General features: G+C 69.8%; 57 protein-coding genes and 1 tRNA gene (2 of these 58 cut by a window edge). 41 read left to right on the top strand and 17 right to left on the bottom strand.

The window, feature by feature from the left end; genetic code table 11:
• Window positions 1–1676, top strand: partial view of an AAA family ATPase gene (locus tag KF837_25585; protein ID MBX3230716.1) — the 3' portion only. 1477 nt of this gene lie to the left of the window's left edge; 1676 of the gene's 3153 nt are visible here — the last part of the coding sequence; its start codon lies beyond the left edge, outside the window; its stop codon occupies window positions 1674–1676.
• 64 nt (window positions 1677–1740) lie between these two features.
• Here the strand turns inward: KF837_25585 and KF837_25580 are convergent, their stop codons facing one another.
• A complete protein-coding gene (locus KF837_25580) occupies window positions 1741–1989 on the bottom strand; it encodes a hypothetical protein (protein ID MBX3230715.1) in 249 nt (82 codons plus the stop codon).
• 132 nt (window positions 1990–2121) lie between these two features.
• Here KF837_25580 and KF837_25575 point away from each other — a divergent pair, with 132 nt between their 5' ends.
• Window positions 2122–2607, top strand: a complete 486-nt coding sequence (locus KF837_25575; GenBank protein ID MBX3230714.1) for a Spy/CpxP family protein refolding chaperone — start codon at window positions 2122–2124, stop codon at window positions 2605–2607.
• A 224-nt stretch (window positions 2608–2831) separates the two neighbouring features.
• On the opposite strand, the gene KF837_25570 is transcribed toward KF837_25575, so the two are convergent.
• A complete protein-coding gene (locus tag KF837_25570) occupies window positions 2832–3410 on the bottom strand; it encodes a hypothetical protein (protein ID MBX3230713.1) in 579 nt (192 codons plus the stop codon).
• Between the two features lie 1415 nt (window positions 3411–4825).
• On the opposite strand from KF837_25570, the gene KF837_25565 reads away from it, so the two are divergent.
• From KF837_25565 to KF837_25545, 5 genes are all read left to right on the top strand, one after another.
• Window positions 4826–5368, top strand: coding sequence for a thioredoxin domain-containing protein (locus tag KF837_25565; GenBank protein ID MBX3230712.1), 543 nt, complete (start codon window positions 4826–4828; stop codon window positions 5366–5368).
• Window positions 5369–5434: 66 nt separating this feature from the next.
• Window positions 5435–6139 carry a hypothetical protein gene (locus tag KF837_25560; GenBank protein MBX3230711.1) on the top strand — a complete coding sequence of 235 codons (705 nt, stop codon included), beginning with the start codon at window positions 5435–5437 and terminating at the stop codon, window positions 6137–6139.
• A gap of 29 nt (window positions 6140–6168) precedes the next feature.
• Window positions 6169–7506, top strand: coding sequence for a thioredoxin family protein (locus tag KF837_25555; GenBank protein MBX3230710.1), 1338 nt, complete (start codon window positions 6169–6171; stop codon window positions 7504–7506).
• Between the two features lie 725 nt (window positions 7507–8231).
• On the top strand, window positions 8232–8543 hold the full coding sequence (locus tag KF837_25550) for a hypothetical protein (protein ID MBX3230709.1): 312 nt from the start codon (window positions 8232–8234) through the stop codon (window positions 8541–8543).
• A gap of 59 nt (window positions 8544–8602) precedes the next feature.
• Window positions 8603–9553, top strand: a complete 951-nt coding sequence (locus KF837_25545) for a hypothetical protein (protein MBX3230708.1) — start codon at window positions 8603–8605, stop codon at window positions 9551–9553.
• Here KF837_25545 and KF837_25540 read toward each other — a convergent pair whose 3' ends face one another.
• The gene (locus tag KF837_25540; protein ID MBX3230707.1) at window positions 9554–10372 is read right to left on the bottom strand and encodes a helix-turn-helix domain-containing protein; all 819 of its coding nucleotides are present in this window, start codon (window positions 10370–10372) and stop codon (window positions 9554–9556) included. It abuts the gene before it with no gap.
• Between the two features lie 87 nt (window positions 10373–10459).
• Between KF837_25540 and KF837_25535 the strand changes: the two genes are divergently transcribed.
• On the top strand, window positions 10460–10927 hold the full coding sequence (locus KF837_25535; protein MBX3230706.1) for a hemerythrin domain-containing protein: 468 nt from the start codon (window positions 10460–10462) through the stop codon (window positions 10925–10927).
• Window positions 10928–10929: 2 nt separating this feature from the next.
• On the opposite strand, the gene KF837_25530 is transcribed toward KF837_25535, so the two are convergent.
• A complete protein-coding gene (locus tag KF837_25530; GenBank protein MBX3230705.1) occupies window positions 10930–13359 on the bottom strand; it encodes a hypothetical protein in 2430 nt (809 codons plus the stop codon).
• Between the two features lie 155 nt (window positions 13360–13514).
• Here KF837_25530 and KF837_25525 point away from each other — a divergent pair, with 155 nt between their 5' ends.
• Genes KF837_25525 through KF837_25510 form a run of 4 tightly spaced genes read left to right on the top strand, consistent with a single transcriptional unit; the run spans window position 13515 to window position 21571 of the window.
• Window positions 13515–16106: a HEAT repeat domain-containing protein gene (locus KF837_25525; protein MBX3230704.1), complete on the top strand. Its 2592-nt coding sequence runs from the start codon at window positions 13515–13517 to the stop codon at window positions 16104–16106.
• The gene (locus KF837_25520; GenBank protein MBX3230703.1) at window positions 16106–16699 is read left to right on the top strand and encodes a hypothetical protein; all 594 of its coding nucleotides are present in this window, start codon (window positions 16106–16108) and stop codon (window positions 16697–16699) included. Before KF837_25525 ends, KF837_25520 begins: the two co-directional genes overlap by 1 nt.
• Window positions 16630–17394, top strand: coding sequence for a hypothetical protein (locus KF837_25515; protein MBX3230702.1), 765 nt, complete (start codon window positions 16630–16632; stop codon window positions 17392–17394). The genes KF837_25520 and KF837_25515 overlap by 70 nt, the downstream gene beginning before the upstream one ends.
• A 4-nt stretch (window positions 17395–17398) precedes the next feature.
• A complete protein-coding gene (locus KF837_25510) occupies window positions 17399–21571 on the top strand; it encodes an AAA family ATPase (GenBank protein ID MBX3230701.1) in 4173 nt (1390 codons plus the stop codon).
• Between the two features lies 1 nt (window position 21572).
• Here the strand turns inward: KF837_25510 and KF837_25505 are convergent, their stop codons facing one another.
• Window positions 21573–22190 carry a hypothetical protein gene (locus KF837_25505; GenBank protein ID MBX3230700.1) on the bottom strand — a complete coding sequence of 206 codons (618 nt, stop codon included), beginning with the start codon at window positions 22188–22190 and terminating at the stop codon, window positions 21573–21575.
• Between the two features lie 172 nt (window positions 22191–22362).
• Between KF837_25505 and KF837_25500 the strand changes: the two genes are divergently transcribed.
• Complete coding sequence (locus KF837_25500) at window positions 22363–24651, top strand: (Fe-S)-binding protein (GenBank protein MBX3230699.1); 2289 nt, start codon at window positions 22363–22365, stop codon at window positions 24649–24651.
• Window positions 24652–24656: 5 nt separating this feature from the next.
• Here KF837_25500 and KF837_25495 read toward each other — a convergent pair whose 3' ends face one another.
• Window positions 24657–25163, bottom strand: a complete 507-nt coding sequence (locus KF837_25495) for a hypothetical protein (protein MBX3230698.1) — start codon at window positions 25161–25163, stop codon at window positions 24657–24659.
• A gap of 18 nt (window positions 25164–25181) precedes the next feature.
• On the bottom strand, window positions 25182–26087 hold the full coding sequence (locus KF837_25490; GenBank protein ID MBX3230697.1) for a serine hydrolase: 906 nt from the start codon (window positions 26085–26087) through the stop codon (window positions 25182–25184).
• A 63-nt stretch (window positions 26088–26150) separates the two neighbouring features.
• Between KF837_25490 and yacG the strand changes: the two genes are divergently transcribed.
• The 9 genes from yacG (at window position 26151) to KF837_25445 (ending at window position 34015) form a co-directional block, all read left to right on the top strand.
• Window positions 26151–26336 (top strand): DNA gyrase inhibitor YacG, encoded by a 186-nt coding sequence (gene yacG / locus KF837_25485; GenBank protein MBX3230696.1) that lies wholly within the window; start codon window positions 26151–26153, stop codon window positions 26334–26336.
• Window positions 26337–26341: 5 nt separating this feature from the next.
• A complete protein-coding gene (locus KF837_25480) occupies window positions 26342–27142 on the top strand; it encodes a hypothetical protein (GenBank protein ID MBX3230695.1) in 801 nt (266 codons plus the stop codon).
• Window positions 27139–28170 (top strand): non-homologous end-joining DNA ligase, encoded by a 1032-nt coding sequence (ligD, locus tag KF837_25475; GenBank protein MBX3230694.1) that lies wholly within the window; start codon window positions 27139–27141, stop codon window positions 28168–28170. The genes KF837_25480 and ligD overlap by 4 nt, the downstream gene beginning before the upstream one ends.
• A gap of 82 nt (window positions 28171–28252) precedes the next feature.
• The gene (locus KF837_25470) at window positions 28253–29428 is read left to right on the top strand and encodes a PrsW family intramembrane metalloprotease (protein MBX3230693.1); all 1176 of its coding nucleotides are present in this window, start codon (window positions 28253–28255) and stop codon (window positions 29426–29428) included.
• A gap of 36 nt (window positions 29429–29464) precedes the next feature.
• The gene (gene rpsT, locus KF837_25465; protein MBX3230692.1) at window positions 29465–29728 is read left to right on the top strand and encodes a 30S ribosomal protein S20; all 264 of its coding nucleotides are present in this window, start codon (window positions 29465–29467) and stop codon (window positions 29726–29728) included.
• A 52-nt stretch (window positions 29729–29780) separates the two neighbouring features.
• Window positions 29781–31634 carry a serine/threonine protein kinase gene (locus KF837_25460; GenBank protein ID MBX3230691.1) on the top strand — a complete coding sequence of 618 codons (1854 nt, stop codon included), beginning with the start codon at window positions 29781–29783 and terminating at the stop codon, window positions 31632–31634.
• 19 nt (window positions 31635–31653) lie between these two features.
• Complete coding sequence (locus KF837_25455; GenBank protein MBX3230690.1) at window positions 31654–33072, top strand: PEGA domain-containing protein; 1419 nt, start codon at window positions 31654–31656, stop codon at window positions 33070–33072.
• Between the two features lie 12 nt (window positions 33073–33084).
• Window positions 33085–33888 carry an SDR family oxidoreductase gene (locus tag KF837_25450; protein ID MBX3230689.1) on the top strand — a complete coding sequence of 268 codons (804 nt, stop codon included), beginning with the start codon at window positions 33085–33087 and terminating at the stop codon, window positions 33886–33888.
• 51 nt (window positions 33889–33939) lie between these two features.
• A tRNA-Glu gene (locus KF837_25445) sits at window positions 33940–34015 on the top strand.
• Here the strand turns inward: KF837_25445 and KF837_25440 are convergent.
• From KF837_25440 to KF837_25425, 4 genes are read right to left on the bottom strand one after another with little or no spacing between them, the layout of a single operon-like run.
• Window positions 33983–35674, bottom strand: coding sequence for a recombinase family protein (locus tag KF837_25440; GenBank protein ID MBX3230688.1), 1692 nt, complete (start codon window positions 35672–35674; stop codon window positions 33983–33985). The genes KF837_25445 and KF837_25440 overlap by 33 nt on opposite strands.
• 9 nt (window positions 35675–35683) lie before the next feature.
• Window positions 35684–35968: a hypothetical protein gene (locus tag KF837_25435; protein ID MBX3230687.1), complete on the bottom strand. Its 285-nt coding sequence runs from the start codon at window positions 35966–35968 to the stop codon at window positions 35684–35686.
• A gap of 28 nt (window positions 35969–35996) precedes the next feature.
• Complete coding sequence (locus tag KF837_25430) at window positions 35997–36947, bottom strand: hypothetical protein (protein ID MBX3230686.1); 951 nt, start codon at window positions 36945–36947, stop codon at window positions 35997–35999.
• The gene (locus KF837_25425) at window positions 36944–38110 is read right to left on the bottom strand and encodes a hypothetical protein (protein ID MBX3230685.1); all 1167 of its coding nucleotides are present in this window, start codon (window positions 38108–38110) and stop codon (window positions 36944–36946) included. Before KF837_25425 ends, KF837_25430 begins: the two co-directional genes overlap by 4 nt.
• A 571-nt stretch (window positions 38111–38681) precedes the next feature.
• Here KF837_25425 and KF837_25420 point away from each other — a divergent pair.
• Genes KF837_25420 through KF837_25405 form a run of 4 tightly spaced genes read left to right on the top strand, consistent with a single transcriptional unit; the run spans window position 38682 to window position 40538 of the window.
• Window positions 38682–39152, top strand: coding sequence for a hypothetical protein (locus KF837_25420; GenBank protein MBX3230684.1), 471 nt, complete (start codon window positions 38682–38684; stop codon window positions 39150–39152).
• Window positions 39149–39667: a hypothetical protein gene (locus KF837_25415; protein MBX3230683.1), complete on the top strand. Its 519-nt coding sequence runs from the start codon at window positions 39149–39151 to the stop codon at window positions 39665–39667. The genes KF837_25420 and KF837_25415 overlap by 4 nt, the downstream gene beginning before the upstream one ends.
• The gene (locus KF837_25410; GenBank protein MBX3230682.1) at window positions 39664–40095 is read left to right on the top strand and encodes a hypothetical protein; all 432 of its coding nucleotides are present in this window, start codon (window positions 39664–39666) and stop codon (window positions 40093–40095) included. Before KF837_25415 ends, KF837_25410 begins: the two co-directional genes overlap by 4 nt.
• Window positions 40092–40538, top strand: coding sequence for a hypothetical protein (locus tag KF837_25405; GenBank protein MBX3230681.1), 447 nt, complete (start codon window positions 40092–40094; stop codon window positions 40536–40538). The genes KF837_25410 and KF837_25405 overlap by 4 nt, the downstream gene beginning before the upstream one ends.
• A gap of 53 nt (window positions 40539–40591) precedes the next feature.
• Here KF837_25405 and KF837_25400 read toward each other — a convergent pair whose 3' ends face one another.
• Entirely contained in the window at window positions 40592–40864 is a 273-nt protein-coding gene (locus KF837_25400) for a hypothetical protein (GenBank protein MBX3230680.1), read from the bottom strand.
• A 293-nt stretch (window positions 40865–41157) separates the two neighbouring features.
• Window positions 41158–41574 (bottom strand): hypothetical protein, encoded by a 417-nt coding sequence (locus KF837_25395; protein MBX3230679.1) that lies wholly within the window; start codon window positions 41572–41574, stop codon window positions 41158–41160.
• A 355-nt stretch (window positions 41575–41929) separates the two neighbouring features.
• Here KF837_25395 and KF837_25390 point away from each other — a divergent pair, with 355 nt between their 5' ends.
• The 9 genes from KF837_25390 to KF837_25350 all read left to right on the top strand — a co-directional run bounded on the left by KF837_25390 (window position 41930) and on the right by KF837_25350 (window position 46909).
• The gene (locus KF837_25390) at window positions 41930–42100 is read left to right on the top strand and encodes a hypothetical protein (GenBank protein ID MBX3230678.1); all 171 of its coding nucleotides are present in this window, start codon (window positions 41930–41932) and stop codon (window positions 42098–42100) included.
• On the top strand, window positions 42097–42411 hold the full coding sequence (locus tag KF837_25385) for a hypothetical protein (protein ID MBX3230677.1): 315 nt from the start codon (window positions 42097–42099) through the stop codon (window positions 42409–42411). The genes KF837_25390 and KF837_25385 overlap by 4 nt, the downstream gene beginning before the upstream one ends.
• Before the next feature lie 79 nt (window positions 42412–42490).
• The gene (locus KF837_25380) at window positions 42491–42760 is read left to right on the top strand and encodes a hypothetical protein (protein ID MBX3230676.1); all 270 of its coding nucleotides are present in this window, start codon (window positions 42491–42493) and stop codon (window positions 42758–42760) included.
• Window positions 42761–42782: 22 nt separating this feature from the next.
• Window positions 42783–43373 (top strand): hypothetical protein, encoded by a 591-nt coding sequence (locus KF837_25375; protein ID MBX3230675.1) that lies wholly within the window; start codon window positions 42783–42785, stop codon window positions 43371–43373.
• Between the two features lie 94 nt (window positions 43374–43467).
• Window positions 43468–44559 (top strand): hypothetical protein, encoded by a 1092-nt coding sequence (locus KF837_25370; GenBank protein MBX3230674.1) that lies wholly within the window; start codon window positions 43468–43470, stop codon window positions 44557–44559.
• Window positions 44559–45161, top strand: coding sequence for a hypothetical protein (locus tag KF837_25365; protein MBX3230673.1), 603 nt, complete (start codon window positions 44559–44561; stop codon window positions 45159–45161). Before KF837_25370 ends, KF837_25365 begins: the two co-directional genes overlap by 1 nt.
• A 10-nt stretch (window positions 45162–45171) precedes the next feature.
• Window positions 45172–45768, top strand: a complete 597-nt coding sequence (locus tag KF837_25360) for a macro domain-containing protein (GenBank protein ID MBX3230672.1) — start codon at window positions 45172–45174, stop codon at window positions 45766–45768.
• 83 nt (window positions 45769–45851) lie between these two features.
• The gene (locus tag KF837_25355; protein ID MBX3230671.1) at window positions 45852–46643 is read left to right on the top strand and encodes a PD-(D/E)XK nuclease family protein; all 792 of its coding nucleotides are present in this window, start codon (window positions 45852–45854) and stop codon (window positions 46641–46643) included.
• 29 nt (window positions 46644–46672) lie between these two features.
• Window positions 46673–46909, top strand: coding sequence for a hypothetical protein (locus KF837_25350; GenBank protein ID MBX3230670.1), 237 nt, complete (start codon window positions 46673–46675; stop codon window positions 46907–46909).
• 28 nt (window positions 46910–46937) lie between these two features.
• Here KF837_25350 and KF837_25345 read toward each other — a convergent pair whose 3' ends face one another.
• Window positions 46938–47204, bottom strand: a complete 267-nt coding sequence (locus KF837_25345; GenBank protein MBX3230669.1) for a helix-turn-helix transcriptional regulator — start codon at window positions 47202–47204, stop codon at window positions 46938–46940.
• Between the two features lie 127 nt (window positions 47205–47331).
• On the opposite strand from KF837_25345, the gene KF837_25340 reads away from it, so the two are divergent.
• From KF837_25340 to KF837_25330, 3 genes are all read left to right on the top strand, one after another.
• Entirely contained in the window at window positions 47332–47793 is a 462-nt protein-coding gene (locus KF837_25340) for a hypothetical protein (GenBank protein ID MBX3230668.1), read from the top strand.
• A gap of 67 nt (window positions 47794–47860) precedes the next feature.
• Entirely contained in the window at window positions 47861–49036 is a 1176-nt protein-coding gene (locus KF837_25335; GenBank protein ID MBX3230667.1) for a hypothetical protein, read from the top strand.
• Window positions 49037–49210: 174 nt separating this feature from the next.
• Window positions 49211–49702 (top strand): collagen-like protein, encoded by a 492-nt coding sequence (locus KF837_25330; GenBank protein MBX3230666.1) that lies wholly within the window; start codon window positions 49211–49213, stop codon window positions 49700–49702.
• 147 nt (window positions 49703–49849) lie between these two features.
• Here the strand turns inward: KF837_25330 and KF837_25325 are convergent, their stop codons facing one another.
• From KF837_25325 to KF837_25315, 3 genes are read right to left on the bottom strand one after another with little or no spacing between them, the layout of a single operon-like run.
• A complete protein-coding gene (locus KF837_25325) occupies window positions 49850–50539 on the bottom strand; it encodes a hypothetical protein (protein ID MBX3230665.1) in 690 nt (229 codons plus the stop codon).
• Window positions 50515–50847, bottom strand: coding sequence for a hypothetical protein (locus tag KF837_25320; GenBank protein ID MBX3230664.1), 333 nt, complete (start codon window positions 50845–50847; stop codon window positions 50515–50517). The genes KF837_25325 and KF837_25320 overlap by 25 nt, the downstream gene beginning before the upstream one ends.
• A 32-nt stretch (window positions 50848–50879) precedes the next feature.
• Window positions 50880–51578 (bottom strand): hypothetical protein, encoded by a 699-nt coding sequence (locus KF837_25315; protein MBX3230663.1) that lies wholly within the window; start codon window positions 51576–51578, stop codon window positions 50880–50882.
• Between the two features lie 331 nt (window positions 51579–51909).
• Between KF837_25315 and KF837_25310 the strand changes: the two genes are divergently transcribed.
• The 3 genes from KF837_25310 to KF837_25300 all read left to right on the top strand — a co-directional run.
• Window positions 51910–52833, top strand: coding sequence for a hypothetical protein (locus tag KF837_25310; GenBank protein ID MBX3230662.1), 924 nt, complete (start codon window positions 51910–51912; stop codon window positions 52831–52833).
• 133 nt (window positions 52834–52966) lie between these two features.
• On the top strand, window positions 52967–54178 hold the full coding sequence (locus KF837_25305) for a DUF4236 domain-containing protein (protein MBX3230661.1): 1212 nt from the start codon (window positions 52967–52969) through the stop codon (window positions 54176–54178).
• A gap of 213 nt (window positions 54179–54391) precedes the next feature.
• On the top strand, window positions 54392–56276 hold the 5' portion of the coding sequence (locus KF837_25300) for a DUF3883 domain-containing protein (GenBank protein ID MBX3230660.1). Its footprint extends 1607 nt past the window's final position; 1885 of the gene's 3492 nt are visible here — the first part of the coding sequence; the start codon lies at window positions 54392–54394; the stop codon falls past the right edge of the window.

Here is a 56276-nt window from a genome sequence, read left to right as displayed (position 1 = left end):
TCCGGGCGGCGAGCGCGCGCGCCGACGCGGAGCTCGCGCTGGAGCGGGCGATCCGCGACGCGGACGTCGTCGCGGACCAGATGATCGCGCACGCCGATCGCGTCACCGCGCTCGCGCGACTCCGCTCCGAGCTCCAGCGCGCCGCGGCCCAGCGCGAGAAGCTCGCGGCGGATCGCGCCGCGCTCCTCGCCGATCGCGCGCGCGTCGACGACGAGGCGCGCCGGCTCTTCGCGCGCCCCGGCCTCCATCCGTGCGACCTCGCCGCGATGCCGGCGTGGCTCGCGGCGCACGCGCAGCTCGTGGAGGAGCACGCGCGCATCGCGGAGGAGGCGGCGAAGCTCGACCTCGAGCGGGAGCGGCGCGATCGCGTCGTCCGCGAGCTCCGCGCCGCGCTCGAACGCGCCGGCGTCGCGTCGGTGACGGAGCGCCTCGACGACCTCTTGCTCGAGGCGGCGGGGAGGCTCGAGGCGATCGACGCCGCGCGGCGCGCGCGCGACGAGGCGGCGAAGGCGATCGCCGATCATCGGCGCGATCTCGCCGATCGTGAGAGCGCTCGCGCGAAGGACGGCGCCGCGCTCGCCGAGCTCCGCGCGAAGATCGCGGTCCTCGTCGAGCCGCTCGGCCTCGGCGCCGACGCGAGCGACGACGAGATCAACCGCGCGATCCACGAGCTGCGCGAGGTGTTCGCGCTCCGCGACAAACGCGACGACGCGGCGGCGCGCCTCGCGGTCGCGGACGCGAGCGCCGCGGACTTCGAGGCCGATCTCGCGCGCGCGGTGGAGGAGCTCGCGCCGGACCTCACCGGCGAGCCGCGCACGGTCGCGCGGGAGCTCTTCGATCGCGCGCGCCGCGCCCGCGAGCAGGCGGACAAGCTCGCGCGCGTCGAGGCGCTGCTCGCGGAGGAGGGGGACCCGGGCCCGCTCGACGACGAGGAGCGCGCGATCGTCTCCGATCCCGATCGCGCGGAGGCGGTGCAGCAGGAGCTCACCGAGCGGATCGACGAGCTCGATCGCGAGGCGCACCGCGCGGTGGAGCAGATCGGCGGCCTTCGTCTCGGCCTCGAGAACATGCGGAAGGAGTCGAACGCGGCGGAGGCGGCGGCCGCGGCGCAGCATCACCTCGCGCGCGTGCGCGACGGCGCGGAGCGCTGGGCGCGCGTGAAGCTCGCGGCGGTGCTCCTGCAGCGCGAGATCGAGCGGTACCGCGAGGAGAACCAGGGCCCGCTCCTCGCCGCGTCGTCGAAGCTCTTCGCGCGTCTCACCCTCGACGCGTTCACCGGCATCAAGGCGGGCTTCGACGACAAGGACCGGCCGTGCCTCCGCTGCGTGCGCGCCGACGGCAAGGCGACGGAGGTGGACGTCGCGGGCCTCAGCGACGGCACGCGCGATCAGCTCTATTTGAGCCTCCGCCTCGCGAGCCTCCTCCGTCGCGCGGCGAGCGCGGAGCCGATGCCGCTCGTCCTCGACGACGTCCTCATCCAGCTCGACGACCACCGCGCGGCCGCGGCGCTCACGGTGCTCGCCGAGGTCGCGCGCACGATGCAGGTCCTCTTCTTCACGCACCACGCGCGCCTGGTGGAGCTCGCGAAGGGCGCGATCGACGCATCGGAGCTCGTCGTCCACACGCTCGCTTCAACGCATGGGGCTTCGCCCCCTGCACCCCGCTTGCAGCCGTAGGACGCGCGCATCCTCCGCTGCTCGCCGAAGGGGTTCGCGAGCTTGGAGGCAGGATGAGCAGGGCTCAGCGGCAGTGGATGTGCGCGGTCTCGCAGCTCTCTTGGGTCGCGTAGAGTCGCTGGCAGTCGCGGCCGGTGCAGTTGCAGAGGGAGGTGTAGATGCAGCTGATGCCGGTCCAGATGTAGCCGCGCGCGCCGCCGTTGCAGGTCGTCTGGAGCCCTTGCGCCTCCATCGCCTTGCACGAGGCGTTGCATCCCGGCAGGAGGACGACGGCCCCGAGGAGCGACACGACGACGGCGAGCACGAACCGCACGCACGGATTGTCTCACCGATCGGGCCCTTGCATCCTCTCGAATGGGCGCTAGGTTCATGAAACGCGTGAGGCGAGGTGCCCACGCGGTAACCCCGTCGGGAGCGAGATAGCCCCGGCGAGTTGGAGACAGAAATGCATCCTGCATTCTTTTCGTGGTGGAAGCACGCCCGTCGTTCGGAGCGTGAAGGTTGTGGTCCGCACGCGCATCCGGGCGAGGCGTTCTTTGGTGGCTTCGGTCATCACGGCGGTCCGCCGCACGGTGGTGGTGGACCGGAGGGGCAGTTCGGGGTTCGTCGTCCGCTCCGTTTCCTGGCGCACAAGCTGGACCTGTCGGAGGAGCAGACGGCCAACCTCGCGCGCATCCTCGACGAGCTGAAGACGGAGCGCGCGCAGGCGGAGGTCGATCAACGCCGCACCATCGCGGCGTTCGCGGACGCGATCGAGGCCGCCACCTTCGGCGAAGCCCGCGCGACCGAGGGCGGCGACCAACGCGTCGAGACCGCAAAGCGCCTCCGCGACGCCGTCGTAAAGGCACTCGCGCAAATCCACGCTCTCCTGGACGACGACCAGCGCAAGCGCTTCGCCTACCTGGTCCGCACGGGCGTCCTCGCGCTGTAGGGGCCGCACGCCAGGGCGCTTCCGCGCGCGGCGTTCTGCTCGGCCTTCCGCGCGGCGGCGTGGCGCTCGCGTCGATGCCGCCGCGCGTCGGGTCGTAGGTGGGCAGGTCTCGCGACGCTTCGTGTTGATGCGGCCGCGGCAGTCGATGCTGCGACGAGGGCGTTGTTTCTCGAGGCAAAGGCGCCCGCCTTTTCCGCCGTAGCGTCCACCGATCCAGAACGGGTTTAGCGGTGGAGGAAGCGTGGGATGGCGGGGCACTCGTGGAATGCGATCGGTCCACCAGCGCGGAGCCAGCCCTCGGATGCCATCCAGGTGCGGGGTGTTGCGGTTGGAGGAGAAGCTCTCGGAGCGCGAGCGCGAGCAAAAGCTTCTGGTGGCGGTCGTGCGACGGGGTGCCAGGCGTCGAACCAAGGTGCCGAGGTCATCGGGTCGAGCTCGAAGGAGGCGTTGGTGGCGCGGCCGTGCTGGATGTCGTGCTTGCGCGCGTTGAAGAACAGGTAGACGAGGACGTTGCGCGTCTCGCTGGGTGAGGAGAGCGCGCGGCGATGGTGGCGGTCGCGAAAGAGCGAGCCGTGGCGGTGGGAGACGCGGTTCACGGCGAAGGCGATGCGGGAGAAGAGGAGCTGGAGACGCCGCGCGGCCTCTTTCTTGTCGTCGGCTTCGACGAGGAGATGGAGGTGGTCATGCTGCACGGAGTAGTGCACGACGCGCACCCCGCGCGCGACACACGCGGCGATCTGCCCGACGATGGCGGCGTGCACACGCTGGGCGCGGAAGCTCGGGCCCACGGGGACACGCTTCATCGAGACGTGGAGCGGATGGTCCCGATAGTGCGGCTTCCGCGTGACGTGCTTCACGAAGCCGCGCCGCTCGGCTCGCGCTCGCCGCCCACCTCTCCCGGCACGCGACGCCTTCGCGTTCCCAGCACGTGACACCTTCGCGACCCCGACACGCGACGCCTTCGCGACGAAGAGAGGAAGCTGACTGCCAGGTCCCGACTTCAAGAGATGAGCATAGCATTATTTACGGCAGTTCCAAGAAGGAACGCTGCTCGAACGTTTCGGTGTGCGTGGGACAACCTGTGGACAAGCTGGGGCCGAGGACCCGCGCCCGGGAGTGCCGACGCCGCGCGCGCGGCCATCGCGCCCGCGCACCATCGCCCGTTCGGGGGACGCCGCGCACCCGAGCCGACCCCGCGCACCATCGCCCGTCCGACGCCGCGCACCATCCGGCGCCGCGTGCGTGGGCAGCTCGCCGACGTCTCCGCGAGGCATCGGGTCAGTACATGAACAGGGCACGTCCGCGGCATCCGGCTTCTCTGCACGGCACTGCGTGCGTGGACGGGCGGCAGCTCGCCGATGTCTTCGAGAGGCATCGGGTCGGTACATGAGCAGGGCATGTCCGCGGCATCCGGCTTCTCTGCACGGCACCGCGTGCGTGGACGGGCGGCGGCTCGCCGACGTCTCCGCGAGGCATCGGGTCGGTACATGAGCAGGGCATGTCCGCGGCATCCGGCTTCTCTGCACGGCACTGCGTGCGTGGACGGGCGGCGGCAGCTCGTCGACGTCTTCGCGAGGCATCGGGTCGGTACATGAGCAGGGCATGTCCGCGGCGTCCGGCTTCTCTGCACGGCACCGCGTGCGTGGATGGGCGGCGGCTCGCCGACGTCTTCGCGAGGCATCGGGTCGGTACATGAGCAGGGCATGTCCGCGGCGTCCGGCTTCTCTGCACGGCACCGCGTGCGTGGACGGGCGGCGGCAGCTCGTCGACGTCTTCGCGAGGCATCATGAGCAGGGCATGTCCGCGGCATCCGGCTTCTCCGCACGGCACCGCGTGCGTGGACGGGCGGCAGCTCGCCGACCTCTCCGCGAGGCATCGGGTCAGTACATGAGCAGGGTATGTCCGCGGCGTCCGGCTTCTTCGCATCCCCGCCACTCGTTGGCGCTCGTCGCTGGAGCGTGCGATGGTGCGGTTCCCCGCCACTTGTCGGCACTCGTCGCTGGAGCGGATGGTGCGCGGCGCTGGAGCGTCGGCTCGGGCGATGTGCGCGGGCGCGCGGCGCGCGGGGTTGGCTCGGGCGATGGTGTGCGGCGTCGGTTCGGCGATGGGGCGGAGTGCATTAGGCTGCCGTGTGATGTGGCTTGTTCGTGGTGCTCTGATTGTTTTCGGGCTTGCTCTTGCTCTCGGGGGGGTTGGGGCGTGCGCGGGCTCGGTGCCGGTGGGGATTCGCGAGGAGATGGCGGCGACGGCGCGGGTGCAGCCGGGGGCGGTGACGGTCGTGTTCTTTACGGACTTTCAGTGTCCGTTCTGCCGGCGCACCCACGCCGCGCTCGCGCCGCTGCTCGCGCAGAGGCGGGGGAAGGTGCGGCTCGTCCTCCGCCACGTGCCGCTCCGGCAGCATCCCGATGCGCGTACTGCGGCCCGCGCGGTGGTGTGCTTCGAATCGATCGTCGCCGCGCGGACCGCGCCCCGACCGCCCGGCGTCGAGGTCGAAGAGCTCGCCCTCGCGCTCATGAGCGCCAGCGACCTCTCCGAGGCCGCGTGTGAAGCGCTCGCCGAGGAGCATGGGGTCGCGCGAGACGCGCTCCGTCGCTGCCTCGCCGAGCCGGCGACCGATGCCAGAATCGAGCGCGATCTCGAGCTCTTCGACGCCGTTCAGGGGGACGGGGTGCCCCTCCTCTTCATCGGGAGGAGCCGGCTCGAGGGTGCACAATCGAGCAGTAGTCTCGAGGCCGCTCTCGACAACGCCGCTTTACGTTGAGCGCCGCCCTCCACTTCCTTCAAATAGTGCTGGCACGGCGAAAATTCGCGACTACGGTGCGCCGCGATGAAGCCGTGGGGTTACGTCTTGCTTGTCGTTCCAGTCGGTCTTGCAGCCTTCGTCGGCTGCGCAGAGGCGCCGGAGGACGAGCCGCTCTACGGCATCCTCGGCACCGATCCGGAGGACGCGGGGGACAAGGGCATCAGCGTCAAGATCCCCGAGCCGGAGGAAGAAGAAGAGGAGGAGCCGTCGCTGCCCATCCTCCCCACGCCGGCCGACGCCGGGCCGCCGAAGGACGCGGGGCCGTCGACCCCGCCCGGCTCCAATCCGTGCGCGACGAACACCTGCGCCAGCCCGAAGAACCTCACCGCGATCGGCGGCGATGACGGGTCCGAGTCGAGGACCGAGACCGGCGCCGACTCGAAGTGGTTCACCATCCGCGTCGAAGAGCGGATCACCGGCCTCGGCGGCTTCCTCCTCGGCGGCATAGAGATGAAGCTGAAGGCGACGCTCACCTCGCCGCCCGGGAAGAACTTCGACCTCTTCGTCTACCGGCCCGACAACGACGTGAAGGAGTGCTCCAACGTCCGGAAGTCGTCGGAGTCGGCGACCGATCCCGACGTCGTCCAGATCCGGTGGGGCGAGACCAACGGCGCCGATCCGAACGGCGTTCGCGACGACCGCACCGTCACGATCGAGGTGCGCGAGGTCGGCGGCACCGTGTGCGACCCCAACGCAAAGTGGACGCTCAAGATCGAAGGCAACAAGTAGCGCGCGCCGTCGCCGCGCTCTTTGCGGCGATGACGGCGACCGCGACGACGGCAACGGCGACGGTCGGCTGCAGCGCGCGCACGCGTGAGCCGGCGACGACCAGCCACGCGACGACGAGCACGAGCACGGCGGCGAGCTCGACGACGAGCTCGCGTGAGGTGCTGCCGTTCATCCATGACGACTATCCCCGCGCGCTCGCGCAGTCGAAGAAGGAGCAGAAGCCGCTCTTCGTCGACGCGTGGGCGCCGTGGTGTCACTCGTGTCAGAGCCTCCGCACGTACGTCCTCACCGATCCGTCGCTCGCGCCGCTCGCGTCCGAGTTCGTGTGGCTCTCCGTCGATACCGAGAAAGACGTGAACGCGCGGTGGGTGGAGCAGCACCCGCACGACGCGCTGCCCACGCTCTGGGTCGTCGATCCCGCGACCGATCGGCCCCTCCTCAAATGGGCCGGCACCGCGACCGCGGCGGAGCTGCGTGCGTTGCTCGGCAACGTCCTCGCGAACCGCACGGACGGCTTCGCGCGCGGCAACCAGGCCCTCGCCGCCGGCGACTCGAAGACCGCGATCGCCGAGCATCGCGCCGCGCTCACGACGGCGTCGAAGGAGCAGCGGCCGCGCATCGTCGAGGCGCTCGTGACGGAGCTGTCGCTCGCGAAGGAGCACGCCGCGTGCGCCGACCTCGCGGCGGAGGAGGCGGCGGCGCTTCCGCCCGGCACGTCGCGCGCGACCGTGCTCGTCGGCGGCCTCGACTGCGCTCGCACCGCCAAGAAAGACGAAGCTCGCGATCGCCTCCTCGCCCTCGCCGTGCGCGACGCGTCCGCGCGCGACGACGCGCTCCTCCCGGACGATCGATCCGCGATCTACCAGGAGGTCGTCACGACGAAGAAGGAGAGCGGCGACGCGGCGGGCGCGAAGGCGGCCGCGACCGAGTGGGCGGCGTACCTGGAGGACGCGGTGAAGCGCGCGGCGTCGAAGGACGCGCGGGCCGCGCTCGATCCCTGGCTCGTCGCGGTCTACCTCGCCCTCGGCGAGCCGGCGCGCGCGCTCCCGCACCTCGAAGCGAGCGCGCGCGACTTCCCGCAGGACTACAACCCGCCCGCCCGTCTCGGACGTGTGTATCTTGCATTGAATCGCCTCGCCGAGGCGGAGCAGGCGACGGACCGCGCGATCGCGCTCGTGTACGGCCCGCGCGCCATGCGCGTCTACGAGCTCCGCGCCGACATCGCGAAGGCACGCGGCGATCGCGCCGCCGAGACCCGCGCCCTCGAGGAAGCGCTCGCGAAGAGCGAAAAAGCCGTCCTCACCGCGGGCCAAAAGAAGGTCCGCGACACCCTCGAAAAACGCCTCAACGCCACGCGCACACCATAACGCTCCGCCCTGCGCCGCGGGCCGCGCCGCCCCCCCCGTTGCCGCGCGCCGCGCCGCGCAGGCCCGCCCCGTCCCGGCGCGGGCTGCGACGCACTCCGCCCTGCGCCGCGGGCCGCGCCACCGCGCAGGTCCGCCCTGGCGTTGCGCCTGGCAACGTGCTGCTTCGCGCGCACTGCAACGCGCCCGCTGCAGCGTCCCGCGCCAACGCAGCTCCGCCCCGTCTCTCGCAACGCGCCTCGCCCCGCCGTCGCTCCCCGCCTCCCGCCACGTCGCCGCGGTTCGCGAAGCGCACCGCCTCCCCACCGCGCTTCGCCCCGCCGTCGCGCTCCGTCCCGGCGCTCCCGCAATGCGCTCCGCCGCGTTGTCGCGGGTCGCGCCATCGCGCCCCGCTCCGCCACCGCGCTTCGCCCTGCCGCCGCACACCGCCACCGCGCCGCGCGCGCTGCAAGGCGCTCCGCCGCGTTGTCGCGGGTCGCGCCATCGCGCCCCGCTCCTCCATCGCGCTTCGCCCGCCGCCGAGCACCGCCTCGGCGCCGCGCCTCCCACAACGCGCTCCGCCTCGTCGCCGCGGTCGCGCCACCGCGCCCCGCTCCTCCATCGCGCTTCGCCCGTCGCCGCGCACCGCCTCGGCGCCGCGCCTCCCGCAACGCGCTCCGCCCCGTCGCCGCGGGACGCGCCACCGCGCGCCCGATGCGCGCTCCGTCTGGGTCGCGTACTCTCGCTCGATGTTCTCGCGCGTCCTCCTCTCTTCTCTGCTGCTCCTCCTTGCTGCGTGTGCGAGTCAGGCGCCGCCGCGGGTCGTGAAGATGGCGACGACGATGTCGACGAGTGGGCAGGTCGCGACGTGCCCGAGCGATGCGTCCGTGGTCGGTGGCGGCTTCGAGGTCCCCGCCGCCGCCCGCACCGCAGGTAAGGTGCCGACCGTGGTGGTCAGCCGGCCGAGCGAGAATGGGTGGATGGTGCAGTGCATCGACGCCGCGGGACAGCCGTCGAGTGAGTGCCACGCCTACGTGCTCTGCGCGATCATCATCCCGTAAGGTCGAGCTCGAGCTCTAGCTCCGCGTGCATGATCGCGATCGCGCGCTAGAATTTGATTGTGCCTTCCTTCCTGGCCGCACTGATCCCGCTCGCGCTGGTCGCCGCGACGGCGCTGTTCGTTTGGATCCGTGCGCGGCGCAAGAAGAAGAAGCCGCGGCCCGCGCGTGAGGCGAGCGGGTTCGTCGTCCTCGAAGGGAACGCGTGGGACGCGTGCGCCGTCGATGACCTCCGCGAGCCGTGGGCGCGGTATACGACCGAGCCGATCCGCGGGTTCTGCGGCGTGCCGGTGGGACGGCATCGCATCCGCACCACCACCGCCAACGGCGAGGCGACGCTCGACTTCGTCGTCTACCCCGGCGAGGTGCTGGCCTGGCGCCTCGACGCCGAGCGCGCCCGCTGGGAGCCGCATGACCTCGACGCCGACACGCGCGGCCTCCTCGAAGGCGCGCCCGTCAGCACGACCGACGTCGGCGCGGCGACGCGGCAGAAGCTCCCCGGCTGGCTCGTGCACCTCCGCACGACGATGGGCATCGGCAGCTCCCGCGCCGCGGCGGCGCTCAACCCCCGCGGCGACGACGGCATCGATCGCCTCCGCAAGCGCCTCGCGAAGCTCGTCGCGCTCGCGGAGGGCGGCGGCGAGACCGACGTCGACCTCGTCGCCGAGGCGCGCGCGATCGGCGAGGCGATCGTCGGCCGTCCGCTCGCGCGCCGCGACATGCGCGCGCTCGTGACGTCGGCGCGCGAAGCGGCGACGAAGCTCGCCGGCAACGGCCACACCGATCGCGCGATGCGCGTGCTCGGCCTCGGGCTCGCGGTGCTGCCTGGCGATCCGGAGCTGATGGTCACCGCCGGCTGCGCGCTCGCGACGCGCGGCGAGGCCGACGAGGCGCTCCGCGCGTTGAACGCCGCGCTCGAGCGCGATCGCTGCCTCGAAGCCGAGGACGTCGCGCGGGCGATGCGCGCGCGAATGGAGCTCCGCTCGCGCCTCGGTCGCAGCGTCCGCGTCTAACTAGCCACCCCTCCGCCAGCGCCGCGGCGGGCAGCCGAAGCGGCGCGTGAACGCGCGGGCGAAGCGGCTCGGATCGCCGAACCCGCAGTCCAGCGCGACGTCGAGGACCGAACGATCGGTCGAGCGGAGGAGGAGCGCCGCGCGATCGAGCCGCGTGTTCGTGAGGTGGCGATACGGAGCGACGCCGACCTGCGCGCTGAACTTCCGGAGGAACACGAAGCGCGAGAGGCCCGCCGTGCGCGCGAGGTCGTCGACCGTGAGCGGACGAGCGAGCTCGGCGTCGATCCGCTCGAGCGCGCGCGCGATCGCGGGCTCGAGGCGCGCCTCCCGCCTCGCCCCGCGCCGGCCTCGCTCACAGCCTCGGCCTCGCTCGCGGACGAGCGCGAGCGCGAGCGACGACACGAGCGACTCGATGCCCGCGTCCGCCGCCGGTCGCGCCACGACGGGCGCGGCGAGCGCGCCGTGCTCGAGGGCCAGCGCGCGCGCGATCGCCGCGACCGTCGTGTCGGCCGGGAGCACGCCCATCTCGGGCATGCCGCTCGCGCCGAGCGCGCCGCTCGCGCCGAGCGCGTCCGCGGCCTCCTCCAGCATCGGCGCGGCGATCAGGATCTGCTCCACCGACGCGGCGCGGCTGCGAGGTGTATTGAGGACGCCGGGAGGAAGCAGGATGCAGGCGCCGGCGGAGCCGCGCAGCGTCGCGCCGCCGACCTCGAACTCGAGCGTGCCCGACTCGATCCACGAGAGCTCGTAGCCCGGGTTCTCGTGCGTGGGCCCCACGCCCGTGCCGCCGCCGCGACGTCGATGGAGGGAGAACCACATCCCGATCTCGTAGCACGAGGCACGAATCGCCTGGACGCGCGCACGAAACGCCGAGAAGCGGCGCGGGCGCGGCGCGATGCTCGGAGCATGTCCGATCCGTTCGTCGCCTACCACGAGGGCCTCGTCGCCGTGCATCGCGCGCTCGCGGAGGAGCTGCGGCGCCTCGCCGACGTCGACACCGCCGACGTCGCGCGCGCGCACGGCGTGGGCGGCTTCCTCCTCGGCCACCACCACGTCGAGAGCGCGATCGTCTTCCCGGGGCTCCGGCGTCACGGTCGACTGCGGTCGACGGACGTTGCCTTCCTCGACGCGCGCGACGCCGAGCACGTCGCGGTCGAGGCGGCGTGCAGGCAGCTCGCCGCGATGTCCGCGAGCGCGAGCGCGAGCGCGGCGGACATCGCGAGGCTCGGCGCGGAGCTGCTCGCGATGTTCGAGCCCCACGTCGCCGCCGAAGAGGACGGCCTACGACCGGCCGTCCTCCGGACGATGATCTCGCGCGAAGGCCTGGACGCGATCGGGCGCGAGGTCCAGGCGCACCACGCTCGGCGCGCGTGAGATCAGGGCGCCGGGATCGTCGGCGCTTCGCCCTTGAGCGCGGTCGCGAGAAAGTCGTCGACGTCCTTCATAGCGTCGTTATCACGAAAAGCGACGAAATGGCCATCGCTGTTCGCCGGCTTGCCGTACTGGCGCGTCACGACCGTCTTGCCGTTCTTGTTGTTCGTGACCGGCCCCTGCGACGGGTCCCGGTACAGCTTGTCCGGCGTCGCCGCGGAGGGCGCGTTCGGCGCGACCTCGAGGCCCGCCGCCGCGATGTACGTGTGCTGCGTGATCGGCGTCGAGTACGTGTCGAGCTGGCCGTACGGCACGAAGAGGTGCTTCGGGAAGATGTTCGCCGCCGACGCCGCGGTCGCGTTCGCGGCGTGATCGAGCGGATCGGCCGGGTCGATCGCGTTCTGGAACATCGTGAGGACCGGGTGGTTCGCGTTCACGTTCTGCGGCAGCTCCGAGAGGAGCGCCGGCGCGAGCGCCGCGAAGTTGACCGGGCTCGTCTTCGTGAGGAGCGAGTCGATGAGGCTCCCGCCTTCGCCGCTGAACACCGCGCCCGCGACGCCGCTGACGTACGGCATCGCGATCGCGCCCGCGGTCGCGCCCTGCGAGTGACCCCAGTACCCGATCTGCGTGCTCGAGAGCGTGATCGACGTGCCGGTGACGGTGACATTGCTCTTCAAGAGCTGGACGAGGGCGACCTGATCCGCCGCGCCCTGGAGCACGTTGCCCTGCGCGGCGGGCGGGTTCGAGAAGTTGAAGAAGACGACGGACGGGTCCGCGGTCGAGGCGCCGCGGCGCGTGCCGTGCCCGACCTGATCGATGCCGAGGACGGCGAAGCCCTTCTTGGCGAGGCGCGGCCCGACGTTGCCCTCCGCCGCGTGGCTGCGGAACGTGCCGCCGGTGCCGTGCGCGTAGATGACGGTCGGGAGGGGACCCACCGCCGCCGAGCCGGCCGGCACCGTGAGCGCCGCGCAGACGTCGACCGTCTTCGTCGCCGGAGCGTTCACGAACGCGCCGTCGTCGGCGGGCTCGATGAACGGCTCGTTGCCGCGCTGGAAGAGCGGGATGCTGATGAGCGCGTGGTACTCGTCGATGCCCGCGGCCGGCGTGGCCGGACACGCGCGCTCGCCGTCACGCTGCGCGCAGGGCGAGACCGCGCCGCCGCCGCACTTCACCCACTGCTTCGCCGCCGGAGCGGGCGACGAGCTCACGAGCTGCGGCAGCGCCTTGCCCACCGCGTCGTGGTCGCCGACCGTGAAGATGGCGGCGTTGAGGATGCTCGCGAGCGGCACGCTGTTCGCGGGCGCCCAGGTCCGGAGCTTCTCGTACTGCCGCCACCCCGCGCCGAGCTCGCCGCCCGGATCGGTCGCGCCGAGGAGCGCGTTCAGGTCGGCGGAGCGGACGATGTCCTTGCCGTCCTTCGCCTTCACCGCCGTCGTGAAGAACACGGCGTAGGTGTGGCCCGAGACGAGCGGGCCGCCGAGCGGCGGGCGGAAGCTGATCGAGTTCTCGCAGACGTACGCGCTGCGCCCCGTCGTGTAGCCCCAGTTGTGCGCCAGCTTCTGGCCGGTCGTGAGGTCGACGTAGACGGTGGTGTCCTTCGGATCGAGCGAGGCGAAGTCGATCTCGCCGCTGAAGCGGAAGATCGTCGTCGGATACGCGCTGAAGCCGGTGACGAGCGGCGAGGCCTCGATGAAGCTCGCCCACCGCGCGACGAGGTCGTAGCCGAGGATGTCCGCGCCCGGGGTCGGGAAGTCCTTCATGACCGGCTTTCCGGTCGCCGACGTGCGCACGTCGTTCGGGTACGGGAGCCGGAAGTAGTCCTTGAGCGCGGCGCCGCCGCGCGGCACCTCGAAGAACGCGGTGACGTTCTCGGTCTCCGGCGGATCGCACGGCACGCCGGTGAACTTCGGGATCGCGATCGGGCCGCCGGGGAACGGCGCGCACTTGCCGTCCGGGGCGCAGACGAGGCCGCCGAAGCACTCGCCCGCGGTCTGGCACGCGCCGCCGACGTCCTTGTTGCCTTCGGGCTGGCACTGCGTCGCGAGGCCGACGATGTTGCAGCGGAGCCCGGCCTTGCAGTCGCCGTCCGACTGGCAGGCCGCGCCGTCGTCGCCGCTGCCGGCGGGGGCGCACTTGGCCTCGGGCCCGCAGTAGTGGTCCGCGACGCACTCCGCGCTGATGATGCAGTCGCCGCCCGCCGGCGTGGAGCGGCCCGGCTGGCACGTCTTGTCCTTGCAGGCGAGGCCGGGGCGGCAGTCGGGATCGGTCTCGCACGGCTCGCCGACGCCCTTGGGGAGGCTCAGGTTCGGGCCGTCGGGGAGGCTGCCGTCCGGGAGGTTCACGTCCACGTTCAGGTCGGGGACGCAGCCGGGCGTCGACCAAAAGAGGGCGCCGGCCGATACGGCGGCGGCGGAGACGAAGAAAAAGCGCTTCATGACGGATCCTCCCTGCCGCGCTCAATACACGTTTCTCGCGCTGCGATCCAACGGTGGCGCCCGGGCACGTGTGATAAGGTCGCGACGCCGCCATGGGTCTCCACCACGCCCCTACGCCGTCGCCCAACAATGCTCCCGGGCCTCACCCCCCGTCGGTGATCCACGCGGCGAAGTGGCCGCCGGACGACGACGACGCGGTCCCGCCCGGGCTCCCCGGCGCGCCGGGCGGCTTCGCGCCGGGCGGATACGGCGACGACGGGAACTTCAAGCGCGGTCGCTTCGCGCCGATCGCGATCATCGTCGGCATCCTCGCGGTGGGAGGCATCGCCGGCGCGCTCATCTTCGGGTCGCTCAAGGACTCGGAGAAGATGGACCCGAAGAAGGTCGCGGCGATGAAGAAGGAGACGGCGCTCCTCCCCATCGCCGAGGCGATCCCCACGTACCGAAAGTGGGCGGAGCAGGACAACGAGAAGAAGCTCCAGGAGGAGGGCTTCACCCAGCTCGCGTGGGCGAAGGACCCGCAGGGGCTCCAGCTCATCATCAAGGGCCTCTCCTCGATCGATCACAACATCCGCGGCACCGCCGCGCAGGCGCTCCTCGAGTACGGCTCGCCCGCGGCCGACGCCGCGAAGCCGGCGCTCCTCAAGGCGTTCAAGGAGTCGACGGAGGCGGACCGCCCGCAGATCGCGTGGGCTCTCGCCGCGCTCCACGAGCCCTCTGCCTGGGACGACGTGATGAAGGAGTACCGCGCCGGCAAGCTCTCGAGCGTGCAGCGGCTCGACAAGAGCCCGGCGTTCGATCCCGAGCTCATGGCGTCGATGGTCTCCACCGACAAGCTCGCCACCCTCGCCGGCGACGAGAGCGAGAGCGTCCGCCAGCTCGTCGCGACGGTGCTCTCGCGCACCGCGGATCCGAAGTACACGTCGACGCTCATCAAGCTCGTGAAGGACAAGAGCATCGACGTCGCGCGCGAAGCGGCGGTCGGCCTCGGTCGCATCGCGAACGAGGAGGCGATGAACCCGCTCCTCGAGGCGCTGACGAAGTCCGACAAGGAGTCGCGTCCCAAGTTCCTCGAGGCGATGCGCGACGGCGTCGGCGGCAAGGGCCTCGTCCTCGCGCTCCAGAGCGTCGACAAGTCGAACCCCAACACGCAGAAGCACCAGACGAAGCAGCTCTTCGACATGCTGCGCGAGCTCGAGGATCCGCGCGCGGGCGACGCGCTCGCGCAGTACCTCGAGACGAACCCGCATCCGCACTGGAAGACCGAGGCGGCGCTGCGGCTCGCCGAGATCGGCGACCTCCGCGCGGTGCCGGTCCTCGGCTGGCGGATGGAGCAGGACCCGCTGAAGCTCTACAGCCCGGAGGAGGAGGAGCTCCGCCGCGACGACAACGAGCGCGTCGTCTCCGCGCGCATGCTCGCCGACCTCGCGCTGCTCTACCCCGACAAGCGGCCGGACATCCGCGCGCAGTCCTACAAGGGCGTGTGGCGCTGGCTCACCGACAAGCCGCAGCCGCACGCGAACGGCCTCCGCTACGTCGCCGCGGTCGACGCGAAGGAGGCGCTCCCGCAGATGCGGAAATGGGCGAATCCGGCCAAACCGCTCCCGAAGGAGGGCGAGCAGCGCTTCCCCGACGAGTGGGGCACCGCCCAGAGCGCGCTCCGCTACCTCGGGTGGATGCAGGATGCATCGAGCTGGGGAGTGCTCGAGTCGCAGCTGCGGCGCCGGCCGGAGAAGGTCGACGCGACGATGGACTCGCTCCTCCAGGGCGGGCAGGGCGTGCTCGGGATGACGCTGCGCGCGATCGGCGTCGGCGCCTCGCACGGCTTCGCGCAGTGGGGCGACCCGAAGGCGTACCCCGTCCTCGTGAAGTACATCGAAGACAAGATGAACAACGAGCAGTCGCGCGTCGACGCGTGCTTCTCGCTCGCGTGGGTCGCGACCGACGAGAACATGGTGGAGGTCGCCAAGAAGGTGAAGGAGCTCACCGCCGGCGATCCGAAGACTCAGTTCATCCGCACCTGCTACCTCGAGACGCTCGTGCACCGCCCGGTGCCGAGCGCGAACGCCACCCTCGCCGAGCTGATCAACGGGACCTCCGACCTCAACGTGCAGCACCAGGCCGCGCGCGCGATCGGCTTCGGCGGCATGTCGCCGGAGACGACGGCGAACATGTTCGAGAAGCTCTCGAACCCGGCGACGCGCAACGACGCGATGCTGGCGATCCTCATCGGCGGCGATCCCGACATGGCGCGCCGCGCGCTCGCCTCGTACGAGGACATCGACCGCACCGCGCTCGAGGAGCTCAAGGTCGTCTACAACGCGACGTTCGGGTACTGGAGCGATAAGAACTACGAGAGCGGCGACGTCGCGCGCTGGATCGCGAACGCGCAGTCCGCCTCGCGCGTGAAGCTCGGCGACGCGATCCAGGACTGGCCGCGGCTCGTCCTCTCGCGCGCGGTGCAGGGCATCGACTACGACAACGGCCCGCACTCGACCACGCGCGTGCAGATGCGCATCAAGCTGCTCCGCGACGCGAAGGGCAGCGACGCGGTGAAGCGCTCGCAGGCGATCCAGATCCTCAAGTTCATGAACGAGAAGGGCTGCCTGATGGCGCTGAAGAGCGAGAGCGGGCCCGGGCAGGAGGACGCGCGCCGTGCGTTCTTCGAGCTCATGAACCCGAAGATGACGACCGACGCGCTCCCGCCCGAGGCGAAGGCGAGCGGCACGGACCCGCTGAAGAAATAATGCGCGCCGCGCTGGCCACCGCCGCGGCCTTCACGTTCGTCGCCGCCGCGTGCGGCCCCTCCTCGCCGGCGTCGGCGCCGGGCGCGAACCTCACCGCGAAGAACCTCTCCGCGAGCGAGGGCGTCGTCGTCACCGCCGGCTGCACGCCGACCGGCCCCGAGCTCTGCTTCAACGCGAACGACGACAACTGCAACGGCGTCATCGACGAGGGCTGCGGCGTCGGCACCGGCGTCCTCCAGTTCATGATCGCGTGGGGCGACTCGCCCGCCGACGTCGACATCTCGGTCCTCGATCCGAACGCCGCGCGCGTGAGCCGCGAAGGCACGCGCACGACCCCGTCGGGCCTCACCCTCGAGAAGAACTGCCCCGACGACGGCTGCCATCAGCAAAACGCGGAAAACGTCTATTTCGATGGAACCGAACCGCTCCGCGGACGCTACATCGTCGAGGTGAAGCTCGTCGATCCGCGCGGCGCGGAGCTCCCGGTGAAGGTGCACCTCTCCGCCCGCGTCGGCGCGCGCACGTGGGCGATGGACCTCGCGCTCGCGCCGGGCCAGGGCCAGGATCGGCAGGGGTTCTCATTCGACCTCTGATCCTCCTCTTCGGCCTCGCCCTCGGTTGCGGCGGCGGCGCGCCGTCCGCGAGCGCGCCCGCGCGCGCCTGCAGCGGCGGCGACGCGCCGAGCCTGTCCACCTCCGATCGCCTGACGCGGGAGCTCGCCGGCGGCGCGAACGCGTGGCTCGAGGTGAAGGTGACGCGCGCGGAGCCGGAGGTCGGAAACAACCACCTCTTCCTCGACGGCCGCGAGGTCCCGGTCGTACACGTGTCCGGACCGGGCGACACCGCGCTCGACGCGAGCGGCGGCCGCCTGACCGCGCGCGACGGCGCGAAGCGTGCAGACGCCACGCATCCGTACGTCGTCGGCTTCCGCGTCCCGGCCGGCGTCGCGCCCGGGCCGCACGAGCTCTCCTTCAAGGCGTGCGACGTCGCGGCCGCGGAGACGCTCCCGCTCACGGTCCTCCCCAATCCGGCGCCGACGATCAGCGCGCTCCGCTTCGAGCGCGGCGAGTGGCCGGTCCTCTTCATCAAGGGCACGAGCTTCGAAGACCTCGAGGAGGTGCTCGTCGTCGCGAGCGACGGGAGCATCTCGCGGATCGAGAACGCGAAGATGGTCGGCGACGGCGAGCTCCGCGCTCCGCTCGATCACGGCGGCACCTACGAGGTCTTCGTCCGCACGAAGCACGGCCTCGGCGGCGGCCCCCCGACCGGCACGATCACGCTGCGGTGATCGCATGAGCGACGAGACCCTCGAGAGCCGCCGGCGCCGCCTCGCGCAGCTCCGGCAGCGCCTCATCGCGGTCTCGCTGCGGAGCCGCTCGCTGCGCCTGACGCGCGCGACGAAGAGCGGCGCGCTCGATCTCGAGCGCCTGTCGCACGCGGATCCGGCCGCGTTCGAGCGCCTCCTCCACATGCTCGGTCGCGAAGGCTCCGCGCCGGTCGCGCTCTGCGACGTCGAGGGCGCCGGCGACGCGCGCGCCTTCCGCGACGACGTCGCCGGCCTCGCCCACGCCGCCGAGGCCGCGTGGTCCGAGACCGGCGCGCGCGATCTCGCGGTGGGGTTCCCCTTCCTCGAGGGACGCACGAAGGACGGCACGTGGATCCGCGCGCCGCTCCTCCTCTATCCGGTGAAGCTGTCGATGACGACCTCCGGGCGCCTCTCCTGGGTGCTCGGAGCGGAGGGGCCGCCGGAGCTGAACGAGTCGCTCACGCAGGCGCTCGTCCGCCTCGCCAGCGTCCGCCTCACGATCGAGGGCATGCTCGCGCACGACGACGACGGGCACTTTCGCTTCGACCTCCCGACGTGGAGCGGCTTCGTGCGCTACCTCTCGTCGGTAGGCTTCACCCTCGACGAGCCACCGGCGGCGATGCCGGCGCTCGAGCCGCTCCCTCCACGCGCGCGCGAAGACCGCGACCGCGCGCCGATCGGATCGTTCGCGCTCCGCCCCCACCTCGTGCTCGGCCGCTTCCCGCGCTCCGACAGCACGATCGTCGGCGACTACGAGGAGCTCCTCGCGGGCCCGCTCGACGACGCCCGGCTCGGGATCGCCTCCCGCCTCCTCGGCGCGGACGAGACCAGCCCGTCCGCGGCGGGTCCGCCGCTCCCCGCGGCGCGGTCCGCGATCGACCGCGCGTGGCAGGTGTTCTCGTCGGACGACAGCCAGGACGAGGCGCTCCACGCGGCGGCGGACGGCGCGATCGTGGTGCAGGGGCCGCCGGGGACGGGCAAGTCGCAGATGATCGCCAACGTCGTCGCGACGGCGATCGCGGAGGGCCGGCGCGTGCTCGTCGTGTGCCAGAAGCGCGCGGCCCTCGACGTCGTCGCCGATCGGCTCGCGTCGGTCGGTCTTCGCGAGCCGGTCGCGGTGGTCCACGACGTCGAGCGCGATCGCGGCGAGGTCTGCGAGGGGATCGCGCGGACGCTCGCGGAGCTGGGGGGACACGAGACGGCGGCGAGCGTCGACACGGAGCACGTGCGCGCGCGCGGGAGGCTCGCGACGCGGCTCGCGGCGGCGCAGGCGGCCTTCGATACGCTCGCGGGAGACGGGAGCCGGCCGGGGCTCGCCGAGCTGATCGAGCGCTCCTTCGACGACGACGGACGCCCGCTCCCGGCGCTCGGAACGCTCGCCGACGCGGCGACCGAAGACGAGGCCCACGCGGCGCTGCCGGCGCTCGAGCTCGTCGCGCGCGAGTCCGCTCCGCTCGCGGCGCCGCACCCGCTCGCGGGCCGCGGCGACTGGAAGGACCTCGGCGCGGACGATCTGGCCAAGGTCTTCGCCGCCGTTCGAGCGCTGCGCGACCTCGTGCAGCGGCTCGACGCCGTGCCCGCCGGAGGCCTCACGCCCGAGGACGCGCTCGCCCACGCGCCCTTGTGGGAGAGGACGCGCGTGCTCCTCGATCCGATCGAGGCGGGCGACGACGAGGCGCTCCGGGCGTTCTTGCTCGGCTGGGTCTGGACGGGCGGCCACGTGCAGCACGGCGAATGGCAGCGGGTGATGGGGCTTCTTCGAAAGGCGAAGAAGGAGCTGGTCGCCGCGCCGCAGGAGCTGGTCATGGCCCAGCACGCGGTCCTACAAGGATGGATCGCGGAGCTCACGCGGCTGCAAGCGCTCGAGCCGCTCTGGTATCGCGTCTTCCTGCCGTCGTGGTGGTCGCTCCGAAAGCGGCCGGCGGAGGTCCCCGGCGCTCCTCTTCCGCAGTCGGCGGCGGCGGTAAAGGCATTATGTGAAAATGCCATCGTGTGGCAAGACCTCATCGCCGAACTGCCGATCGACAATCCGCTCTTCGATTTCGGATTACGGGGAGATCCTTCGGAGATCGACGACGCGATCGCGCTCCTCGAGACGCAACACGCGCGCACGCGGGCGGTCCACGATCTCGCCGAGACGCTCGCCGGCGCCGGTTATGCCAAATTGCCGGAGCTGGAATTGCACTCTGCGGAGACGCTCGCGAGCGAGCCTCTCCTCGCGGCCGCGGTTCACGACCGGACGCGCGCGCGGCTCTTCGAGGAGGTCCGCCGCGCCGCCGCCGCGCTCGACGGCGCCTTCGTCGACGAGGCGCTCGCGCTCGCCGCGCGAGGCGAGACGAGCCGGGCGCTCGCGATCGTCTCCGCGTTCGCGGACGCCGAGGGCGAGGCGGCGGCGGCGGCGCGGCTCGACGCGCGGACGCGCGATCTTCCGGCGTGGGCGAGGGCGCTGCTCCGGCAGTGGCGGCCGACCGCCGGCGCGAGCATCGGCGACGACGCGCTCCGCGCGCTCGAGCGCGCGTGGCTGGAGAAGGCGCGCGCGGGGAGGACGACGGCGGAGATCGAGGCGGGGCTCGTCGATCGCGAGCTCCTCGCGAAGGTCTCCGCCGAGCTCGACGCGTGTCTCGAGGCGGCCGGCCGCGGCGTGCTCGGGCGCTATCGTCGGCGCGTCGCCGCCGATCTCGCGGACCGCTCCCGCGGCGTCGCGCTCCGCAAGCTGGGGATGGAGGTCGCGAAGAAGCGGAACCGCGCGACGATGCGGCAGCTCGTCGAGCGCTACTGGGACCAGGGGCTCGCGAGCGCGCGGCCGATCTGGTTCTGCTCGCCGGAGTCGGTGGCGTCGCTCTTTCCGCTCCGTCCGGACCTCTTCGATCTGGTCGTCCTCGACGAGGCGAGCCAGTGCCCGGTCGAAGCCGCGCTGCCGACCCTCACGCGCTCCCCCCGCGCGCTCGTCGCGGGCGACGATCAGCAGATGCCGCCGACGCACTTCTTCCGCGCGAACGCCGACGAGCCGGAGGAGGAGGGCGAAGACGGGGAGGAGCTCGCGATCCTCGCGACGGCGTCGGTGCTCGGCCTCGCCCGCGTCGCGTTCCCGGGGACGGTCCTGCGCTGGCACTACCGCTCTCGGCACGAGGAGCTCGTGGCGTTCTCGAACGCCGCTTTCTACGGCCGCCGCCTCATCACGGCGCCCCGCGCGGACGCGCGATCGCCCATCGACGGACTCCGCTGGATCGCCGTGCCGGGCGCCTGGCGAAACCAGACGAACGAGGTCGAGGCGGCGCGCGTCGTCGACCTCGTCGCCGAGCTCTTGACCGCCGACCCCCCGCCGAGCGTCGGCGTGATCGCGTTCAACCGGAAGCAAGCGGAGCTCGTCGTACAGCTCCTCGATCGCCGCGTCGCGACCGACGAGACGTTCCGCCGCGTCTGGGAGCGCGACCGAGCGCGGAGCGTGGTCGAGCAGCTCTTCGTCCGGAACCTCGAGAACGTGCAGGGCGACGAGCGCGACGTGATCCTCCTCTCGCTCGGCTACGGCCCGGCCGAGCGCGGCGGCCGCGTGTTCGCGCGCTTCGGCCCGCTCGGGCAAGAGGGCGGCGAGAAGCGCCTCAACGTCGCGATCACACGCGCGCGCGTCGGCCTCGCGGTCGTCGCGTCGATCGAGCCGGAGGACCTCGACACGACCACCTCGAAGCACGTCGGCCCGAAGCTGCTCAAGGCGTACCTGGCCTTCGTCCGCGCGCAGGCGAGGGGCGATCGCGCGGAGGCCGCGCGCCTCCTCGACGTCGCCGCCGACCTCGGCGGCGGCCGCGGCGTGACGGGCGGCCTCGTCGCGCACGCCGGCGCGCGTCGTCGTCGTGTCGGCGCCCGCGTCGCCGAGGAGCTCGCGACCGCGCTCGAACGAGCGGGCCTCCGCACGCAGCGCGCCTTCGGCCTCGGCCACCGCCGCCTCGACCTCGCCGTCGGCCGCCCCGACGAAACGACCTGGCGCATCGGCATCGACTGCTCCGAGTTCCTCCGCACCCCCGACCCCCTGAGCCGCGACGTCTACACCCCTCGCTTCTGGGAACGCATGGGCTGGACCGTCCTCCGCGTAACCCCAGGCACGTGGAAGGACGACCGCGCGAGCGTCGTCGAGCGCGTACGCGATCTCGTGCTCGCGAGGTGAGCTAGCGCGGCGGCGGGGTCGGCTGCAGTGGCGCGACGCGGCTCTCGGGGGGTGTGTTCGGGGACGTCGGGTCGGCCGAGAACGAGCCCGCGCCGCCGTTGGGGCTGTTGGGGTTGAGGATGCCGGGGCCGCCTTGGGCGGGGTAGAGGTTGCTCTGGCCGACGTTCGGGAAGGGGTTCGTTACGGGAGGGACGTCGCCGGCCGAGGGGGTCACCGTGCCTTGCGGCGGCGCGATGGGGACGGGGATCACGACCGGCGGCGGAGGGACGCGGTTCGCCGGGTTCTGCGTCTCCGGCGGCGTCGCGGTCGTCGGCGGGGCGGGCTCCGGCTCTTCCGCCGGGAGCTGCGCGGGCGGGGGCGTCGCCGCCGGCGCGGGCGAGGGCGTGTTCGTGATGATCGTCGTGTGCGCGGGCGGGGGCTCCGTCGTCGCCTCGTTCGCCGGCTGGGCCGGTGGCGGCGGGTGCACGATGATCGTCGTCGACGTGATGTTGGTCGAGCTCGCGGGCTCCGCGTTCGGGACGCCGCCGGCCGAGGACTGCGCGCTCCGGTCCGTGGTCGAGCTCGCGCTCGGGTCGCGGAGAACGCCGCTACGGCCGAGGCAAGTCGTCCCAATCACCATGGCGCCCAGCGTCCCACCGACCACGGCGATCGTGACGTTTCGCAGCAGCACCCGGTCTTTTCGGAGCATTCGCAGCATGGCACCCGAGAGAGGTGCATCGGCCGTGCCCCGATGTTGACGCGCCGGGCCATGCCCCTATAAGTCTCGGGCCCAAACCATGAATCCGACGGCCATGCTCGTGCTGATCGTCGCCGCGCACGCGGTGTTCTTCTGGTCGGCGATCAAGCGCTGGCAGCTCCTCCGCGTCGGCAAGTTCGTCGACCGCTTCGATCGCATCCCGGAGCGCCTCGCGGCCGTGTTCCGGTACGCGTTCGCGCAGGAGAAGATGAACTACTACCAGCCCGCGGGGCTGGCCCATAAGCTCATCTTCGTCGGCTTCATCGTCCTCCTCCTCAACACGATCATCCTGTGGGGACGCGGCTTCGATCCGAAGTTCAACCTCTTCGTCCTCGGGCCCACCGAGGTCCTCGGCAAGGTCGGCAAGGTCTACGAGTTCGCGAAGGACCTCGTCGCCGTCCTCGTCACCCTCGGCGCGCTGACCTTCGTCTACTACCGCGCCATCCGCCCCCAGAAGCGCATGACGCTGCACTGGGAGGGCCTCCTCATCCTCGGGATCATCACGACGATGATGCTCGCCGACATCCTCTACAACGGCGCCGCGTTCGTCCTCGTGAACCGCGTCGCCGAGCTGTGCGTCCCCGGCACCGGCGCGGCCAAGCTCACCGGCTACCAGCTCTGCGCCGACATGAAAGAGGTCGCGGCGCCGTTCGGCTCGACGCAGGACGTGCACGTCGGCCTCTCCGCGTTCCCGGCGCCGGCCGCCTCCTTGACCGCGCTCGCGCTGGCGAAGGCGAAGCTCGGACCGCAGGCGCTCGTCATCCTCGCGAAGATCGGCTTCTGGACGCACTCCACCCTCGTCCTCGTCTTCCTCAACATCCTCCCGCACTCGAAGCACTTCCACATCATCACCGCGATCCCGAACGTCTTCTTCAAGGACCTCGCGCCGCGCGGTCGCCTCGAGCCGATGGCGAGCACCGCCGAGGGCGTGATGGCGAAGATGGAGCCGGCGATGGAGATGGAGGACCCGCGCATGGCCGAGATCGGCATCGCGAAGGTCAAGCACCTCTCCTGGAAGGCGGTCCTCGACTTCTACACCTGCACCGAGTGCGGCCGCTGCTCGGACAACTGCCCCGCCCACAAGACGGGCAAGGTCCTCTCGCCGAAGCACCTCACCCTCGCCCTCCGCGATCACATGTACGAGCACCAGAAGGAGCTCACCGACGAGGAGATGAGGTGGGGTCCGACCGGCGCGGAGGACCCGGTCGAGATCGCGGGGAACGAGGCCGAGAAGGCGATCCGGCCCGCGAAATACGAGCCGATCAACCTCACGCCCGACATCATCCACCCCGACGTGCTGTGGGCGTGCACCACCTGCCGCGCGTGCGAGGAGCAGTGCCCGGTCCTCATCTCGTACGTCGACAAGATCGTCGACATGCGGCGCAACCTCGTCATGATCGCGAACGAGTTCCCGCACGAGCTCCAGAAGCCGTTCCAGGGCATGGAGACGAACGGCAACCCGTGGAACCTCTCGCGCATGGACCGCTCCGCGTGGTCGGACGGCCTCGACCTCAAGACGTTCGCGGACAAACCCGACGCAGAGGTCCTCTTCTGGGTCGGCTGCGCCGCGTCGTACGACGACCGCGCGAAGAAGATCGCACGCGCAACCGCGCGGTTGCTCACGCTCGCGGGCGTCGACTTCGCGATCCTCGGCCAAGAGGAGTCGTGCACCGGCGACCCCGCGCGCCGCGCCGGCCACGAGGTCATCTTCGCGATGCTCGCGGAGTCGAACGCCGCCGTGCTCAACACGTACAAGGAGCAGGGGGGGATGAAGACGGTCGTGACCGCCTGCCCGCACTGCTTCAACACGCTGAAGAACGAGTACCCCGACTTCGGCGTGAGCCTCGAGGTCGTGCACCACTCGGACTACCTCGCGGCGCTGCTCGCGGAGCGGCGCCTCGTCCCGAAGAAGCCGGTCGTCGGCCGCGTCACGTACCACGACAGCTGCTACCTCGGTCGCTACAACGACGTGTACGAGTCGCCGCGCGACATCCTCCGTCAGATCCCGGGCGTCGAGCTGGTGGAGCCCGACTACTGGACGAAGACGCGCGGCCTCTGCTGCGGCGCCGGCGGCGCGCAGATGTGGATGGAGGAGCAGAACCAGAACCGCGTGAACGTGAAGCGCACGCTGCAGCTCATCGACACCGGCGCGAAGACGATCGCGAGCGGCTGCCCGTTCTGCATGACGATGCTCACCGACGGCATCAAGAGCCAGAGCCTCGAGGACAAGATCAAGAACCTCGACGTCGCCGAGCTCCTCGAGCAGAGCTGCATCGTCGAGCCCGCCGTCTCCGCGACCGTCCCGACGACGGCCGAGGTCGCGGAGGCCGTTCCCGCCGAGTAGCTCCGTCAGCGCTTGCCCGGCTCGATCCAGTCCCGCACGAGATCGACGAACTGCTCGCCCACGGTCCGCGCGCGCTCGGGCGTCGTCGCGAGGTTCACCGGCATCGACGGCCGGTCGCCGGTGAGCACGATGCCCTTCCTCCGTGCGCGATCGAGCGCGCGCATGACGTCGACCATCTCGTTCGTGTCGAACCAGGTGCCGTGCGCGGGGCACGCGTCGACGACGCAGCTCGCGCCGTCGATGCGGTTCTTCACCATCTGGAGCTGGCACTCGGGACAGGTGATCGCGTGGCCGTCGTCGCGCGGCTTCTCCTTGCCCTGCGCCGCGTCGAAGCCGATCGCGAGGAGCTGCCGATCGAGCGAGTCGAAGATGCGCTTCGACGTCGGGACGTCGGCGAAGACCCCGCCGCAGCGCTCGCAGAATCGAACCCCCGCCACGCCCGCGGCGCCGAGCGGATCCATGCACCGCGGACACGCGTTGGCCGACGTGCGAGCTTGCCGGTAGACGGACATGCTCCGAGCATAGCCGCTCTATTCGCCGCGCATGGCGCGGTACACGACGCGCGACGCCTCGGCGAGGGCGATGCGGCCGACGTTGTCTTGCGTGGGCCGGAGGTCCTTCGAGCCCTTCGAGAGGAGCGCCACCGCGTAGGCGCCGCGATCCGTCGCGACGATGCCGGCGTCGTTGACGACGCCGCGGATCGAGCCGGTCTTGTTGCAGAGGCGGGCGGGGGTGCGATCGCGGAAGCGCGCCTCGGGCAGGCCGCGCCGGATCGCGCTCGCGGTCTGCGTCTTCTGCAAGACGTCGAGGAGCGCCTCGCACGCCGCGGGCGGGAGGTCCTCGCGTTTGTGGATCGCGGTGAAGAGGCGCACGAGCTCGCGCGCGGTGGTGGGGGAGCGCTCGCCGCGGCCGTCGTCGCGATCGTCCTTCGGCGTCGAGGGCGCGGCGCCGTAGTCCTCGGCCTCCGGCGACGGCGCGCCGTGTTTCGTCTCGTGGGTGAGGATCTTCCCCGAGAGCCGCGTCTTCTCGAGGCCCAGCTTCGCGAGGCGGCGGTTCACCGAGAAGACGCCGACGCGCTCGATGAGCACGTTCGCGGCGGTGTTGTCGCTGATCGCGAGCGCGAGGTAGACGAGATCGCCGAGGGTGGGGGTGAGCCCGTCGGCGAGCTCGGTGAGGACGCCGGAGCCGATCACCTTGTCGTCGCCCTTCAAGGCGACGCGCTCGGCCCGCGCGAGGAAGCCCTCCTCGATCTGGCAGAAGACCTCGAGCGCGACCGCGACCTTGATGAGGCTCGCGGCGGGGAAGACCTCGTCGGCCGCGACCTCGACGACGGAGGCGGGCTCGTCCAGGCGCGAGGCGCAGATCGCGAGCGCGCCCTCGAACCGGCGGGCGATCGCCTCGAGCTCGAGTCTCTCGGCTGCATGAAGCTCGGGCATCGCCTCTATCGTTGCGAACGTCGACGCGCGTGGGCAACATCGCGGTGCTATTTGGGGAGGACGATGGCGATTTGCCCGATCTGCGGCTCGGAGGCCAAGCCCCGCGCCGAAAATCCGAGCTTCCCGTTCTGCGCGCCGCGCTGCAAGACGATCGACCTCGGCAAGTGGATGGACGAGGAGTACCGCATCCCGGCCGACGATTCGCCGGACGAGGACGACCACCCGGACGACGAGATCGTGCGACACTGAACGGGATGCGCCGGATCTTCGGTCTCCTTACGTCTCTTGCCCTTCTCGCGTCGGCCGGGGTCGCCGGCGCGCAGGATCTCCAGCAACCCGGCATCGCGCCGCCGCCGCCGATGGCGCCCAACACGGGGCCGGGGCAGACGACGCAGGAGCAGTACCAGCAGGCGGAGACGCACAAGAAGCTCGATGAGGCCGAGACGAAGGACACCGGCCGCAACTTCGAGCTGTTCTGGGTCGACGGCTCGATCGGCGGCGCGTACATCAACATGTCGCAGTTCTCCGCCGAGCAGCTCGCGGTGAAGCAGACGAGCGCGGGCGGCCCCGCGTTCTCGATCGGCGCGGGGCTCCGCCTCGTCGTCTTCGTCGCCGGCGCGCGCCTTCGTTACAACGCGCTCTCGAGCTTCAACCTGCTCCAGATCAACGGCGAGGCCGGCCTCAAGCTGCCGATCAGCGATTTCGACATCCTCATCGCCGCCCACGGCGGCTACTCGTGGGTCGGCCGCCTCGGCGACGCGAACGAGGCGACGAGCTCGAGCGCGCCGACGTCGAACGACGCGGTGTCGATCCGCGGCTTCAACGCGGGGCTCGAGTTCGCGTTCGACTACTACGTCTCGCCGATGTTCTCGGTCGGCGTCGGCCTCCTCGGCGACTTCCTCCTCCTCAATCGCCCGCCGGTGCCGCTCCCCTCCGGCCTCACCCCGGAGCAGCAGGCGGCGGCGGAGAGCGATCCGCTCTACCAGAAGTCCGGCACGAGCGCGGGCCTCGCCCTCGGCGGCGGACTGCGGCTCGGGCTCCATTTCGGGTTGTGAGCGCGGAGACCTCGGCGGAGGCGCTCGCGCGGGAGCTCGGCGCCCCGACCGGCGACGTGCGCGGCGCGCGGATCGTGCCGATGATGTGCGAGCGCCACGAGTCCCGCGCGCTGCTCGATCGCGCGGGCTGGCTCTTCGAGCTGAAGCTCGACGGCGTCCGCATCGTCGCGGACAAACGCGGCGCGAGCGTCAGCCTCTCGTACCGCAAGCAGCGCGACGCGACCGACAGCTACGCCGAGATCGTCGACGCGCTCGCGAAGCTCCCCGAGGATCGCGTCGTGCTCGACGGCGAGATCGTCGCGTTCGACGCGAACGGACGCCCCGACTTCCAGCTCCTCGCGCAGCGCTTCCAGTCCGATCCGAAGCGCGCGCGGAGGATGGCGGCGGGTCAGGTCCCGGTCGTCTACATCGTCTTCGACTGCCTCGCGATCGGCGGCTACGACCTCCGCGGCTTCCCGCTCGAGGCGCGGAAGGAGATCCTGAACCGCGTCGTCCCCCCCGAGGCAGGCGGCCTCGTGCGCCAGCACCCGACGTTCGATCGCGGCGGCGATCTGTTCCGCTTCTGCGAGGAGCACTCGCTCGAGGGCGTCGTCGCGAAGAAGCTCGGCTCGCCGTACCGCCCCGGCGAGCGCACGTCGGAGTGGCTCAAGATCAAGCGAGAGCACGACTGCGAGCTCGTGGTGGTGGGCTGGACGGAGGGCGAGAGCGCGCGGTCGACGCTCGGCGCGCTCGACGTCGCGTCGTGGGAAGGGGACGAGCTCGTCTATCGCGGCAAGGTCGGGAGCGGCCTCAGCGCCGCGACGATCCTGACGCTCCTCCCGCGGCTCGAGGCGCTCCAGGTCGACGAGCCGGTGACGACGCGCGGCGTGTATTCGGCGGCGAAGCAGCGGTTTTATTGCAAGCCGGAGCTCGTCGTGTCGGTCCGCTACGGGATGATGCAGCGCGACGGTCTCCTCCGCTTCCCGACGTTCCGCGGGCTCCGGCCCGACGTCGATCCGAAGGACTGCACGCTCAACAGCCCGGCTTGACCTTCCGCGTGTGCGTGACCGGATCGAATTGCGGCTGGCGAAGAGGAGGGCGGTCGCTTACCTCACTTGCTAACGTAGGGCCGTGGTCTCGTCGCTCCGCTGGATCGGGCCGTCGCTCGTCCCCGCGCTGCTGCTCCTCGCCGTCATCTATTTTTCGGATCGCCGTCGCGAGCCGCTGTGGCTCGTGCTCCTCACGTTCACGCTCGGCGTCGCGGGGAAGGTCGGCACGGTGTGGCTCGAGCAGCGCGCCGCGGCGTGGACGGGCCTCGACATGAACGCGCGCGTCGCCGGCGCGGCGGGGAGCATGCTCTTCCTCTTCGGCTTCGCGGCGCCGATCCGCGAGGCGGTGAAGGTCTGCGCGATGTGGCCCGCGTTCCGATCGAAGTACTTCGACGAGCCGATCGACGGCCTCGTCTACTCCGCGTCGGCCGCGCTCGGCTTCGCGCTCGTGGAGAGCGCGCACATGCTCCGCGTCCACCCGTCCGGCGGCATCTGGATCGTGCGCGCGCTCCTCGCGCTGCCGGCGCACGTGTTCTTCGCCTGCGCGTGGGGCTACGCGCTCGGCCGCGCGAAGCGAGACAAGACGCCGGGTCCGATCTTCCCGCTCGCGTGGCTCGTCGCCACCGCGGTGCATGGACTCTACATTCATCTCTGCTACGGGCGCGGCGCGGGCGCGCTCGTCGGCACCGTGCCGCTCCTCCTCGCGATGGGCATCCCCGTCATCTTCGCGCTCCGCGACCTTCGCGCGCGCGAGGACCGCTCGTCGCGCACGTCGATGCTGCTCGAGCGTGTCTCGCACCTGCACATCGTGTCGGCGCCGCCGAGCCTCCGCACCGTGCGCGAGGCGATGCACCGCGAGGGCCAGCCGATCACGCTCCGCTGGATCTTCGTCGGTGTGTTCGTGACGGTGGGCGCGATGACGCTCGGCCTCGCCGGCTCGATCGCGTTCGGCCACTGGGCGCACGTCGACTTCTCGGTCGTCGACGAGCACGAGATCTCGACGACGGCGCCGGTCGCGCTCCTCGGCTCGGGGGTCCTCCTCGCGTTCCCGATCAGCGGCTACCTCGTCGCGCGCGCCTCGAACCTCCCCACCATGCTCGAGCCCGCCGTCGCGGCCGCCCTCGCGATCGTGCTCGCGCTCGCGCTCCTGGGTCTCGCCGCCCCGGTCGCCCTCGTGTTCGCCCTCGCGTTTTCGCCGATCGCGTGGGGTCTGGCGTGCGCCGGCGCCTGGATCGGCCGCCCGGCGCGGGACGCTTGACACGGACGGGTGCGCAACTAAAGTGCGCCGTCCGTCATGGCCAATCATCCGTCCGCAGAGAAGCGCAACCGCCAGCGTCTCGTCAAAACCGCTCGCAACCGCGCGATCAACAGCGCTGTCCGCACGCTCGTGAAGCGTGTCCGCACGGCCCTCCATGCGAAGGACAAGGCCGCGGCCGGGGCCGCGCTCAAGGCCGCGACCGTCGCGCTCGACAAGGCGTCGGCGAAGGGCGCGATCCACACGAAGGCCGCTTCCCGTACGATCTCGCGTCTCTCGGCGCAGGTCCACGCGCTCGCGTAGTGGCGGGCATCCGGCGCTGATAAGCTCGAGTCGCGCGCCCGACGCGTGACCGATGAGCGAGCTCGAATCCGCCCAGCCACCTCCGACGTCGGTCCCGGTGCCGTCGTCGCAGGAGCGCGCGCGCATCGCGCGAGAGGCGCTGATCGGCAAGTCGATCGCCGGTCGCTACGTGCTCCGCGCCCTCCTCGGGCACGGCGGCATGGGCGCGGTGTACGAGGCGGAGCACCTCGGCATCGGCAAGAAGGTCGCGATCAAGTTCGTCGACCCTGAGTTCGTGACCGACGAGCAGGTCGTCACCCGCTTCGCGCGCGAGGCGCGGGCGATGAGCGCGATCGAGAGCGCGCACATCGTCTCGATCTTCGACGCGGGCACGGAGGAGGGGCGCCCCTACCTCGTGATGGAGCTGCTCCGCGGTGAGGACCTCGGCCAGCGTCTCCGTCGCACGACGCGCGTCCCGCTCGCCGAGGCGCTCCACATCATCGCGATGGTGTTGAAGGGCCTCGGCAAGGCGCACGCCGCGGGCATCGTCCACCGCGACCTCAAGCCCGACAACGTCTTCCTCGTGAAGAACGACGACGGCGGTATACACGCGAAAATCGTGGACTTCGGCGTATCCAAGATCGAGCGCCCGCGCAGCAAGACCTCACCTCTCGCGCTCACGGGCCGCGGCACGGTCCTCGGCACGCCGTTCTACATGAGCCCGGAGCAGGCGCAGGCGATGCCCGACCTCGACGGCCGCGCCGACCTCTACAGCGCGGGCACGATCCTCTTCGAGTGCCTCACCGGCCGCCCGCCGTTCACGGGCGAGACGTACGAGCAGATCATCCTCGCGATCTGCATGCGCGACGCGCCCGACGTCCGCACGATCGACCCGGAGATCCCGCCCCCGGTCGCGGCCCTCGTCGCGAAGGCACTCGCGCGCGATCGCACGCAGCGCTTCTCCTCCGCCGACGAGATGCTAGCCGCGCTCCATGAGCTCTCACCGGAAGAGAAGAAGCTCGTCCCACGCGAGCACCTCCCGAACAAGACACTCGCCGTCGGCAGCGCCGCGGCCGCGCCCGCGTCGGCCTCCCAACCGGCGTCGACGCCGTTCCAAGGCAACGCCACTCAGATCGCAGGCTCGGGCGCCGCGGGCGCGGGGACGGCGGGTGCGGGCGCGTCGGGCTCGGGCGTGGGGACGGCGGGTGCGGGCGCGTCGGGCTCGGGCGTGGGGACGGCGGGCACGGTGGGCTTGGGCGCGTCGGGCTCGGGCGTGGGGACGGCGGGCACGGTGGGCTTGGGCGCGTCGGGCGCGAGCGCGTTGGGCGTGGGCGTGTCGGGCGCGGGTGCGTTGGGGGCGGGCGTGTCGGGCGCGGGTGCGTCGGGTGCGGGCGCGGCGCCGTCTGCGATTGCGCGTTCGGGCACGAGCCCGCTCGCGGTCTCCACCTCCGATCGCGCGCCGGCGGGGATGTCGCGGCGTCGCTCGACGAGCGCGGTCATCGCGACGGCGGTGGTCGCGACGCTGCTCGGCATCGGCGCGACGCTCCTCCTCGTCTCCGCGATCGGCAAGAAAGATCCGCCGGCCTCCGCGACGGCGCCGGCGAGCATCACGTCGGGCGTCGCATCGTCGGCGCTCGCTCCTTCGCCGTCGCCGATCCCATCACCGCCCGAGCCCGCATCGACCGCGGCGTCGGCGTCGCCGTCGGCTTCGTCTTCGGCCGCGCCGTCGGCGCCGTCGCCGTCGGCACTGTCGCCGTCGCCGTCGCCGCTGGCGGCACCGCTGAAGCCGGCGGTACCGCCGAAGCCGGTCGTCGCGCCTGCTCTTGCGCCCGCCCCCGCGGTCAGGCCGTCGCCGGGCCCCGCCGCGCCCGCGCCCGTGTCTGCGCCGGCGCCGGGCAAGCTGGATATCGCGCGCGATCTGCCCTGATCGGGCTACCTTTCAGGTCGTGCGTCGCTTCTCTTATGCGCTCTTCGCGCTCCTCGTGCTGGCGTCGCCGCGCGCGGCGTGGGCGGACGAAGCGGCGGCGCGCGCGCATTTCAAGAAGGGCATCGAGCTCTACGACAAGAAGCTGTTCGTCGAGGCGCTCTCCGAGTTCCAGGACGCGTATCGCGAGAAGCCGTCGGCGGGCATCAAGCAGAACATCGCGCTCTGTCTCAAGGGCCTGAATCGTCCCGCCGACGCGGCGTCCGCGTTCGACGAAGCGCTCGACGAAGGCAAGGACACGCTCAAGCCGGAGACGAAGGCCGCGATCGAGCGTGAGCTCACCGAGCTCTCCCGCTCTGTCGCGACGGTGAAGATCACGATCGTCGGCGCCGACGAGAAGAAGGCCGCGGCGACGGTCATCTCGATCACGCCCGCGGGCCAGCCCACGCACTCGCTCGCGCCGGGCGCGCAGCGTCGTCCGATCCGCTTGATGCCTGGAATCTACACGTTCAGCGCGAAGATCCCGGGCCAGGCAGATCCCGAGCCGAAGAAGTTCGCCCTCGTCACCGGCGCGCCCGTCGACGCCTCGTTCGGCAGCGTGTCCGCGGTCGTGACGGGCACGCTCACGATCCGCGCGAACGTGCCCGACGCATCCATCCGCGTCGACGGCGCGGAGCTCGGGCAGGGCACGTGGACGGGCCCGGTCCCCGCGGGGAAGCACAAGGCCGAGGTCTCGGCGCCGGGCTGGAAGACGGTGCAGTTCGACGTGAGCGTCCCCGCGAACGCGACGGTGGAGAGCCCGGTCACGCTCCAGCCCGCCTCCGCCGCGCCGGGCGAATACGTCGCGCCCGTCACGCCTCCACCCGAGAAGCCGAAGCGCATCTACCTCGTCATCACGGGCGCGCTCGAGGGCGCGAGCTATCGCTTCTCCGACGATCTCGGCGAGACACCTCCGAGCGGCGAGCGTCGCGGCGTCGCCGGCCTCGCGGTCGGCGGTCGTTTCGGCTTCCTCCTCAACAAGGTCATCGCGCTCGAGGCCTTCGTCGCGGTCGGGCAGGACGCGACGACGTACAAGCTGCCGAGCGCGAACGAAGAGCGGACGACGCAGCTCACGCACTGGCAGCTCACGCCGTCGATCCGCTTCCAGACGCCAGGCAAGTCGCGCTTCACCGCCGCGACGGGCTTCGGCGTCCACGGCCTCACGGTGGAGTCCACCGCGCCCAACGGCGTGACGCGAAAGGGCAGCGGCGTCGCGGCGTCGTGGCTCATCGACGCCGGCGGGCAGTTCGATCTCGGCCCGCTGTTCCTCGAGGCGTGTCTCTTCTTCGACGTCCACGGCGTCGGGAGCGTCGCCGACGACGCTGCGCCCGACAGCCGCTTCCTCCTCGCGTCCCCGGCGGTGCGCGGGGGTCTGCGGGTGGGCCTCGGCATCCCGTTCTGATATGCCCGCCGCATGGCGGACAACGGCGAGAAGCGCACGGCGCTCATCACGGGCGCGTCGGCGGGGTTGGGCAAGGAGATGGCGGCGCTCTTCGCCGCCGACAAGCACGACGTGGTGCTGGTCGCGCGGAGCAAGTCGAAGCTCGAAGAGCTGGCGCACGAGCTCGAGGAGGCGCACGGCATCACCGCGGGCGTCATCGCCGCGGACCTCGGCGAGCACACGGCCCCCGCGACCATCTTCGACGTCGCGAAGAAGCGCGGCCTCGCGATCGACTTCCTCGTGAACAACGCAGGCTTCGGCACGACGGGCGAGTTCCTGAAGCTCGACCTCGCGCGTGAGCTCCAGATGATCGACGTGAACATCCGCGCCCTCGTGGAGCTGACGCACCGCTTCGCGCCCGCGATGGTGGAGCGCAAGTTCGGCCGCATCCTGAACGTCGCCTCCACCGCCGCGTTCCAGGCGGGCCCGTACATGTCGAACTACTACGCGACGAAGGCGTTCGTCGTGAGCTTCAGCGAGGGTCTGGCCTACGAGCTCGCCGGCACGGGCGTGACGGTCACCTGCCACTGCCCGGGCGCGACCGCGACCGACTTCTCCGCGACGGCCGGCAACGACAAGTCGAAGCTGTTCAAGAACAACAGCAACGTGGCGGACGCCAAGAGCGTCGCGACCCACGCCTACCGCGCGATGCACGCCGGCGACGTGCTCGCGATCCACGGCGCCATGAACTGGCTGATGGCGCAGATGGTCCCGCTCTCCCCGCGCTCTTTGATCCGCAGCATCACCGCCGGCCTGAACAAGCCAGACCCTTCCTGAGGTCGCGACCCACTTTACACGCGCGCAGGACGGCGGTAGTTAGCCCCCACCGTCCCCATCGTCTAGAGGCCCAGGACCGCGGCTTTTCACGCCGCTAACACGGGTTCGAATCCCGTTGGGGACGCCACTTTGTCTGGGGGGTTTGGATCACAAGCCCCTCCGCCTCGAGGGCGAGCATCCGGCCAACGGAAGCTCGCCCTTCGACTTGCAGCCGCGGCCCGTCGGGCATCTTCACCGGCGTCGCCGTGAGCTTGCCGTCGAAGATCGTGGAGAGGAGTGTGCGCGCTTCCCTCGGGTTCCGCTCGAGCATCTCCCGAAGGCCGGCGAGCCGGGCCTTGGCCTCGGCCTCCATCCGCCGCACCTCGAGGCTCATCGCCTCCGGGGCCGCCTTGGTCGCCCGGATGCGGGCGTCGAGCTCGTTCACCCGCTCCTGGCGCTCGTTGAGCCCGGCGATGAGGGGTTCGCTGACGGCCTTCGGGCTGGAGGCGATCTGGTCGACGAGGTTCGCGATCTCCGCACGAAGCTTGTGGGCCTCGGCCTCGAGCTTCGGAAGCTCGGCGTTCTGTTGCTTCGCGCGCGCGGCGATGCGCCGGCTCACTTCCTTGAGGGCATCCACCACGAGCTCCTCGGAGAGGATGTTCGTCTGGATCCAGTCGACGACGCCCTGGTTCACGCGGTCGACCGGGCGCCTCAGGGCGTTCTTGCAGACGGTCTCGCCGCGATCGCGGCGGTACGAGCAGATGTACGCCTTGACCATGTGCTGGCCGAAGCGGGTGTCCAGGACGGTCAGCGCGCCGCCGCAGCATCCACACTTCGTGATGCCGCTGAGCAAGTACGTGGCCGGACGGCCGCCCTTCTTCTTCGGAGGAGACTTCTCCCCGCGCCGCAGCTTCTTCCCCTTCAACTGGGCATGCGTCGCAGCCCAGAGCTCGTCGCTGATGATCCGGAGGTGGGGTGCGTCGACGACGAGCCACTCGTGCTCCGGTCGCTCGACGCGCACCTTCGTCCCCTTGCGGTACATCTTCTCGAACTTGTTCCAGACGATGCGCCCGAGGTACCGCTCCCGGTGGATGATCTCGAAGACGGCCGAAGGCGACCACGAGCCCGTACCGCGCTTGCCGGCCGAGGGTGACGGGAGACCTCGCGCGTTGAGCTCCTTCGCGATCGTGCGGTAGCCCTCCCCCCTGGCGAAGCGGGTGAAGATCTCGAGGACGACGGCCGCCTGTTCGGCGTTCACCCTGTACTCGACGTGCTTCCTCCGCTCGCCGTCCATCACCTCGACGTTGTCGTAGCCGTAGACCCGGCCACCCACGTTGAGGCCCTTGCGCGCCTTCACGAGGAGATGCTCGTGGGTGCGCTGCGAGATCTTCTCCCGCTCGAGCTCGGCGGCGAAGTTCCGCGCGGTGATCAAGAAGCGGGCGGTGGCGTCGTCGAGCCGGACTTCTTCGCCGGAGTAGTAGTAGTAGACGCGCACGCCGGCATCGAGGATGTCCTGAAGAAGGAGGGACACGCGGATCATGTCCCCGCCGAGGCGGGTCTCGTCCCGCGTGACGAGGACGTCGACCTCCTTCTTCTCGATCGCGGAGAGGAGGGCGATGAGCCCGGGCCGCTTCGCGAACTCGGCGCGGCTCACGCCGCTGTCGACGAAGACGTGCTCGGGCGAGACGACGTAGGTCCCGAACTTCTTCTGGAGGAAGCGACGCGCTTCTTCTTCCTGCACCTCGAGGCTCGCCTCCTGATGCTCCTCGGTCGAACGTCGTAGGTAGAGCGCGACTCGGATCGGCATGGCGTTCCTCTACTCCTGGGGAGGGTGGGCGGCGAGGTCGGCGAGGAGGAGATCGGCGAGGGCAGCGGCGAGGCGGAGGTGTTCGTCGCGCCAGGTCTTGTACTTCTTCTTCAGGGCGGTCCACGCGTCGCGGGTGATCGCCCTCGGCCTGTCTGGCGAGAAGTAGAGCAGCACGCGGTACCGCTCCGTCGGCTCAACATCGATCTCGGGCATGTACTGCTGCCTGGTGTGCTGCATGCTGGTCTGGTCCTGGTGCTGCAGAGTCAGATGTAGCCTTCCGAAGAAGAAGAACAAGGGACGGCAGCGAGTGTGCGCACACGCGCTAGGGGAGAGACAGCCCACGACGGGCGCACTCGCGCTTCAGCGTCTCGGCGCGCTCGGCGACCAGCTCATCGAGCCGGCTCTCAATCTCGGTCTCGCTGAAACCGAGGGCCAACAGGCGGGGGCGAGAATCCTCGGCGCCGGTGCTGCGCTCAGCCAACCGCCGGAAACACAATTCGATCTCCAGCTCCCGCGGCAGCGTCGTCGCACGCCGAGCCAGCGGGGGGAAGGGCGCGGGCGTCAGCGTCATGGTCGGGGCGACGACGATGAGCGCCGGCTCGGCGGGGGCCGACCCGGGATCATCCCGGGTTGGGGACTGGGGAGCGTGGAGCTCCCGGAAGACACGCGCGATCTCCGACCACGGCGTGTCGAGACCCCGAAGGACGCGCACGGCGGCGGCGAGCTCGGGCTCCGGCAGTACGACCGCAGGGGCCGGAGCCGCCTCGGGGGTCGTGCGACGCCGACGCGAGCGACGCGGATGAGGAGCGGGCTCCTCGTCGTTGTCGGCGGGCGCCTCGGGGGCCGGGGGCACCAGCAACAGCGCATCCGGCGACGGAAACGCCTCTGCGAGCCTCTCCTCGGCCTCCTCGGCGTCGAGCTCGGTTTGGGCAAGCTGGGCATCGATCAGCCCGTATGTGCGCCCCACCGTGGGGCGCACGTCGGATTCGGCCACCGGAGTGATGTCGGGATCCTGATGCGCCCCACCGTGGGGCGCATCGGCCTCGGGGGCGTGGTCCCGCTCCCGGAGCTCCCCCGGGTCGACGTGCTCGACGGGCACCTCGACAGCGCCCCACGGTGGGGCGCTGTCGAAGTCGTCCAGGGGCTCGGCATCTGCGTGCGCGCCACGGTGGCGCGCACGTGCGTCGAGCCGGTCAGCGAGGCGGAGAGCGGCGCGCGCGGTGGCGCGGAGGGTGCGGGAGGCGAGGCTGGTGATGCGGCTCGTGATGGTCATGTAGGGTCATCCTGATGATGGTCGTGGAGGTCAGAGAGAGCGGCCTCGAACATCTGGGCCATCTCGGCCGTGTCGAGGAGCAGGGCACGCAAACGCTGGAGACGAGCGCGGGCGTCGTCGATCGGGACGAGCCGCTCGCGAGCGCGCTCGAAGAGCTCGCGGAGCTCGGTGGGAGCTGACCTGGTGTGGTCGATGCGCTTGTCCACCTGGACGAGCGCCCGCCGGCCGATCGGGTCGGACGGGTACCTGAGTCGCGCAAGCGTCGTTCGCTGGCGCTTGCGGAAGCGGGTAGTCAGCACGTCATCGATCAGGCGTTCTCGCTCTGAACCTGGCCCGACTCCCGCGACATGGCGGCGGATCTCCTTGAGGCGAGATGAGGGCGGGAGATGCGGGAGAGCCTCGCCAGCTAGGAGAGCTTGGAGCCAGCGGAGGTACTCCCTCGGGCGATGGGTCTTCAGGGCGCTGGCGCCCGAGATCCACTCCTCGACCAGCGCGAGGGACTTGTCTGGCGCGCGGAGCGCGCGGACCTGCTTGCTCGGGACGGAGATGCCGAGATCACGCATCTCCCGAACAACGAGGCCGACGGCCGTCCCCCTCTCGACCTCGTGGAGGGCCCTCTCGAGGAGCTCCGGGTGCAGCAAGGACCGGAGCTCCTGGAGGGATCGGATATCAATAGCCGGTACTGATCTATCAATCGCCGATACCGGTATTGACCTATTACTAGGCGTAGACGGCGAGATGGGCTGATCGAGTGTTGGTGCTTTCTGGATCTCGCTCTCGGAAAAGCTCTCTCTCTTACTCTCTCTACTATCAAGTAGTAGAGAGAGAGAGTCTGGTGATCCTTCGACGGGTCCCTCCGCCGAGTAGAGATCATCCGTGGGACCACTGGTTCCTTCGGGCTCGCGCTCGAAAACTTCGATCTCGAGGGGGGGGCCCTGCTCTTCAGAGCCGGGGCTCTCCTCGGGCTTCTCGCCTCCCGAGGGAGAGTTCCAAAAGGGGAGCGGGGCCTCCGCCCCGATCGGAACCTGCTCGGGGCCAGGCTGGAGAGTGGGCGGAACCCCCGTCGTCTCGAGGCTACGTCCGGTCAGCGCAGCAGTAGTAGTGGTCGGTCCGGTAGTATCGGCCGGCTCGCCGCTGACCAGGCGGATCAGGCGGGTGAGCATCACCCGACCTCCCGGCTGACCTCCCGTTCGGGTTGCGCCCTCCGCGCGCGAAGCCACGCGAGGAACCGCTCGGGCTCGATCCGGACGACCATGCCGACCTGGATGTAGGGGGCCCCGTCTGCCCGCCACTTGCGGACCGTGCTTCGGCCGAAGCCGTAGCGCCGGGAAAACTCGCTCTCCGAGAGCGGAGCTCCGGGCGGCGGCTCACGCCGGGTCCTGGGCTTGCGGGGCTGGCTCTGGCTCGGGATAGGCTGACTAGACATGGGAGACCTCCGCGCCCTGCGGGCGCCGGTGCTGGTGCTTGGCTCCAGGATTCCCGCCCTGGATCGGGCACCGTGTCTCCCCGGCCGTGCCTTCAGCCTCATCGACCTCCCAGGGTCCGGCAGCCAACGGTCTCGGGTTCAGCGGCCAGCATGGGTCCGGCCTGCCCACCCGTCAAGAGCAGCGGTGACCAGCCATGGGCTGCGCTGTACTTGGATATTCAGATCCGCAAACAATCACGGGTCCGTGCGCCAGGCTTTCGTGTGATCTGCCCTTCGCTTATCGCCTCTCTCGCTGCATATGATCACTCATGGGACTGGGTGAGGCAGTGCAGCTCGCGTCGGAAAGCGATGACATCAATCCGGTCGTCCTGACAACCTCCGGCGGCTGCACGTCTGAGCACCCCGAGCAGCTCTTCCCGATCACGGGTGACCCAGGCACGATCGATCGCGTGAGCTCCCCTACTCCTGCACGCACCGCCGACGCGATTCGCGCCGAGCTATTGGCCGGCGTCGACGTGACCGCCGCCGACGAGCGGCTCCTCGTCGAACTCGCCGCGAATGCGGCCGCAATAGCACTTCAGACCGGGGTCGCAGCCGACCGCCTCGCGCACGTTTTACCAGGTGTCCTCGCCGACGCGCGCAAGGCGGCGATGGTGGCGAAGACGCTCCACGAGGTCGTGATGGTCGGAAACGCGCTGGTTCGCCGCATCGAGGGCACGCTGGCCACCGCGGCGACCCTGCGCTTGCAGCGCCGCGTTCGTCGAGGTTCAGCGGAATGACTTTCGAGGCCATCGCGAGCGTTCCGGGCGTCGTCAGTACAGCTGACGTCCAGAACGTGCCGAACGAGGCGACTTCCGTTCTTCTTCTTGTTCTGGGGCGTGCAGGCGAGCCGACGCGTCAGAGCATCGCGTTCGGCGCGATCCCTGGGGGACGGGGAGTCCATCGCGGTTTGGTATGCCCGCTCTGCTCTCGGCCGAAGTATCGCCTGTTCACCTCGTCGTTCGGCCTCGGCTGCGGGCCATGTACCGCGCGCCGGACGCGGCGACAGCTCGAGTACCGCACCCGCGCATGGCGGCGACTCGGAGGCGAGCTCGAAGACGTTGTACTTCGGGGCCTTCGCCCGGGCCGCCGCTCATCCATCGTGCCGGAGGCCATCGCCGACGCGGCCAACGCCCTTATGGTCGACGATCGGGAGCGCGCTGCGCTTCTCCTTCGCCGCGTCGATGACGCGTTCAAGGGCGCCGTCACCCTTGATGTGGATCTTATCGAGGCCGTTGCCGTGGAGGAGCCATGATCCCGTTCCTTTCGACCGTCACGCCGCGCGGAGCCGAGCGTGTGCGGCGTCTCCGAGATGCCGAGACACGCGAGGAGCTGGACACGCTCATCAAGGAGATGGTGAAGGACTTGTCCGCCGAGCTTGCGGGCAACCGCACGTTCACGGCCGCCGACGAGTACGCGTTTCAGTTGGCTCTGGGGCTCCGGACCGCGGAACTTCCGCGCGCGGCCGCGTCGTCCTTCGATGTCGCCGCTCAGATCGCTCTCTCGGCAGGAGCTCATCAGGAGGGGCTGTTTGCACTCGAGAAGGCGGAAGAGGCTCGCCCCTCTCCGGACCGAGCGAAGCGAATCAAGGCGCTCCGTCAGGCGTTGCGTCCAGCGGAGACGCGCGCTGAAGCGGCGAGCAGTCCTTCGTCGAGGAGAGTGCGGAGGCTGGAGAGAGCATGAGCGAGGCTCCGAAGAAGAACGCCACGAAGAAGTCGGGGACGAGCAAGGGCACGTCGGCCAGAACGGTATCGGTGCGCGACGTCGCGGCACATGCCAACCACCTTCACGAAGTCATCGCGATCATTCGCGCGGCATCGGTCGAGTACATCAGCCGCTTCGCCGGCGTCGGTCATGCGCTGCCCGAGCTACTCCTTCAGCGTGACGGTTCGGGAGCGCGCCCGGCAACGGTCGACGCGATCGTCGATGTCGGGACAGTCCTCGAAGGCGTGGCTCGTGAACTCGAAGCCCGCGCCCTCGCCATGCTAGGGACTCGCGTCGAGAGCGCCGAGGTCGTCGATCGCGATCGTCCTGCCACGGCGTTCGGCGCGGACCGGGTCGTTCACCGGGACCTTCTCGACAGCCCGCTGCGCCCGGCGTTTGAGAGGAAGAGCTCTGCAAGCTGATCCGCTGATCCTTGGCCGTGGATCGAAGAACACTCCCGAGTGTCCACGACGTTTCAATGGGTCGTCCGCGTCTCGTCGAGCATCAGGGGCACCGGCTCCATCATCCCGTTGGCCCACTCGGTCTCTTGCCAGTTCTGGACGCAGGCCTCCTCGGTCCCGCACGCCATGCAGTGAGCGATGATGTCTTCGTCGGGCGCCTTCACGACCCACATGAGCCCGAGACACGGCTTCCTATTCGGATGCTTCACGCACTCGATGAGGGTCTCGCGCGTCTCGTTCTTTTGGAGAGGACCGCCGTACTCGATGAACCGCGCGATGCGGAGCATGCGCCGGTGAGGATCGGGTCTCGACGAGGAAGTGGCCGTCCTTGTCCAGCCAGTGCCAGGGATCGACGACGAGCATCGCCGCCTCTCGAGCACTCGCTGATCGGTGCTCGAGCGCCTTCCAGTGCGTCGCGCCATCGGCTTCTTCTTCGTCCCGTGAGGTGTGCCGCGAGTCGAACGCACGGATGGCTCACCCGACGACCATGCATCGCAACGACAACTCCGATCATCGACTCAAGCCCTGCACATCGTCGGGGCTCGTGCTGCGCACGGCCGCCCCGTTGGAGAGCCGGAGGCTAGGACATCCATTCCCGATCACCAGTTCCTTCGACAACCGAGAATCCGGCGCCCTCGACGTGGTCGACGCAGAGCGTCCCTACGTGCGCGAGCACGAGGAGGCGGTTTCCAGAGCGGCGACGGAGCCACTCGACCGCCGCCGTGTCGCCGGGCGTCGTCGCCGCGATGACATCAGCGAGCTTCGCCGCGCGTGTCTTGTTCATTCGTGTGACCTCGATGCGCTTTCCGGTCCAGCCCAACGCACGGGCTGCGACCTCTGCGCCTGCCTGCATCTCCTTCGGACCGCGGCCGACCTCGAAGAAGAGGACTGCGACGTCCCCATCGAGAAAGATGCGCGCGATCGCCTCTGCGTTGGGCCGGATGCCTTCTACGTGAAGCCGATGGTGAAGCGGTCGCTCATTGGTCTCCGTTGCCATCAGTCCCTCCTCCGCCTTGGGCTAGCACCATGGTTCGTTACGTCGAGAACGTTGCCACGTCATCGGACAACGCGCTCATGCGCGCGGCTCGGCCGAGGTACGAGGACGCCGATGCAAAGGCAACTCAGCACGGATGTCGGGGATAAGAACGTCGGAGCTACCCGCTCCGGAGGAACCCTCGTGACCACCATCATGCTCCTCGAGCTCGCTGGCCTCGCGTTGGCAACCGCCGCGCGCGCGATCCACATCGTCCGCTCCTGATCGGCATCGACGTGCTGTCCCTGAGTGGGAGCCACGCTGAAGTTCAACCCGTCTGCGCCGGCTGCGCGACGAGATCCATTGCAGGCACAACACCATGAAGAACAACGTGAACGACAACAACAAGCTCGCCTTCTCCCTCGACGACGGCGGGTTCATCTCCCGGACGCTTCGCCACGAGGCCCTCAAGAAGGGCATCGCGGCGGCGGCGGCCGGCGTCCTCTTCGCCATCGCGTCCGAGGCGCTCTTTCCGTCGAACGAGTCGTGAGCGGCGTCGGCGACGCGCTCGTCGACGTCGTGCTCGACGGCGCCCGTGACGGACGCGTGAACCGAGTGCGCCGCCTACTCGGCTGGGCCGCGAGACTCACGAACCCGCCCGTCGGCGTCAGGCTCGTATCCGATGACGGCGGTAGCTTCACCGGCTTCGTCATCGTTGAGCATAACAAGCCGATCGCGATGCTCGCCATCCGTGTCGGGACCGCGCCGCCTCGACACCAGATGACGTCGACCGAGCCAGGCTACTTCCGTCCCGTCCACGGCGAGCCGCGCTGGCCCGCCGACGACGATCTCTCCCCGTAGTTCAACATCAACATCAACTCGAGCGCCCGCCGCGTGGATGGTCCACGCGCGCGGGCGTTCTTCTTTTTTGGAGCCCTCCATGCGCATTCACGGCCGTCTCCTCCGTCCCTCGAACCTCGCCGAGAGGCGCCTCTTGCTCGGCCAGTTCGGCACGAGCACCCTCCGCGTGCCCCGGAAGTACAACATCTTCAGCGTCGCTCGCCGTCTCGAGCGGTACGTGAAGAAGAACGCCGATCTCGCCTTCGTCCAGAGCATGGTGAAGCGGCGCCTGCCGGTGCCGCCGATCAGTCCGGACCTCGACGTCCCCGAGCCGGTCACGGACGACGCGCATGCCGCCGCGGCCGAGTAGTACAACCCGCGAGCTCCTGGCGTTGTACTCGCGTGCCGGCCACGGCGAGTACAACCTCGGGGTGTTCCTCAAGGAGCACCCCGAGCTTCTCGCCCGGGTCGACGTGCGCCTCGACCTAACCCAGGACGACGCCGCCCTGGCCCTCGCGCTCGCCCCCTTCGTCGGTCGGTACAAGAAGCACTTGGCGAACGCGAATGTGGCCGAGCGCGGCGACCGGGCCGAGCGTGCCGCCGGCCAGCTCGCTGCGTCTGCCCGGCACGAGTGGAACAGTGTCGTGCTCGATGTCGATGTTCTTCTCGGCGATGTCCTCGCCGGGCCGCACAAGTACGTCCGGCTTGAGCTCCAAACCGTGCGCGTCTCCGTGCTGCGCCATGTCCTTGTGAAGGCGCGTGGCGCGCTCCGGGGCTTTCTCGACCTGGCCGCGTACGCCGACGAGCGTGGCCTTCATCTCGTCTGGCGAGCTGGCCGGGGCGGGTTGAACCTTCTCGCCCAACGCGAGGAGCGCGGGGCCTCCACGCTTGTCGTCGATCTCCGGCCCACGGCACCGATGCGACGGGCATCGGGGGACCCCACGCTCCTCGGCGACGTACTCGTCGAGCTCGGCCTCATGTGAACGCGCGCGCGGACGCCTTCGATCGTCGCCGCCGTGAAGAAGAACTACGGGCAGCGCCTCCACGCGCGCCCTATCCCTCGAGGAGAAGAACAACATGACCACCGCTTACGCAACCGGCAGCTCATCGCCGCTCGGCAGCAAGTTGCCCGGCCCGCTCCTGACCGCCTCCGACATGGCGCCCCGCTGGAGCGAGGTCGAACTGGACTTCGACGCTGCAGCTCAGCGGGTCGTAGAAGCGCACGAGGCCGACGGACGGCACCATGACCTCAGCATCCCTGACCTCCGCACTTGGTGCGTCGCACCGACGGCCGCGAGCCAGTTCGCGCTCGTTCCGCTCGCCCGCCATCACGAGCCGATGGTGTTGCGCGCGAACGCGTTCAACAACCTCATGGCGCGTCTCGGCGCTCCGTCGGAGTTCGTTCGCAAGCTGCCCGCGCCCCTGGCGCTCTCCCTGATCGGGTATCTGATGCTCGACCGCGAGGAGGGCAAGGCGGCGACGCTTCGCCTGCGCGGGAACCAGATCGCCGCCGTCGTCTCGGACCGCTATCGCCCCCTCGATGCCGCCGAGCTGATGGAGACGATCCGCGCAGGACTCACCCGCTTCGGCGCGCTCCACGACGTTCGCGTTCGCGGCGTGGCCACCGGACTCATCGACAACCTGCGGCTCGTCTTCCCGAGCGAGCAGGTCGCGGCGAAGGTCGGCGACGTCTCGATGCTCTCGCTCGATGTCACGACGTCAAGCTTCGCGAGGAGCTCCGTGAAGCTCGTTCCGGGATGCTTCAGGCTGGCATGCCTGAATGGACTACTTCGGCATCACCGCTCCGAAGGGCTCGCGTTTCGTCACCTCGGGGACGGGCTACGGGAGGCCGTCGCAGAGGGGATCAGCTCGGCGCTCGTTCATGCGCGGGGCGTGCTCGATCAGTGGCGCCGGTCGGTCGAATTCATGATCACGAGCGTGGCCGACCAGATCGAGGCGCTCCGTTCCGAGCTCACCATGCCGGAGCGGAAGAACCTCGAGGCAGAGATCCTGCGCGAGACGGGGACCGCCGCACTGCCAGCCCGGCTTCCGCTCTTCGACGTCCTCAATGGGATCACCAGCAGCGCGAAGCTCGCAGCTCCAGCCCGGCGGCTCGAGATCGAGGCTGTCGCGGGTGATCTGCTTGCTCGTCACGTCGGGAGGGCGTGATGAAGAAGGAGGTCCTCACACGGCCGTTCCCGCCGGAGCTCGTGAAGCAGCGCCAGGGACAGGGCGGGAAGATGCTCTCGTACGTCGAGACCCATGCTGTCATCAGTCGCTTGAACGAGGGCTGCGACGCGTGGAGCTTCGAGATCATCGAGCATCAGATCTTGGACGAGGAGGTCGTCGTCATCGGGAAGCTCACCGCCGACGGCGTGACCAAGATGGCGTTCGGTGGAAGCGCGATCACGAGAGATCGCGACGGCCGCGCCGTATCGATCGCGGATGACGCAAAAGCGTCCGCTTCAGACTGCCTCAAGAAAGCGGCGTCTCTCCTGGGTATCGCGCTCGAGTTGTACGGTGCAGGCGCTGCCGAGACGACGTTCGCGCAGCCCTCTGCTCGTGCGCCGGCCCCCGCTTCGGCCAACGACCGCCTCACCGGCAAGCAGTACTCCGCCATCCAGTCCGTCGCCCGGCGCCGCAACATCGGGCGCGACCTCCTCGCGCACATGCTCGACGAGCGGTTCAACAAGACCGAGATCGGGCACCTGTCCCGCCGTGAGGCGAGCTCGATCCTGTCCGAGCTCACCGGCTCGAACGGAGCGGGGTAATCTTCACCGGATGAAGCGACGCATCGAGGTCCGCGCCTGCTCAATCACCGAGACCGGGGCAGACTTCGTCGTGAACGCCTCGAACGACTCGGCGACCCTTGGCGGAGGCGTCTCCCGCGCGCTCTACAACGAGTGCGGCGGGGACGTCCTCCAGCGCGAGATGAGGCAGAAGCTCGAGGACGAGTTCGACGGCGTCCTGGACGAGGGGGACTGCCTGATTACGTCGGCCGGGACGTCGACGAGGTTTCGCCACGTCCTGCATGTTCCGGCGGTCGACTACCGTGGCACGCGGGCGACGCTCAGCGCGAGCGGGGTCGAGAAGACCGTGACCTCGCCGGAGCGCATCCAGGCGTGCACGGCAGCAGCGCTCCGGGCGGCAGCCGAGATCTCCGAGCGCGACGCACGCCCGGTCTCTCTCTGCATCCCGCTTCTTGGCGCTGGAGCGGGAGGTCTGCCCGCCGCCGTCGTCTGCCGCTCGATGATCGCCGGGCTCCGGGAGTTCTTCGCGGAGTCGCCCGAGGCTGGCATCGAGCTCGTCGTCTTCGCCGTTCCAGAGCCTGATCGGTTCTCGGTCTGCTCCCGGCTCGTTGCGTCCGCGATGAGCTGACCACCACTACAACAACTACAACTCGCAGAAAGCCGGCGTGCTCGCCCAGAGCACGATCGGCCTTCGTGCGTTTCAAGGTCCCCATGCCCGAATCCCTCATCGAGCTGCGGAAGAGGCCGCACCTCTCAATCAGCGCTGTAAAGTCCTGGCTCCAGTGCCCTCGGAAGTTCGCCCTCCAGTACAGGGAGCGGGCGCGCCCCGACTACCTGCCCGCGGCATTGATCCTCGGGTCCGCCTGGCACTCGGCGGTCGCTGGGTGGCTCGACGAGGCCGCCGATGACGAGGCGCTCGACGATCAGCTCCGCGATGATCTCCGTGATCGGCTCCGTCGGGATGACCTGCCGGTGCTTTTCGACGACGCCGACGAGGACGCCGACAGCTTCATCGAGCGGGCGGTCGCAATGTTCAAGACGTTTCGAGGATCGGTCGCCCAGCCGAAGATGGTCCTCGGCACCGAGATCGCCTTCGCCACGGCGATCGCACACCCGCAGACCGGCGAGGTCCTACCCGTCCCCGTCATTGGCGCGATGGACGCCATAGTCGTCGAGGAGGACGGCGTGGGCTCGCTTTGGGAGCTCAAGACCGCGAAGAAGAAGTGGAGCCCGGACCAGGCCGAATTCGACCCACAGGTGACGCTCTACCGTCGGGCAGCGCGGGAGCTCGGGTACAACGGCGTCCGTCTCCGCATCCTGGTCACCACGAAGACCCGCGAGCCGGCGGTTCAAGTCCTCAACGTGGCCCGGAACGACGGCGATGAGGCCGAGCTCGCCGAGTTGTTCTTCGAGGTCCACCGCGCGATCGAGGCCGGCATCGGACCGAGACAGCGGGGCTGGGCGTGTCGGACGTGCCAGTACGCGAGCTCGTGTCGACCATGAGGCGGCGCGTGCGGAAGGGAGACCGATGCATGGACGACCCGTTCGCGGTCACCACCTCCGGCGTCGTGCTCCTCAACGTGCAGAACTTCGACGACGTCGAGACCGCGGCGGACGCCCTGCGTCGGGCCCTGCGGCAGCCCGGACCGATCTTCATCGGCGTCCCGATGGAGTCGCAGGAGGTTCGCCAAGTCTTTGAGCACCTACGCGACGTGGTGCACGAGCCTGCGTGGTTCGTGATCGGCCAGCGACAGCGCCGGAGGAGGTGAGCGTGGTCGTCGGTGCGCTCGCCGACGACTACTTCGTCGTCGGGCGCCCCCGGCGCCGGCGCTCACGCGACTTCGGCTCGTCGAGAAGGTCACGCGTGCGAACGCCAAGACCTCGGGCGACGCGGGTGAGCGTCCTGATGGTGAGGTTCATGCCGGCCTCGATGCGCTGGAGGTTCTTCAGTGGCATGCGGAGGTGCTCGGCGGCCTGCTGCTGCGTCCATCCGAGCTCGCGTCGAACCTCGGCGACCCGTCGCCCGACGTCCTCGATGACTCGGTCCGGATCTTCGAACGGCACGAGGACGACCGTCGCCCTCGTTGACCGTTGATAAAAACCACACCAGGATGGTCATTATGTTCGGCGGCGTCGGGGGCCCTTTGAAAAAGCAGCGAAGCCTCGCTGAAGTCTTCTGGGCGGGGGCGCCATGCGGGGCCTGATCGTTGCTCTGCTCTACATCGGAGGCGGAGTTGCCGTCGTCGTCGTCGATCCCCCGGGCCTCGCGATCCTCGCCGTCTGCACGGTGGACGTCATCGTCAAGGCGGTCCGCAACGCCCGGATCGATCGGCAGCTCTCCGCGCTCTCCGCCCGCTACGCCGTCATGTTCGGGCAGAGGTCGGAGGCGAGTGTCACCGACGCCGGGCGGCTCGCAGGGTTCGCGGCGGGCGGAACCGTGGGCGCGGGGATCGGAATGGCCGTCGGTCTCGCGCGGGACCTCTACGACAACGCACGCGCGGAGAACGCGATGGTGCCGGAGCAGCGGGCCCTGCACCAAGAGATTCAGCGCGTCGCCGCGACGAAGTCATCGTACCGGCTGACGTTCGCGCTCTTCTCGTGGCTCGCGATCGTGTGGGCCGCTCGGTGGGCCATCGAGGTCGCGGCGGGATGAACGCCTCGGGCCGCGGGGACACGACATGCCTTGTCGCACGCGACGGATACCGTGACGGAGGAGCCTGATGGGGCAGCTCGCTGACGCGCTCATGGGCCCTCTTCAGCGCAGGCTCACCGAGGCTGGCACGGTCGGTCAGCGTGACGTCGCGGCGATGTTGAACCTGCTCGGTGAGGCCGAGCTGCGATCGAGCCTGAGCGAGGGCTCCGAGGCCGTCGCCAAGCTCGCGGACTTTCCGGTCCACGCGGTGTGGCTTCGGCTGCCGTTCGACGCGCTCCTCGAGCACGCGACGGCGGTGGGCCACGCCCAAGTCGAGGCGCTCGAGGCGATGAGCGGCAACCGGAGCGAGCTCCTCGGCATGTTCGAGAGCGCCGCAGGCTTCGGGATCGACCTCTTGCTGCAGACCAAGGTGGGACTCGGGGGCCTCGGCATCGGGGATACCCTCTCCGCGTTCGTCGGCAAGAAGTTCCGAGAAGGCCGGTTCAAAGAGGCGTTCGGTGTCTTCGCGTCGAGACTCCAAGAGTTTGAGTCCCTCGTCGAGCAGGCTGCGCTGCAGCTCGACTCGGATCCGGAGCTGGTGCAGGCGCTCGCGAAGACGAACAAGCGCAACCAAGTGCTGGGGTGCGGCGTCATCCTCGTCATCGCCGCCCTCGTCGCGGGGCTCGGCTGGCGCGGGTGGAAGTGGGCTACCGCCGACGAGACCGCGCCGGCGACCTCGGCGTCGGCGCGAGCGTTGCCGCCACCGGCCCCACCGTCTCCGCTCCTGGGGGAATGGGCCGGCTCAAGCGGCCAGACGCTCAAGGCGATCGAGATCGCCGACGCGATCGAGTTCGACATCGCGCAACCGGGGTCCTGGGTCGCCCAGGGCTACGTCGAGGGCGAGATGCGGTTCCGGCTCCGTAGCCTCGACGAGGAGGACGGCGCCTACCGCGTCGAAGAGAAGGTCCGCCCGACCGCCATCAAGGGCGTCAAGTTCGCTCCGGAGTCGGCCGAGAGCTGCCACGTGATTCGCACGGAGGTCGACGGAGCGCCCCTGCGGGCGCGCCTCTCGGCCGACCGGCTCGTCATCGAGTCCGTTCGGAGCGCCGTTCCGCGCGGCGGTTTCCGCTGGAAGGGCGCCGCGATCATCGGCTGCTCGATGGACAAGGCCACCGAGTCGAAGGGCGAGATCGTCTTGAACCGAACTCGAACGAGCGTGGGCGCAGCGCCGAGGGCTTCGAGCTCAGGCAGCAACTCGCCGTAGCGGGCCGCGGCGCGACCGGCATGAAAGTTCAACGCGCCTGCGTGGCGCCGAAGGAGGTCAATCAACATGCGACGCATTGCACTCGTTCTTCTAGGGATCGTTGTACTCGGTTGCGAGCAGAGCTCTTCTCCCGACTCCGGATCGAAGAGTACCAGCGCGCAGGGCGCCGACGGCATGAGCGGTCGCGATGGGCGGGATGGCGTCCAAGGGCCGAAGGGCGAGCCGGGCCCCGAAGGTCCGATGGGGAGCCAAGGCCCGAAAGGTGATCCTGGCGCGCCGGGCGCGAAGGGCGAGCCCGGCGAACAAGGCCCGGCAGGACCGCAAGGTCCGGCAGGTTCCCAGGGGCCACAAGGCGTTCAGGGGCTCACGGGGCCTCAAGGCCCTGCGGGTCCGAAGGGGGAGTCGGGCGTCAGCATTGACCCGAACCGGTTCTTCACGGTCATGGGAAACGCGGTTGCGGGCGTCGCCGGCACGACGAACGCGAGCGTCGCCGCCTGCCCCGATGACGCCGTCCTCATGTCCGGCGGGTGCGCGGCAACAAACATCCCGCAAGGATTCGGCGTCGAGTACCACCCGCAGAGCGGCAGGTACCGGTACTTCTGTCAGACCAAGACCGCGGGGAACACGGTCACGGCGCAGGCCTTCTGCATGACCACCACGCCGTGACGCAAAGAAGGGGTCAGCCCCTTCTTTGTAGCCCCTCGATCCACCGTCGCGATCTCGGCGACGGGATGGTAGGCCAAGGACACGCGAGGTCGCGCCCCCTTGAGTGACGCTCTGCTGGTTCCCGGTTCGTGTCGGGCCCTTTGAGCTCTATACGCCGTCGGACTCCACGTCACTCCGGAGAACCTCCTCGATCGCAGCCTTGACGGCGTGCAGGTGCTTTCGGTTGACCGCAACGTAGGCGAAGTGGCCCTCTGCCTTCAGCGTGATGCCGACCGTTCGGCCGTCCGGAAAGCGACGCACGAACAGGCCTACCGGAAGCATTCTCCCCGTTGCTGGCAGGCGAAGCAGGAGCTCGTCCGTGAGCGGTCCGTCGCTCACCTGCCGGCTCGTCAAGTGCCATCGAGCGCAGGACGGACAGAGGTATGCCCGTAGCGTCGAGGGCGATTCCGTTGCCGCCTTCGCAGCAAGCGCCTCCGTTCCGTACCCGATCTTCGCGCACCGCGCGGCCGCGCTCATTGCGGCACCTTCGGCGCGCGGGTGTGGCCAGCCCGGCGGCTGCGCGCGTTGCATGCGTTGGTGATCGATCGCAGACGCACGACCTTGGTCGGCGGGGCATCGAGCGCGCGAAGTCGGTGCTCCCGGTTGGTACTCGCGCTCCGCTTCCTGCTCCTCATGTTCATCGCGTGGCTCCTTCTGGTTACGGTTCAGTGCGGGCTCACGTTCCGTCCAAAGCTCGCGGCCCGGATAGCGTCCCTTGAAGTCAAAGGAAGAACGGGTTGTTTCCTCCCGCGCCAAGCTCAGCGTCCAGCGGATCACTTCCCGCGCGCGATCCGCCACGTCGCGAGGTCGATCACGGTGTCCGGCTGATCGCGCGGTGCGAGCGCAACGTACGCCGCGAGGATGCGTGCGGAGTCCTCCGTCAGCTCCACGGCGAGCTTGCGCCGAAGCTCGCGGTTGAAGCGCGAAGCGTTCCTCTTGGTTAGTCTCGCGAAGACGACGCGCTCCCCGATGTCGACACGCGGTCCGCGCAGGACTGCTCGCCGGTCCAGCAGGTCGCAGGCGCACTCGGCGAGCTCGCTGTCGCTCGCAACGTCGGCGGCGAGGCGTTCGGTCGAGTGGAACCTGCCGTGAACGTCTTCCAACATCGCTGGCACGAGCATCTCCATGGCCCTGCCCATCACTCCGCCGCTTCCTGAAGCGGCGTGCTGAGAAGGCGAGTCGCCAGTTCTTCGAGCTCGGAGAAGCGCGCCTTCGCCGCCCGGCAGTTCTCCATGAGCAACTGCACCGACTCCGTGTTCTCGGGCGGGGGCCGACCGGACGCAGCGACCTTCGCGAGAGCCTCGAGATCCCGCACCGCCCGTTCAACCGCCGCAGTTGTGGAGCTGGTGATTGCGCCGAGGATGTCGCCGAACGCGAGCGCCGTTGACCCGCGCCGAGCGCGAGCTCCTCGGCACTTGCGTGCGAGGTCGCGCACGGACCACGCTTTCGCGAGCGCCTCATCGATCAGCAACTCGCGCTTCTGCGCATCGGAGACGCCCGCCAGGGCGATGAGATGCGAGAACGAGAACGACTGGCCCTTCGAGTCCTTTCGATTGATGAGCGCGCCGAAGCTCTCTTCGTCCCACGTCGCCGCCACCTTGGCGTAGGAGTACAAGAGCGCCGCCGTGCACGGCACGGCAGCGGCGATCTTCGCCACGCCGCGCTTTCCGTAGCGCTCGGGATCGCGCATGACGGCGTAGACCGCGACGCCCACCCGGTAGTTCGTCTCGGCGTCATCGAGCCGTGCTTTGGTCAGGAGCAGAGCGATCTCGTCACGCTTCGCGATGAGATCGGCGGGCAGGACGTTGTCCGAATCGTTCGTCTTGTTCGTGGCCATGGATCCTCGCAGGTTGGAATTGAGGCAAGACCTCCCCGTTCGCCGCGAGCGGTGGCTCGGGCGCCCGTGAAGGCGAAGGTGGGGTACCGGCTACTTCGTCATCGACGGCAGGAGGCCGCGGGCGGCAAGTGCCGCGCGGGCCCTATCGCCAGCAAGGCCCCGGACGGGCTCACCGCGGAAGACGCGCTGAACGGTTCGGGGATCGCACGATGCTTCGACGGCGATCTTGCGCGCCGTGCTGGCATCGAGTGTTCTCGGTGCATCCGTCATGAGCACAGGAATGAGCCGGACAGGCCCTCGCGGCCACGGCACAGTCGGTCGCCGGCTGACTGTGTCGAAGGGGGAGCGACCGGCTGAAAAGAAGGACGAGAAGGCCGCTCGAGCGGCTGTCGAGCGCGAGCTGCGTGAGGAGTACGCCAGCGTCTTCGGGGTTGGATGGCCGTCTACGCCATGGGGTCCCGACTGGCCACTCGTGATCCGCGATGCGAGGGAGGCCGACGTGGCTTTCTTCAAGGCAGAGCAGGCGCTCGCTGACGTTCTGAACGCGCTTCGCAGAGCGAAGCAGGTGCTCGTCGATTCCGGGCTCGATCGCCGTCCGTACGTGGCGTCGGATCCACTGTCGCTCGTCGGCCTCACCGCGCCCGAAGCTGTTCTGCATCGATTCTTTGCCAGTGAAGAGCCACGCTTCGACTCGCTGTTGAGCGAGCTGGAAGGCCTCGTCGAGAAGCTTCGCGACCCGAATCAGCCAGAGCTGGTAGAGCGTCGCCGGAACACGGCCGTAGCGCTCCGACCGTTCGTCGAACGCGTCGGACGGGATCGCCTCGAAGTGTTGCGCGAGTTCATCGCCGCCACCTATCGAACGGGCACGACGCGTCGCATCGTCACCATCGATCGCGATCCGTACACGGGTGCCGTGTTCGACCGACCGCATCAGGGCTTCGTCGTCTTCGGACGTCCTCCGAGAGCTCCCGGGAGTGATGAGTGGCGACGCGCGTACCTCGTCGCTCTGCTCGACGGGTACCCGCTTCCGCGATCGAGCGATCCGGACCATGCGCGCCTTCCAACGAACCGTGAGATCGCCATCGTGAGCCTCCTGCTCGGCGGCCTGGACCCGGTCGGACCGAAGGCTCTGGCGCGCGGCATCGGAACGGTCATCGGCGCGGAGAGGAAGGCGATCGCGATCGCGCGACAGCGAAACGGGGGCGGTGCTCAGTTCAGGCGCGTACTCGATGAAACAGATCGGGTGGGGGCCTGATCTTGGCGCAGCGTTCTCCATCGAACTCACGCTCCGTCAGGGGCGGGGGTGTAGGACAAGCGCTCGCGGGGAGTCGCGACATGTTCTGCCGCCGCGTGCTGCAACTCGATCCCACTGGGGATAAGGTGGTGTCGTGGGGTTCCGCTTCGGAAAGAGCTTCCGTCTGCCCGGAGGCTTCAGGCTCAACGTCAGCAAGAAGGGGCTCGGCGCCTCGTGGGGCGTGAAGGGGTTTCGCGTCGGCACCGGCCCCCGAGGGTCGCGTGTCAGCGCATACGTCCCGGGAACCGGCCTCGGCTGGAGTAGCTCGCTCAGTGGTGGCAGGAGTCGTAGTGGCGGGGCTTCGTGGTCTGGAGCGACGCGGACCGCCGAGCGAGCGGCGCGGGCCGAACAACGACGACTCGAGGCGCAGGCACGCGAGCTCGCGCGTGCGGAGGAACGACAGAGAGCAGCCTATGAGGTCGCATGCTTCGAGAATCGACTTGCGCTCCTGACCTCGCTCCATAAGGAGTCGTGGAGCCCCTGGGATTGGAACGCGATCGCGGCGAGTCCACCCCCACCGCCGCCCCCGCACCTTCGAAACGCTGAGCACGCCGCGCTGCAGGCTCTCTCCGCGTGGCAGCCGTCGTTCACCGACAAGATGATGGGCCGTGTCGAGACCGTGCGTCAGCAACTCCACGCTGCGGTCGAGCAAGCACGTGCGCAGGAGTGGGGCGCCTACCAGCAGGCGCTCGGCCACCATCAGCAGGAGGTTGCTCGATGGCAGTGGTTCGTGAACCTTGCGCGCGGGATCAACCAGGGCGATCTCGACGCGTACGAAGCGGCGCTCGAGCACCTGTCGCCGTTCGGTGAGCTTCGTCAACTCGGCGGAGAGATCGAGGCGACGGCGTTGGCTCCGCTCGTCGCGGAGGCTCGCCTGCGCGTGAACGGCAAGGACGTGATCCCCGCAGAGATCCTCTCGCTGACGAAGACCGGGAAGCGATCAACCAAGAAGATGCCGGTCCAGCGGTTCTGGGAGCTGTACCAGGACCACGTATGCAGCGCGATGTTCCGGATCGCGCGCGAGCTCTTCGCCCTCCTTCCTGTCGAAGTGGCGCTGGTTCACGGCCGCGGATGGGTTCTCGACACGGCAATCGGCAACTACGTCGAACGAGCGCTCGTTTCGGTCGCATTCACCCGAACCGAGTTCGCGGCGCTCAATCTCGATCTCATCGACCCGTCCGACGCGCTCGAGCGCTTCCCTCATGCGATGGAGTTCTCCAAGAAGGTCGGCCTCGAGCCCGTCGACGAGATCTCGCTGGACACGATCCTCGAGGCCGCGGGGCTCGAACCGGCCGGGCTCCAATAGCCCGCGCCTGACAGTCGGGCTTGTCCACGAACGCCACGCTCGTAGCTCCCGAGGGGGCCGGTTCGTGGTCCGTGCGACACGTCCTGTCGTCTTCTTCATGGCGCGGAGAGTCGGGCGTTGAAACCGGTGCCGCGGCCGGCCTATCTTGGTAGATTCGATGAATTCGTATGCCCGGGCGGGCGGGAGAAGAGAAGTGCTGGGGGGCTCGTTACGATGCTGAAGTTGGAGGACCTGCAGGTCGACACGCATGTCGCCGGCATCGAGGCTTCCGCTCCGGTCAAGCTGCTCTACATCAAGAAGGCCGGCGAAGACGCCGCCGACGTGACCTACGAACTCCTCGACGGGCGCGTCCTCAAGAAGACCCTCTTCCGCGCGGACGAAGCCAAGCTCGAAGTCGCTAGCGAGACGCGCACGTGGGCCTTCGACGCGAAGCCCGAGTCCTTCAAGCTCGCGGCCGAAGCGACGCGCATCAAGCTCGCTCACCTCTTCGACCCCATGATGGCGGTCCACACGTCCGACGTGGAGCCGCTCCCGCACCAGATCTCAGCGGTCTACGAGGCGATGCTGCCGAAGCAGCCGCTCCGGTTCGTCCTCGCCGACGATCCCGGCGCCGGCAAGACCATCATGGCGGGCCTCCTCATCCGGGAGCTCATGCTCCGCGGCGACCTCGATCGGTGCCTCATCATCTCCCCCGGGAGCCTCGTCGAGCAGTGGCAGACCGAGCTCTCGGAGAAGTTCGGACTGCGCTTCGACATCCTCACGAACGCCCTCGTCGAGTCGACTGCCACGGGCAACGCGTTCGTAGAGCACCCGCGGCTCATCGCCAAGCTCGATCAGCTCTCCCGCAAGGTCGAGTGGCACGACAAGCTCAAGGCCGACGCCGCGCGCTGGGACCTCGTCATCGTCGACGAGGCCCACAAGATGGCCGCCCATTACGGGCTCGGGAACGAGCTGACGTACACGAAGCGCTATGAGCTCGGCCGGCTCATCGGTTCGCCCGAGCGCACGCGGAACTTCCTCCTGATGTCGGCGACGCCGCACAACGGCAAGGAGGAGGACTTCCAGGCGTGGCTCGCCCTCGTCGATCCGGATCGCTTCTACGGGAAGGCCCGCGCGAAGGCCGAGCCGAAGGACGTCACCGACATCATGCGCCGCATGGTGAAGGAGGACTTGATCAAGTTCGACGGCTCCAAGCTCTTTCCCGAGCGCCGCGCCGAGACCATCAAGTACACGCTCTCCCCCGCCGAGAAGGACCTCTACGAGCGCGTCACCGACTACGTCCGCAACGAGATGGGACGCGCGGACAACCTCGAGGGGAAGAAGAAGGGCATGGTCGGCTTCGCCCTGACCATCCTTCAGCGGCGCCTCGCGTCATCGCCGGCAGCGATCGCTCACTCGCTCCGCCGTCGACGCGAGAAGCTCGAAGAACGGCTCGACCGGCTGAAGAACCCCGCGAGCTACAAGAAGTCCCCCGGCTGGGAGGATCTCGGCCTCAACGGCGACCTAGACGAGGAGCTGACAGCCGAGGAGCTCGAGGAGATCGAGGAGGAGCTCGTCGACGAGGCGACGGCGGCGAAGACCATCCCGGAGCTACAAGGCGAGATCACGCTCCTCAAGGGCCTCGAGCGCGAAGCTCAAGACGTCTTGAAGAGCGGCGTCGACCGGAAGTGGGACGAGCTCTCGAAGATCCTCCAGTCCGACGCCGCGGAGATGTTCCTGCCCGGTGGTCGTCGCAGGAAGATGATCATCTTCACCGAGCACAAGGACACGCTCGACTACTTGAAGAAGAAGATCGCGGGCGTCCTCGGGAACCCCGCCCACGTCATCGAGATGCACGGCGGCACCCGCCGTGAGGACCGGCTGCGTGCGCAGGAGGAGTTCCGGCAGAACCCCGAGGTCGTCGTCCTCGTCGCCACCGACGCCGCAGGCGAAGGCGTAAACCTTCAGGTCGCGAACCTGATGGTGAACTACGACCTGCCGTGGAACCCGAACCGCCTCGAGCAGCGCTTCGGACGCATCCACCGCATCGGGCAGACCGAGGTGTGCCACCTCTGGAACCTCGTGGCGATCGAGACGCGTGAGGGCGAGGTCTTCAACC

Origin of the sequence: Labilithrix sp., assembly GCA_019637155.1 — a bacterium.
Taxonomy (GTDB): domain Bacteria; phylum Myxococcota_A; class Polyangia; order Polyangiales; family Polyangiaceae; genus Labilithrix.
Note: the sequence above shows the minus strand (reverse complement) of the source record. Positions and strands in the feature narration are given on the sequence as shown.

Excerpts from the sequence above, each read along its gene's own strand:
- KF837_25330 (MBX3230666.1), top strand. The coding sequence starts at position 49,211 with ATGAGCGGTCGCGATGGGCGGGATGGCGTCCAAGGGCCGAAGGGCGAG.
- KF837_25380 (MBX3230676.1), top strand. The coding sequence starts at position 42,491 with ATGCGCATTCACGGCCGTCTCCTCCGTCCCTCGAACCTCGCCGAGAGG.
- KF837_25355 (MBX3230671.1), top strand. The coding sequence starts at position 45,852 with ATGCCCGAATCCCTCATCGAGCTGCGGAAGAGGCCGCACCTCTCAATC.
- KF837_25440 (MBX3230688.1), bottom strand. The coding sequence starts at position 35,674 with ATGCCGATCCGAGTCGCGCTCTACCTACGACGTTCGACCGAGGAGCAT.
- KF837_25410 (MBX3230682.1), top strand. The coding sequence starts at position 39,664 with ATGATCCCGTTCCTTTCGACCGTCACGCCGCGCGGAGCCGAGCGTGTG.
- KF837_25420 (MBX3230684.1), top strand. The coding sequence starts at position 38,682 with ATGGGACTGGGTGAGGCAGTGCAGCTCGCGTCGGAAAGCGATGACATC.
- KF837_25555 (MBX3230710.1), top strand. The coding sequence starts at position 6,169 with ATGACGGCGACCGCGACGACGGCAACGGCGACGGTCGGCTGCAGCGCG.
- KF837_25500 (MBX3230699.1), top strand. The coding sequence starts at position 22,363 with ATGCTCGTGCTGATCGTCGCCGCGCACGCGGTGTTCTTCTGGTCGGCG.
- KF837_25575 (MBX3230714.1), top strand. The coding sequence starts at position 2,122 with ATGCATCCTGCATTCTTTTCGTGGTGGAAGCACGCCCGTCGTTCGGAG.
- KF837_25535 (MBX3230706.1), top strand. The coding sequence starts at position 10,460 with ATGTCCGATCCGTTCGTCGCCTACCACGAGGGCCTCGTCGCCGTGCAT.
- KF837_25520 (MBX3230703.1), top strand. The coding sequence starts at position 16,106 with ATGCGCGCCGCGCTGGCCACCGCCGCGGCCTTCACGTTCGTCGCCGCC.
- KF837_25370 (MBX3230674.1), top strand. The coding sequence starts at position 43,468 with ATGACCACCGCTTACGCAACCGGCAGCTCATCGCCGCTCGGCAGCAAG.
- KF837_25540 (MBX3230707.1), bottom strand. The coding sequence starts at position 10,372 with ATGTGGTTCTCCCTCCATCGACGTCGCGGCGGCGGCACGGGCGTGGGG.
- KF837_25480 (MBX3230695.1), top strand. The coding sequence starts at position 26,342 with ATGCGCCGGATCTTCGGTCTCCTTACGTCTCTTGCCCTTCTCGCGTCG.
- KF837_25415 (MBX3230683.1), top strand. The coding sequence starts at position 39,149 with ATGACTTTCGAGGCCATCGCGAGCGTTCCGGGCGTCGTCAGTACAGCT.
- KF837_25395 (MBX3230679.1), bottom strand. The coding sequence starts at position 41,574 with ATGGCAACGGAGACCAATGAGCGACCGCTTCACCATCGGCTTCACGTA.
- KF837_25505 (MBX3230700.1), bottom strand. The coding sequence starts at position 22,190 with ATGGTGATTGGGACGACTTGCCTCGGCCGTAGCGGCGTTCTCCGCGAC.
- KF837_25460 (MBX3230691.1), top strand. The coding sequence starts at position 29,781 with ATGAGCGAGCTCGAATCCGCCCAGCCACCTCCGACGTCGGTCCCGGTG.
- KF837_25550 (MBX3230709.1), top strand. The coding sequence starts at position 8,232 with ATGTTCTCGCGCGTCCTCCTCTCTTCTCTGCTGCTCCTCCTTGCTGCG.
- KF837_25360 (MBX3230672.1), top strand. The coding sequence starts at position 45,172 with ATGAAGCGACGCATCGAGGTCCGCGCCTGCTCAATCACCGAGACCGGG.
- KF837_25350 (MBX3230670.1), top strand. The coding sequence starts at position 46,673 with ATGGACGACCCGTTCGCGGTCACCACCTCCGGCGTCGTGCTCCTCAAC.
- KF837_25320 (MBX3230664.1), bottom strand. The coding sequence starts at position 50,847 with ATGTTGGAAGACGTTCACGGCAGGTTCCACTCGACCGAACGCCTCGCC.
- KF837_25400 (MBX3230680.1), bottom strand. The coding sequence starts at position 40,864 with ATGCTCCGCATCGCGCGGTTCATCGAGTACGGCGGTCCTCTCCAAAAG.
- KF837_25365 (MBX3230673.1), top strand. The coding sequence starts at position 44,559 with ATGAAGAAGGAGGTCCTCACACGGCCGTTCCCGCCGGAGCTCGTGAAG.
- KF837_25450 (MBX3230689.1), top strand. The coding sequence starts at position 33,085 with ATGGCGGACAACGGCGAGAAGCGCACGGCGCTCATCACGGGCGCGTCG.
- KF837_25430 (MBX3230686.1), bottom strand. The coding sequence starts at position 36,947 with ATGACCATCACGAGCCGCATCACCAGCCTCGCCTCCCGCACCCTCCGC.
- KF837_25340 (MBX3230668.1), top strand. The coding sequence starts at position 47,332 with ATGCGGGGCCTGATCGTTGCTCTGCTCTACATCGGAGGCGGAGTTGCC.
- KF837_25315 (MBX3230663.1), bottom strand. The coding sequence starts at position 51,578 with ATGGCCACGAACAAGACGAACGATTCGGACAACGTCCTGCCCGCCGAT.
- yacG (MBX3230696.1), top strand. The coding sequence starts at position 26,151 with ATGGCGATTTGCCCGATCTGCGGCTCGGAGGCCAAGCCCCGCGCCGAA.
- KF837_25390 (MBX3230678.1), top strand. The coding sequence starts at position 41,930 with ATGAAGAACAACGTGAACGACAACAACAAGCTCGCCTTCTCCCTCGAC.
- KF837_25490 (MBX3230697.1), bottom strand. The coding sequence starts at position 26,087 with ATGCCCGAGCTTCATGCAGCCGAGAGACTCGAGCTCGAGGCGATCGCC.
- KF837_25530 (MBX3230705.1), bottom strand. The coding sequence starts at position 13,359 with ATGAAGCGCTTTTTCTTCGTCTCCGCCGCCGCCGTATCGGCCGGCGCC.
- KF837_25425 (MBX3230685.1), bottom strand. The coding sequence starts at position 38,110 with ATGCTCACCCGCCTGATCCGCCTGGTCAGCGGCGAGCCGGCCGATACT.
- KF837_25335 (MBX3230667.1), top strand. The coding sequence starts at position 47,861 with ATGGGGCAGCTCGCTGACGCGCTCATGGGCCCTCTTCAGCGCAGGCTC.
- KF837_25495 (MBX3230698.1), bottom strand. The coding sequence starts at position 25,163 with ATGTCCGTCTACCGGCAAGCTCGCACGTCGGCCAACGCGTGTCCGCGG.
- KF837_25405 (MBX3230681.1), top strand. The coding sequence starts at position 40,092 with ATGAGCGAGGCTCCGAAGAAGAACGCCACGAAGAAGTCGGGGACGAGC.
- rpsT (MBX3230692.1), top strand. The coding sequence starts at position 29,465 with ATGGCCAATCATCCGTCCGCAGAGAAGCGCAACCGCCAGCGTCTCGTC.
- KF837_25570 (MBX3230713.1), bottom strand. The coding sequence starts at position 3,410 with ATGAAGCGTGTCCCCGTGGGCCCGAGCTTCCGCGCCCAGCGTGTGCAC.
- KF837_25510 (MBX3230701.1), top strand. The coding sequence starts at position 17,399 with ATGAGCGACGAGACCCTCGAGAGCCGCCGGCGCCGCCTCGCGCAGCTC.
- KF837_25560 (MBX3230711.1), top strand. The coding sequence starts at position 5,435 with ATGAAGCCGTGGGGTTACGTCTTGCTTGTCGTTCCAGTCGGTCTTGCA.